Here is a 56035-nt window from a genome sequence, read left to right on the forward strand (position 1 = left end):
CGCGGCAGCGTCGGGCGCGAGAGGTTAGGGCAGGGCGGATTGCTCTCCGTGAGCCCGAAACCGCGCGTGGACGAACGGCGCTGTCAGGTTCGTCTCGCCAGCAAGTTTTCGGCTCCGTCGACAGGGCTGGAAAAACTGCGGCGAACCAGCGAGCCGTGCGTACGGCAAAACCGTGTGGTCCTGGCCGTCGTTGCTACGGTCAAGCTCTTGCGGATGCGGCGCTTGCGTCAACCGGCGCGGCGTCGGCGACTTTCGCGGAAGTGAGGGAGGCCAGAACGAACTCGGCTCCCGGGAGAGCACGGCATAAGCCGTCCGACCATTGCGCAGGGAAGGCCGAGTGATTGGCTCCACCTGTATGCTGCTGTGCGGTCCTCCTTCGCGCACTTTTCGCGCAGCGGACCGCGGGTGCGAGGTCAGCACCCGGCCTTCCCTGCGCCCTCTTGACTCGCGAGGGTGAGCGATGAAGTAAAGCTCGGGCGGATTGCGCCGCGAGAGCGCGAAGGCGTGTCTGCTGTTGTCTGCTGTTCGACGATCGAGGCCGACCACAGGCTTGGCGGTCGACACGGAATCCGCCTGACGACGTCAGACGTGAAGGAACACTTCAACATGATCGAAGCTTGAATCGGCGGGCCGGCATCGCCGCCGATGGCTGGCCTGCGCGGTCCCGCCTCCAGCCCCCCATACCCCCAGGGCGGGGCTGCGCTTCATGATGAGGAGACGCAATTGTCCGAGCCGAACGAGCAAGAGATCAGGGAGCGCGCACATCAATTGTGGGAGCGTGCCGGCAAGCCGGAAGGCCGCAAGGATGAATTCTGGCACGCGGCCGAGCAGGAGCTGCGCAACGAGAACAGGTCCAGCACCATGCGGACGCCGGATACACTGTGACCGGCGCCTCGCGATCAAGAAAAAGCCGCCGGGTTCTGCACCCTGGCGGCTTCGAGAAGTCCTGAGCTGTTGATCGCCTCCCCAGCCTCATGCGTACCGCCGTTACCTTGTTTGCGGCCATGCTTGGGGAGTCTAGGCGAGGGCGCCTGATTCTGCTGTGACCTGAAGCACACATCACGCCGAATGTCGCAAAGCCCGCGGGCCTTGCGTTCGCCGCGCCTCCGCGCGTCCTCAGACCCGATACCAGCTTGCCAGATTCCACGTGATGGTGTCCCAGCCCGAGATATCGGTCATCAGGCTGTTGACGCTTGAGTTGACGATGTGGCGCGAGAGCAGCGGCAGGAAGACGTGGGCCTCGCAGAAGGTCTCGTCGACCTCGATCAGCAGCGCGGCGCGCTTGACCGGGTCGAGCTCGCTCTGCGCGGCCTTGTAGGCCTTGTCGGCTTCGGGATCGGAATAGCGCGAATTGTTGCGGCCGAGCCATTTGTTGTCCTTGGTCGCGATCTCCCAGGACACGCATTGGTTCAGCAAGCGCTCCGGATCGGGCTGCGGCTGCGTCGTGTTGTACATCTCCATGTCGGCGTAGAATTTCGAGTAGGTGTCGGGATTGCCGACATCCGAGGAGAAGAACACCGATGCGGTGACCGCCTTGATCTCGATCTCGATGCCGGCCTTCTGGCAGGCCTGCTTGATGATGGCCTGCGTCTTCTGCCGCGGGCCATTGGTCGAGGTCTGGAACACGTATTTGAGCTTCTTGCCGTCCTTCTCGCGGATGCCGTCCGCGCCCCTGGCCCAGCCGGCCTCGTCGAGGATCTTGTTCGCCTTGTCGATGTCGAACTCGTATTTCAGCTTGGGGGACTTGAACTGCTTGGGGGCGTTGACGAAGCTCGCGGTTGCGAGGGCGCCGCGTCCATAGATGAACTTCTGGATCGAATCGCGGTCGATCAAGAGATTGATCGCGCGGCGAACGGCGGGATCGGACAGCGTCGGGTGCTTGGTCTTGACGTTCGACCGCTCGCCGTCGACCTCGGTCCAGGGGTCCGTCGTGTTGAGGATGATGAACTCGACATTGCCGGAAGGCGTGATGTCGAGCTTGCCTTTGCCGCCCGCCTCCATGCGCTTGAGGACCTCCTCCTCCACCTGCATGTTCCAGGCGAAGTCGTATTCGCCGGTCTGCAGCACGGCGCGCGCCGCGGAGACCGCGTCGCCGCCGCCCTTGATCTCGAGCGTGTCGAAATGCGGTTGGTTCTTGATGTGATAGTCGGGATTGCGTTCGGCGCGGATCAAGTCGCCCGGCTTGAACTCGACGAACCTGTACGGCCCGGTGCCAACGGGCTTCAGATTGCCGGGAGCCTCGCGTGACTTTGCGCCGATATAATCGGCGAAATGATGCTTCGGCAGAATCTGGCCGACCTGGCCGCCGACGAACGGGTCGGCCCAGAACGGCGTCGGCGCCTTGAAGATCACCTTGACGGCGTGGTCGTCGATCTTCTCGACCGTGATGTTCTGATAGGAGCCCGTGGTGAACGCCGCGGTCGCGGAATCCGCGGCGTATTGCCAGGTGAAGACGACGTCGTCGGCGGTGAAGGGCTTGCCGTCATGCCATCTGACGCCCTGCTTCAGCTTCCAGATCACGCTCATGCCGTCGGCCGCAAGGCCGCCGTTCGCCTTGGTCGGGACCTCTGCGGCAAGGCAGGGGACGAGATTGCCGTCCTTGTCCCAGCCGGCGAGCGGCTCGAAGAAGATGCGCGAGGCGATCTGGTCCTTGGTGCCGAGCGCGAAATGCGGATTGAGCAGGGTGGGCGCCTGCCAGAGCAGGAGCTTCAGCAGGCCGCCGCCGCCGGCCTTGGTCGGCTTGTAGGGCAGCGTGGCGTCCGCCATCGCCACGTCGTTCCAGAGCAGGATCTGGCTTGCAACAGGCGCCGCAATCCCGACCGTCGCCATTGTCCGGATGAACGAGCGTCGCGACAGGGTGCCTTGCTTCACCTCCGCGACCAGGTTGCGGATTTCGTTCTCGTCCATCAGATGGCCTCCACTTGGAACATTCGTCGCCAGCACCCCATCATGTTTCATCATGGACGAGGCGGCAATGCCGGCAAGGGACGGCAGGAGCGGAAAACCCTGCGGCGAAATGGCGGAGGCACACGCCCGACAAGCGTGGTCGGTCGCCGGCAACGCCTGCATTCACGGGGACGGAGGTGGAACGCCGCAGCGCGACAGCCGTTCCATCTTTTTAGGCGGGATCAGGAGGCACCGATGGGCGAGGGCGAAGACCATTTTGCGCGGCTGCTCGGGCGCGCGGCGATGGACGTGTGGGGCGACATGCCCCGCGACATCCAGGAGGCGCTGTTCGAGACCGCGATGAAGCAGCGCGACGGCGAGCGCGAAGACCTCGCACGGCTGCTGCACGCGCGTCACCCCCGCACGCAGCATCCGGTAAAGCCCGCTTGAAGCGCCGGGCCGTTCGTCCCCAAGGAGGAACGTTCACAAACGAACCTCGTTTTCCAGACGGCCGTTGCGTCAGACGCGGTGGGCGCGAGAGGTACGCGAATTTGTTCGGCGAGGTGATCTTCGTGAGCGACATGTTTATCGGAATGTCGATCGGAAAATGGTACGATCCGATCTCGGAGCGGTGGATCGCGCCGCCCAAGGCCAAGCCGGCCGTTGGCCGCTCACGCTCGGAGCCGGAGACAAGCCCCGACGTGCGCAAACGGTGCGAAACGCAGCGCATATGGAATCTGCTGGTCGACAGCGCGCGAGGATGACGTCGAGAGCTTGCGGCTGGCGGTGACGCGCCGGCCGCCCGTCGCGGGCCTGATCGCCGCCGCGAATTCGTTTCACGTTCGGTGGTGAATCGAGAAGGCGCAGCCCATGACCTGCCGCCAATATGGATATTCATTTCATTGATTTCGCACGGCGGAGAAGCGAATACGGTTCCCATCATTGCCGCTGACTGCCGGAGACCAAGATGTCGTTTCGCCTTCCCCTGATCCTCGCAACCGTGCTCGCCGCCTGGTCCACTGCCGCGAGCGCCGAGACCATCAAGATCGGCGTGACGCCAGGACCGCACGCGCAGATCCTCGAGGCGGTGAAGCCGATCGCCGCCAAGCAGGGCCTCGACATCCAGCTGATCGAATTCTCCGACTACGTCGTGCCGAACGCCGCGCTCGATGCCGGCGAGATCCAGGCCAATTCGTTCCAGAACCAGCCTTATCTGGACAACCAGAAGGCCGACCGCGGCTACAAGATCGAGGCCGTCGCGCTGACCGTGAACTTCCCGATCGGCGTCTATTCGAAGAAGCACAAGGCCTTCGCCGATATCCCTGAGGGCGGCAAGGTCTCGATCCCGAACGACCCGACCAATGGCGGCCGCGTGCTGCTGCTGTTGCGCGACAAGGGCGTGATCAAGCTGAAGGAGGGCACCGGCTTCAAGCCGACGGTGCTCGACATCACCGAGAATCCGAAGAAGCTGAAGTTCATCGAGGTCGACGCGGCGCAGGCCCCGCGCGCGCTCGACGACGTCGACGCCGCCGCGATCAACACCAATTATGCAACCCAGGCGGGCCTCGATCCGGTCAAGGACCCGATCCTGCGCGAGGACCCGAAGGGCCCCTATGTCAACCTGATCGCAGTGCGCGCCGCCGACAGGGACAAGCCCTGGGTCAAGACCCTCGTGGACAGCTACCACACGCCCGAGGTCAAGGAGTTCGTCCTGACCAAGTTCAAGGGCGCGGTGCTGCCGAGCTGGTAGGCAATCTGCCTAGCCAGGCTTCAGGGGCGGGGCCGTCCCGGCGGGCAGCCTTGCGCAATGCCCGCTTGTCTGGAGCTGCGCCAACCGACATCATCGGGGCCCATCCTCGCCCGGCAGGGGTCGTAATGAAACGCTTCGCAAACCTGAAACGACTGGGATTCTTCACGCGCCTCCTCGACGAGGCGCCGCCCGCCGAGCGCTACCGCTTCGCCGCCGAGCAGATCGTCCGGGCCGAGAAGGCGGGCCTCGATTCCGCGTGGATCGCGCAGCATCATTTCCACGAGCGCGAAGGCGGCCTGCCGTCGCCGTTCACCTTCCTGGGCTATGTTGCAGCCCTGACCTCGCGCATCCGCCTCGGCACCGGCATCGTGACGCTGCCGCTCGAGAGCGCGGTGCGGGTGGCGGAAGACGCTGCCGTCCTCGATCTCATCTGCAACGGCCGCTTCGAGCTCGGCGTCGGCACCGGCGGCAACCCGTCGGCCTTTGCCGCCTTCGGCCTCGACAGCACCCAGCGCAACGAGATCTTTGCCCGCAATCTCAAGATCGTCCGCGCCGCGCTGACCGGCAAGCCGCTCGAAGGCGGCGACACGCTCTATCCGCAGCGGCCGCAATTGGACGGCCGGATCTGGCAGGCGACGTTCTCGGTCGCCGGCGGTGCCCGCGCCGGCAAGGCGGGCGACGGCCTGCTGTTGTCGCGGACCCAGCCGCGGACCAAGGACGGGCCGAAGGCCACGCTCGCCGAGATCCAGAACCCGATCATCGATGCCTATCTCGAAGCGCTGCCGCCGGGCTGCGAGCCGCGCATCATGGCCTCGCGCAGTGTCTTCGTCGCCGACGACCGCGCCGAGGCGATGCGCCTCGCAGACATCGGGCTGCGGCGCGCGCTGCCGCAGTTCATGAAGGGCGGGCACCTTCCCCCCGGCGAGACTCTGGAAGAGATGATCACGGCGTTCGACACCCATGTCGGCGCGGCCGACGACGTCATCGCCTCGCTCCGCACCGATGCCACGCTGGAGCGGGTGACCGATCTGGTCTTCCAGGCCCATTCGGTCGATGCGCCGCATCCCTCTATTCTGCGCTCGATCGATCTGGTCGCCGAGAAAGTCGCGCCGGCGCTGGGCTGGGTCCGGCCGGCGGCGGCCGATGGGCATCAACGTGTTGCACGAGGCTGAATGATGAGCACGACGGATATCATCGACACGCTGGCGGGGATCGAGCCGGGCTCGGCCCTGGACGCCATCCGCGCCCGCCGTCTTCAGGCGCGCGAGAATGCTCAAAAGAGCTATCTCTCGCTGTTCGAACCGATCGATGCCGGCGAGTTCTCGCTGGTGGAACGCGCGGCAGTCGCGCTCTTCGTCATCGGCCTGCATCGGGAGCCCAATGTGACCGCCTTCTACCGCGCGAAGCTAGCTGCGACCACCGATGGCGCGCGTTTGGTCGAAGCAATCGAAGCTGAAATCGGCCGCGGCGAAACCTCGGGGCCGTACGGCGCGTATCCGGCCGGACCGTTGTCGATCGAGAACACGGCCGGCTTGATCTACCGCGTCAGCGCGGAGGGCAAGTCCGTTCTTGGCGCAAGGCTCGCTGCGGCCTTCGAACATGCGCATCTGCTGGTGTTCCGCCCGCGCGATGCCGCCTCCGCCGACATGAAGGCGCTGCTCGCCGCCGGCTGGTCGACCACCGGCATCGTCACGTTCTCCCAGCTCGTCGCATTCCTGTCGTTCCAGGTGCGCGTCGTCAGCGGCTTGCGCACGCTCGCAGCCGTGAACGCATAAGAGAAGGCCGCAATCATGAGCGCCACCGTCTATCCGCCCGTCGTCTTCACCCAGGATGAGCTCGGCTGGGTCTCCTGGGTCGAGCCGCTGCCCGAGGCCGAGCTGACCGAACGGCATTTCAATGGCCTGGTCGATCGCGCCCGCGCCAAGTCGGAATACTTTCGTCTCTTGGTGCGCGATCCCGAGGTGCTGGAGGCCCGCACCAAGACGGACAAGGACATCTTCTACAACGTCGCCGACGGCCTGCCGCGCGCCGAGCGCGAGCTCGCTGCTGCCGCGACCTCGCGCTACAACGGCTGCATCTATTGCGCCTCGGTGCACGCGCGCTTCGCCAGCACCTATTCCAAGCGCCGCGACGATGTGCAGCGCCTGCTCGACGAGGGCGTCAAGGCCGATCTCGGCGAGCGCTGGAATGCCGTGGTCAAGGCCTCGGTGGCGCTGGCGGCGACGCCGATCGCGTTCGGTCCTGAAAATATCGCGGAGCTGCGCCGGGGTGGGCTCGACGATGCCGAGATCGTCGACGTCATCAACGGCGCCTCGTTCTTCAACTGGGCGAACCGGCTGATGCTGTCGCTCGGTGAGCCCTCGAAATAGGCAATCTCACCGGCACAAGAATTGCTGCTTGTATCAACATTGAGTGGATGGAGCCGTGCATGAGCAACATCAATCGCCGAACCCTGGTCAAAGGCTCGCTCGCCATGATGGCGGGCGCCGCCTTCTCGCGCGCTGCCTTCGCGGACGCTGAGCCGATCCTGCTCGGCGTCAGCGGTCCCTTGACCGGACCGAATGCGCAATATGGCACGCAGTGGAAGCAGGGTTTTGATCTCGCGCTCGACGAGATCCAGGCGGCCGGTGGCATCAACGGCCGCAAGCTCGCCTATCAATTCGAGGACAGCCAGAGCGATCCTCGCCAGTCGGTCGCGATCGCGCAAAAGTTCGTCTCCGATCCCCGCATCGTCATGGAGCTCGGCGACTTCTCCAGTCCCGCCTCGATGGCGGCCTCGCCGATCTATCAGCGCGGCGGCCTCGTGCAGTTCGGCTTCACCAATTCGCACCCTGACTTCACCAAGGGCGGCGACTTCATGTGGAGCACGTCGGTCAGCCAGGCCGACGAGCAGCCGCTGCTGGCACGCTATGCGGTGAAGCGGCTCGGCCTGAAGAAGCTCGCGGTGCTGCACCTCAACACCGATTGGGGCCGCACCAGCCGTGACTATTTCGTCAACGCCGCGAAGGAGTATGGCGCGGAGATCGCGGTCACCGAAGGCTACATCGCGGAGGAACGCGACTTCCGCTCCACGCTGGTGCGTGTGCGCGATGCCAATCCGGACGGACTGATCCTGATTTCCTATTACTCGGACGGAGCGCTGATCGCGCGCCAGGCGCGCCAGGTCGGATTGAAGCAGGTGATCTGCGCCGCAAGCTCGGTCTATTCGCCGAAATTTTTGGAGCTCGGCGGCGAGGCGGTCGAGGACGTCCATGTCGGCACGCGCTACTTCCCGGAAGATCCACGGCCCGAGGTGCAGAAATTCATTGCCGGCTTCAAGAAGAAGTACAACGGGCTGGAGCCCGACGCCTTCAATGCCTATTCCTATGACGCGATGAACATGGCGGCCGCGGTGGTGAGGATCGGCGGCGCCGACCGCAAGGCGATCCGCGACGGCTTCACCAAGGTCAAGGACGTCCCGAGCGTCATCTTCGGCACCGCGACGTTCGACGTCGCGACCCGCCGCGTCAAGGGCGCCATGAATGCCGAGCTGGTCGTGCGCAAGGGCCAGTTCGCACTCTGGGACGGCAAGCCGACCTGACCTTTCTCCTCATTAGGAACCTAGCGTGTCCTCCTGGCTCGACTACACGATCAACGGGCTGATCGTCGGCAATGTCTACGCTCTCGTTGCGGTCGGGCTCGCGCTCATCTTCGGCGTCAGCCGGCTGATCAACTTCGCGCAAGGCTCGATCTATCTGGTCGGCGCCTATATCGGCTGGGTCGCGGTGGTGCAGCTGCATACGCCGCTGCCGCTCACCATCATCGTGGTGGCGGCGGCCGCAGCAGTGGTCGGCCTGATCATCGAGCGGTTCGGCCTGCGGCCGCTGCAGAACTCGGTGCGCATCGCGCCGCTGCTTGCGACCATCGGCATCAGCTTCGTGCTCGATCAGCTGGTGATGCTGACCTTCTCGCCCAACCCGCGCGCGCTGCCGAGCCAGTTGCCTGATGTCCGCTTCCAGGTCGGCGGCGGCACCATCGGTCCGCTCGATCTCCTCATCGCCGGCGTCGGCATCACCAGCGCGCTCTTGCTGTTCGTGTTCCTGCGCTACAGCAAGCTCGGCTGGGCGGTGCGCGCGGCCTCGCAGGACCGCGACGCCGCGATGCAGATGGGCGTCGACGTCAACCGCGTCAATCAGGCGGTGTTCGGCATTGCCGCCGCGCTCGGCGGCGTCTCCGGCATGCTGGTCGGCATGTACTACAACCAGATCGACACCGCGATGAGCCTGCAGGCGACGCTGAAGGGTGTCGTCGCCGAGGTCGTCGGTGGCGCGGGCAACGTGCCCGGCGCGGTGATCGGCAGCCTGCTGCTGGGATTGGTCGAGAGCTACGGCGTCGCCGTGTTCGGCACCAGCTATCGTAACCTGTTCGCGTTCCTGCTGCTGGTCGTTGTGCTCGTGCTGCGTCCGAACGGATTGTTCGCCAGCGCGCGGCAGGCGCCGCCCGAGCCGCTCACCGGCACCTTCATCGCGCCGAGCCGCCCGGTGCGCATTCCGCGCTGGGCCTTGGCTGTCGCAGCCGCGATCTTCGCGCTCCTGCCGTTCTTCCCGGTGTCCTTCTATGTGCTCCAGACCCTGATCAATGCTTGGCTGCTCGGCATGCTCGCGCTCAGCCTGACGCTGGTGGCGGGCACGATGGGGCAGGTTTCGCTCGGGCACGCCGCGCTGCTCGCGATCGGCGCTTATACCTCCGCGCTGCTGTCGTTGACCCTCAACGTTCCGGTCGGTCTCGCCATCATCGCCGGCGGGCTGATGAGTGCGGCGCTCGGCACGACGCTGATCTCGCCGTCGTTCCGCCTGCGCGGGCACTACGTATCGATCGCGACGCTCGCGATCGGCGAGATCGTCTCGCTGGTGATCCTGAACTGGGAAAGCGTCACGCGCGGCCCGATCGGCATCTCCGGCATCCCGCCGCTGTCGCTGTTCGGCTACGATCTGGTCAGCCCGGCATCGATCTACTGGTTCAGCTTTGCCGTGATGGTCGCACTCGCACTGCTGCAGGGCCGCTTGCTCACTTCGCATCTCGGCCGCAGCTTTCGCGCCATCCGTGACGACGACATTGCCGCGCGCGCCTATGGCCTCAGCCTCAACCGCTACAAATCGCTGGCCTTCATCTTCGGCGGGTTCGCCGCCGGCGTCAGCGGCGGCATCGCCGCGCATCTCTACTCCTACATCAACCACGAGACCTTCAACACGCAGCAATCGATCCTGGCGCTGACCGTCGTGATTCTCGGCGGCCTCGGCAATGTCGTCGGCGCCATCGTCGGGGCGGTGGCGCTGGTTGGCCTGCCGGAAGTGTTTCGGATCGCGGCGGAGTACCGCATCCTGATCTACGGCATCGTGCTGCTGCTGCTCGTGCGGTTCAGGCCGCAGGGCCTGCTGGGGACGATGTGATGGCGGAGCCCATGCTGTCCCTGCGCGGGCTGACGCGCCGCTTCGGCGGCCTCACCGCCGTCGATGCCATCGATCTCGATCTCGCCAGGGGCGAGCTGATCAGCATCATCGGTCCCAACGGCGCCGGCAAGACGACGCTGTTCAATCTCGTGACCGGGCTCGACCGGCCTGATGCCGGCGTGGTCCACTTCGAAGGTCAGGACATCACGGGCTTGTCGCCGGAGCGGCTCGCGGCCGAAGGCATCGCGCGTACCTTCCAGCTCGGCCGCGTCTTCGGCAATCTCAGTGTCATGGACAACGTCCTGATCGGCGCCCACACGCGGCTGCGAGCTGTGAAGCCGGCCGTGCCGGTGATCGGCCCGCTGCTGGAGCTGGGCCTGGCGTTGTTGCGCCCCTCGAGCGTCAAGGCGGAAGAAGAACGGCTCCGCGAAGAAGTGAAGGCCATCCTCGCCCGCTTCGGCGAGCGATTGCTGCCGCGCATCGACCAGCCGGCCTACAGCCTGTCCTATGCCAACCGCCGCCGTGTCGAGATCGCGCGTGCGCTCGCGCTCAAGCCGCGCTTGTTGCTGCTGGACGAGCCGACCGCCGGCATGAACCCGACCGAGACGGCGGAGATGCAGGCCCTTGTCGCCGAGCTGAAGGCCGAGGGCCTGACCATCCTCCTGATCGAGCACAAGCTGGAGATGGTGATGCGCCTCTCCGACCGCGTCATCGTCATGGACGAGGGCAAGAAGATCGCGGAAGGGCCGGGCGAAGAGGTGCGGAGCGATCCAAAGGTGATCGAAGCCTATCTCGGCCACGGCCTGACGCCGGAGCAGGAGAGCGCGGCATGACGGCGAGCACACCCGAACCGCTGCTGGCGCTATCGAACGTCAATACGTTCTACGGCCAGGCCCAGGTGCATTTCGATCTCTCGATCACGGTTGGGCGCGGCCATATCGTCTGCCTGCTCGGCGGCAATGCCAGCGGCAAGTCGACGACGATGAAGATCATCTTGGGACTCGTGAAGCCGCGTGCGGGCGATGTGACTTTCGATGGTGCTTCGCTGCTAGGTTTGACCACGCCGCAGATCGTCCGCCGTGGTATCGCTTCGGTGCCGGAAGCGCGGCGATTGTTCGCGGACATGAGCGTCCGCGAAAACATCCTGATGGGCGCCTTCGTGCGCAACGACCGCGATGCGGTGGCGCAGGATCTCGACAGGATGCTCACGCTGTTCCCAAAACTCGGGCAGCGGCTGTCGCAGCGTGCCGGCTCGCTCTCCGGCGGCGAGCAGCAGATGGTGGCGATGGCGCGCGCGCTGATGAGCCGTCCCAGGATGATCGTGATGGACGAGCCGACCATGGGCCTGTCGCCGCTCTATGTCGACCGCGTGCTGGAGCTGATCCGCACCATCAACCAGGAGGGCGTCTCGGTCTTCATGGTCGAGCAGAACGCCAGCCTCGCGCTCGAGATCGCGCACGAGGCCTATGTGCTCCAGACCGGCAGGATCGTGCTGTCCGGCCCGGCGCGGGCCCTGAAGGACGACCCCCGCGTCCGCGATGCCTATCTCGGCGGCTCCGAGGCGGCGTAGCACGGACGCTTCCACATCGTCATGGCCGGGCTTGACCCGGCCATCCACGCCTTAGCCAACGGGCACGAAGAACGTGGATGCCCGGGACAAGCCCGGGCATGACGAACCTCCCTGCAAATTTCGCATACGGGATCGTCCGGCGATAGTTGGGGGCTGGCCCGTGTGATCATTCTATGAAAAGATCACACCACTGACGCAATGTCGCGCGCAGTGCACGGATTGAATTCGTGACGAGATGGTCCTTGCGGGCGGTCGAGCCCGGGATGGCGTTGCTGTTCGGCGGGCTCATTGCCGCCAACGTCGCCGCATGGGTCTGGGCCTTCGCGGCGTTCGGCGATCGTCCGACGGTGATGGCGACCGCGCTGCTGGCCTGGGTGTTCGGGCTGCGTCACGCCGTCGATGCCGACCACATCGCCGCCATCGACAATGTCGTGCGCAAGCTGATGCAGGCGGGCGATACGCCGCGCAGCGCCGGGCTTTATTTTGCGCTCGGCCATTCCACCATCGTCGTGGTCGCGGCCATGCTGCTCGCGCTCGGCGTCGTCAGTCTTGGCGCCGACAGCCTGCTCAAGCAGATCGGCAGCCTGATCGGCACCTGGGTGTCGGCGCTGTTCCTGCTCGTGATCGCGGCCATCAACCTCGTCATCTTCGCCGGCCTATGGCGGGCGTTCCGCATCGCGCGCGAGCAGGGCGTTCACGACGCCGAAGGGCTAGACGCGCTGCTCGCCAATCGCGGATTTCTCGCGCGGCTGCTTGGCCCGATGTTCCGCCTGGTGACGCGGCCGTGGCACATGTATCCGCTCGGCGTCCTGTTCGGCCTCGGCTTCGACACCGCGACCGAGATCGGCCTGCTCGGCATCTCCGCCACGGAGACCGCGCACGGCGCCTCGCTCGCCGATATCCTGGTCTTTCCCGCGTTGTTCGCATCAGGCATGGCGCTGGTCGACACCGCGGACTCTACGCTGATGGTCAGCGCCTATCGCTGGGCCTTCGTCGATCCCTTGCGAAAACTCTGGTACAACCTCACCATCACTGGCGCTTCCGTCGCGGTGGCGCTGCTGATCGGCGGCATCGAGGCGCTCGGGCTGATCGCCGATCGGCTTGGTCTGTCCGGAGGCGTGTGGGTGCTGGTCGACGGTCTCAACGGATCGCTCGCTAATCTCGGTTTTGCCGTGATCGCGTTGTTTGCGATCGCCTGGCTCGTCTCGGTCGCGCTCCACCGCCGCATGTTTGCTGACGATCGCGGTGTCGCGCCTGACATGCTGATCGATGCGACCGAGGTGCCGCGACGGGCCTGAATCCCCGGGATCAGAGCGAGGCCGCGCTCGCTGCCTGCTCCGCCGGCAGCTCGTCCGCGTTGGGATCGCCCGGCGCGGTCGCCCAGGCCAGCTCCACCAGCGTCACGATCCTGCGCCCGCCGCCGTCGAGCTGGACGACGATCAGGCCCTGCTCCTCCATATAGCCCAGCAACCGCTGGGCGCGGCGCAGCGAATGCGAGCCGTAGGCGCGAGCGATCGCGGCATCGCCGGGGCAGGGCCAGCCTTCCTTTGCGGCGCGCGCGATCATCATGAACACGCCCTGCATGTCGTCGGGCAGGATCGAGGCGCGCAGCGACACCTCCTGCCAGGTGTCGTCCTCGGCGAGATCAGTGCCGAGCCCGGCGCGTGCATGCGTCAGCATGCGGCGGAATTCGTTGAGGTCGGGTACCGCCGAGCCGAGGCCCTCGATGCGGCAGCGGACCACGAACTCCTGGTAGAGCACGCCGATGGCGCGGAAGCCGGCATCGGGCTCGGCCAGCACGGCACGAAGCGTACGATCGACGCGCTCGCGCCGCTCGGCGAGCTCCTCGGCGCTGACGGACACCTCGACCACCTCAGGCCGGATCTCTGGCGTCGCCGCAGCCTTCGCCGCGCGGAGCTGCTCCAGCAAATCAGGCGCCGGCCGGCGCTGCGGCCGGCTGGCATCGGGCGGCGGCGCCGCCAGAATCACGGCGCGCGCATCCTCCAGCGTCGCTTCGGGCAGCGGCATCAACCGCGGCGTGGAATTGCGCGGGCTGGTGTCGGTCGCGCCGATGTTGAGGCGCAAGGGACGGCGCGACAGCGCAGGCCCCAGCGCCATGAACTGTCCGCGCTCGAGATCGCGAAAGGATTCGGCCTGCCGCCGTTCCATGCCGAGCAGATCGGCGGCCCGCGCCATGTCGATGTCGAGGAAGGTGCGGCCCATCAGGAAGTTCGAGGCTTCCGCTGCGACGTTCTTGGCGAGCTTGGCCAGACGCTGCGTCGCGATGATGCCGGCAAGCCCGCGCTTGCGGCCGCGGCACATCAGATTGGTCATGGCGCCCAGCGACAGCTTTCGCGCCTCGTCCGAGACTTCGCCGGCGACGGCAGGCGCGAACAGCTGCGCCTCGTCCACGACGACGAGCATCGGGTACCAATGGTCGCGGTCGACGTCGAACAGCCCGCCGAGGAACGCTGCGGCACGCCGCATCTGGTTCTCGGCATCGAGCCCTTCGAGATTGAGAACGGTCGAAACCCGATGCAGCCGTGCGCGTTCGCCGGCAACCTGCAAGCCGCGCTCGGTGTGATCCTCGCCGTCGATCACGAGATGGCCGAATCGCTCCGCAAGCGTGACGAAATCGCCCTCAGGATCGATGATGGCCTGCTGCACCCACGGCGCACTCTGCTCCAGGAGGCGCCGCAGCAGATGCGATTTGCCGGAGCCCGAATTGCCCTGCACCAGGAGACGGGTCGCCAGCAATTCCTCGAGGTCCATGGCGGCCGCGGCGCCTGCCGTGGTCTGCCCCATCTCGATCGCAACCGTCATGCCCCGACTCAAGTCCCCATCATCTGCGGACAGGGGCTTTATCAATCCGGCCCGGGCGCGTCGAGCGCTACGCTGCGAATCAGGCCGTGTTGCCCACGGCGGAGTTCAGGCGCGATTCGACAACCGTAGAAGTGCGGGCCGATAGGGCGCCTGCGGATCGTCGTCCTCATTCTCGGGAATCGCGCAGGAGCCGAATTCCTGCTTGATCCGCTCGATCTCGGCGATGCGTTCGTGCAGCCGCTGCAAATGTTCGGGCGATTTTGCCCTCCAATAGCGGAATGTGTCCTGCGTCAGCGGCAGGAACGCGGTGCCGAACAGCGTCGGTTCCGGAACGACGGTACGCCCGAGCAGCATGAACCGGTCGGGGCCGGACACGATCAGGGTCGCATAGCCACGATTGCCGATTCGCCTGATGCCGTTCAGCGACCATTCGGCGAGCTTGCTGAAGTAAGGCTCTTCCCGCCAGCGATCGGGACAATGGTCGTCGACGGTGACGTTGACCGCGTCCTGGCTGAAATGGACGATGAGCCCGGCCTTCGCGGGGAACCACTCCTCGTCGAGATGGCCCTGGAGCCAGGCACAGACGAACGAGCGGCACATCTGCGGACGGCGGTCGTAGATGGTGCATCCCGTGCCGGTCTGCCAATGCTTGCAGAGCTGGTTCACCGGCTTGTCGACCGCGGCCACCTCGAGGATATCGCAACAGGCATTGCAGGACCCGCATTGCCGGGCGGGACGCGCCGTTTTCGGCAGGCCGGTCGCGCGAAAACCCTGGCCGTCGCGGACCAGCAGCTTCTGCTTCTCCAGCGCGTTCAACGCACGTTCGATCTTGAGGCGGGACAGTCCAGTGGCGTCGATCACGCCCTTCAGCGTCGTTGCGCCCGCCTCGACCGCGCGAGCGACGCTCAGCATTGCCTGATCCATTTTTATTTATCTTGTTGGTTTGCGTCCGCTCCCGGACGCCGGCACTGCATAATGGCTGAGACGAAAAGCTATCTTTCTCCTTTTTGCGGGACAATAAGCGGGGGCTGACCTGCGCGCATGCGGCGCCTGCGCAAATGCAGGATCGCGAACGCAGTTCGCCGATCGCTTCAAGCGTCCGCGACGGGGAGCTTCGCTCGCGCTTGACGGATTTGCAGGCAAAACGGCGTCATTTCACCGCCGTGCAGTCCAAACGGACGATGAGCAGCCCGCGTTCTCTCACGCAGCTGTGATATGCGCGATGAGTGTGCTCGCGCGCGGAGAGGCGACACGTTTGCGTGATTGTGCGGTGATGATGAGGCGCCGCGTGGCGCGTTGCTCGTGCATCTCACCGGGAACTGGCCGGGATGCGAGGGCGATCGAACGTGGCCCGGATGGAGCGCAGCGCGATCCGGGCAACGGAGCGCGCTGCGTCAAGGTCGACGATATCCGACAAGAACGGAAGCGGCGCGCTACTGCGCGCCGGACCCGCCCTGCACGATCTTCTCGTTCAGCTTCTGGTCCACGGTGTCGACCGTGCGGTCGATCTCGGCGTTGGGCACGCCGAGCTGATGTGAGATCAGCTTCACCAGGAGATCGACGCGCTCGATGAAGGGCGCGCCGCTCGCGACCGCGCGCGCGGCCGACGAGGGCTTGAGCAGGCTCTCGGCGGCCTTGGCGTATTTCGCGAACGGCACCTGGTCCTGCGGATCGGCGCCGAGCTTGCGGGCGATCGCATCGACATGGTCGTAGATCGTCTGCGAGCGCTGGAGGTCGCCGTGCACGGCGTCGCGGATCGACTGCGGCTCGTGCGGCGTGATGCAGCGGTAGTTGCCGGTCAGCAGCATCGACCATTTCGCCAGCGGCACGAACAGGGAGTCGAACACTTTCAGCTTCACCGGCACGTCGTGGCCGTCGAGCGTCACCGCGTCGATGTCGGCCTCTAGCTCGCGCAGCACCTTATTGTGCTTCTCGTCGGCGAACGCCGATGCCTTGAAATTCGTGGGCAGGCCGACATGAAGCACGTTGGCGGCTTCCTCGGGCGGGCGGAACGCCTGCGGATCGGGCGAGCACAGGGTAACCAGGCCCGGCTCGAAGCGCTCCCACACCTGCGCATTGGTGTAGGCCTCCTCGAGATCCATGTCCGCGAGCGCCGGAATCCGCTTCAGATAGGGTAGCGGCGGCATGTTCATGATCGACAGGCACGGCAGCTTCGCCGCGGCGATCTTGACCATGAGAACGCGGACCGTGTGGTTGGTGTATTGCGGTTCCTGCATCGCAAGGCCGACCATGTCATAGCGCGAGAGGTCGACATTCTGCGGCGTCATCGCGTCGAGCTTGCCGGGCAGGTCGCGCGAAAAGATCGCCCGGTGCACGGCTTCGTCGCGCAGCTTGATGCGTACCTCGGTACCATCGCGGTTGATCAGCTCAGCGGTTTTGGCGCGGCAGACCAGGGTGACGTTGTGCCCGGCCATCAGCAGCTTCGTGCCCAGCAGCGAGCCGTAAGAAGCCCCGAGAATCAATATGTTGCGCGCCATATTCCGTCCCCTCGACAATGTGCGTGATTTTTGAGCCCCGGCCGTCGTCCGCGGGCGAGTTGCCGGCATGTAAGGCGAACTACGTGGGGATGGCAACTGGGATAATGCATACAAGGCGTTAGAGGATGTTCCATCGTCCGGATGGCGTGCGGTTTCCCAATCGGGCTGAGCGGGCTCGCCGGTCGCGCCCCAAAGGACAATTCCCGGCCAGCCGCCACCAACATATTCTGTCCTACCGAAATTCCGTTTAACGGATGTTTTGCATGTCCCCGAGCCGGCTATGCACGCTAGAATACATATCGTCTCACGATATATAAAGTGAGACCCGTCAATGGGTTCCCGTCCCTCTCTGTCGATAGTCGTGTTGACGAAATGGCAACCAGCCGCATCTTTCGCCATCTCGTGATTGGCGGCGCGACGGATTGAGGCCGTAAAAATTCCGCGCTCAAGGCTGATACGAGATGCCGCATCGTCACACGGGGCTGTTTTGATCATTGATGACACAAATGTTAAAACGCGGGGATCGCGAACATGGCAGAGTGGGGAACCTCGGTCGCACGGCGCGGGGAACTGACCACTGGGTTGATCCAGCCTAAATCTTTGAATGAGGCCTGCTCGTTGCGATCGGCAGACGCCAGATCGACGGACATGGTCAGGCGCGTCGCGACGGAATCGAGCGGGCGCGCAGCGCGCCATGCTGGAAGTGAAGCCGGCAAGTCTAGCAACCGCTGACGCTGCTGTTCGGAGATCATGATGGACGGTGGTTATTGGCCTCATGGTTCTTGTGACGGCGCCGGTGGAAACTTGGTACGTTTGCGCAGACGCGCGTCCGAATTCTTCGAGAGCCTGCCCGTTGCAGAACTGGCGAGCGAGGCACACAGGCAGCTGTGGATTTCGGACTGGGCTAGGGTCGCAGAAGACTATCGGACCTTGTCCGAATTCGCGCGCGCGGGCGGTTCCAGTCGAATCGCGCGCGAAGCGTGGATGTGCTCGCAGACCGCGATCGAAGTCGCGCGAACCTTGTCTTGTCGGGAAGACATCGCGGACGCCGCCCTAGCAGACAAGGTCGCGACCGGCCTGAAAAGCTTCGAGGATGACGCTGGTCTTGCGATCGATCGAGTCGAGATCGATTGCTTTGGTCAGGAGGTGCTTGCCGGCTTCTTTGTCCAGGGCGGGCGTCGGGGGCCCTGCGCACCCGCGGTCATCTGCGTCAGTGACGAAGACATTACCCGCAGCTCGATGATGCGCCGGCTGCCGGCAGCCTTGCGTCGCCGCAACATGTCGCTGCTGCTGATCGACGCCTGCAATTCGTCCCATCGTCGTTCTTTCAAGCCGGAGCACATGCTGCAATGCTGCCTGGACTATCTGGAGGCTCGTCCGGATGTCGATCGGCAGCGGATCGCAATCTATGGCGAAGGAGCCGCCGCCCCGCATGCATCCCGTCTTGCGCTTTGGGATCGCAGAATCGCTGCCGCCGTCTGCGACGGTGGCCTTCTGACGCAGGTCATGCGCCGAGCACCATTTCGCTGGATGACCGGACTGAAGCAGAGCGACCAGGACGGGAGTTCGACAGGCTCGATGCTGCCGTCGCATCGACTATCTTGCCCGCTTCTGGTGGTTGTCGGCAGTCGCTCGATGGTGCGCGAACGCGAGGCTCGCGAACTTCAAACGCTCTATCGGCAGGCCGGAGCCGATTGCTCGATCGTGGTGCCGAACCGCATCCCTCATCCGCTGGGCGAGGTCGAGAATTTCATCGCCGTGGACGACTTCATTTTCGAATGGCTCGACAGCAAGCTTGGAGCTGGCCGTCAGCTGGATCGCGTCACTGATCTCTAGAGCTTCGGTTCTGATTAAATCAGGACCGAAGCTTCTGGATTCTTGTTTTGACGCGCTTTCGTCACGCGAACCGGCGTCCACTTCGCTCGAAAACGCTCCAGCCGGATCAGAGAGGATCGCGTGCAGGCGCGCTCCGGCGCGGCGTGACGACGATCAGCGATGGCCCGGCGGTCCTGCGCCCGACGTCGGCGGATCACGAAGCGTCGATGGCCAGCAATCGCGCAGCAAGCCGCGCATTCTTGGCGAGCTTGGCCAGCGCAGCATTCAAATCGGCCAAGGTCTCCTCATCGAGCTCATTGAACATGGTCGAATTCAAGGCGAGCCTTCTCTTGGAGAGCTTGCCGATTTCCGTCGTCGCCTTCTCTGTCAGCGACATCAGGACGAAACGGGCGTCGTCGGCTGCCGGTCGCCGCGACAGGAATCCGCCCTTCTCGAGGCTCTTGGTCTGGTTGGTCACGAAGGCCGGATGGATCCGCAGCTTGTTCGCGATGTCGATTCCCGCGACGCCGCGCCCCCCATCGAGTTCGGTGATGGCCATCAAGATGAGCCACTGCGGCTCGGTAATGCCTAGCAGGGTGGCCCAGCTGGCGTGGATGTCCTCGAGCTGAGAGTGGATTTCGACGACATTCCAAATGAAGTCCGTAATGGCTCTGTCGAGCCTCTTCTCAATCATGTGGTCCCGGGATCGCTCAGGCAGAAGGAAATCAGACAGGTCAGCAAAGTAGATCTTTGTACCGGGATATTGGGCACGTGTCCCGTGCATAGCGTGCGGGAGGCGTGGCTGCCTGTCGTGCCGCGAAAACTATTCGGTCGTTCAGCACTTGCAGAAAACAATTAATTGAGTTACACGTTGTCCCACTCAAAGTTTGCTGCTCTTGACCACGTCGACAGCTAGCAATGTGAGACCTCCAAGAAAGCCCTCGGGATGCCCCCTGAGGGCTTTTTCTTTTGTTTTCAGTGATTCCCCGGCCGCAAAACACCCCTGTTGCTTGGCGGCAACATCCTCTTCCGAACTTGCGCTTCATTCAATCAATGAATTGAGGCCATTGTTTTTATAAACTATACGTGAAGCACGACGGAGGGGGGGCACCTCACTGTCGTTTCAGTCCGGACCTTCAGTGCGGACCTGAATTGAACGGAAATTGATGTGGGTAACGCGGCCTCCAGCGAGGACCCGGCCCCCTGAACCGACATCTGGAGGTTTACTAATGAAGTTGACGAAGACGCTCTTTCTCGGCTCGGCAGCCGGCCTGATGGCCGTCTCCGGCGCGTTCGCAGCCGATCTTCCCGTGAAGGCCAAGGCGGTCGAATACGTGAGGATCTGCTCCCTGTACGGTGCCGGTTTCTACTACATCCCGGGCACTGACACCTGCATCAAGCTGGGTGGTTATCTGCGCGCTGAAATTGGTCTGAACACTAACAGCATCTATGACTCGCAGCGCACCTCGCCTGCCAGTGGGCGCAATCGCCTGAGCAACTACTACACCATGCGCGCTCGTGAAGATCTCAACATCGACACGCGCACCGCAACCGAGTACGGCGTCGTCCGCACCTTCTTCGATGCGACGTTCTCCTGGACCACCGGCGGTTATCAGGGCACGGGTTCTGGCTTCGGCGGCACCGCCTATACCGGCACGCTGGCCCTCAACAACGCTGGTGCGACCCCGGCTCTGGTCGGTTCGTCGATCAACCCGACTGACGGCGGCACCTCGGGCGGTTCGCTCGGCGTGTACTACGCCTTCATCCAGTTCGCCGGCTTCACCATGGGTAAGGCCGTGTCGCAGTTCGACGCGCCCTGGACCAACTATCCCGGCAACAACTTCGACGGTCTCGTCGGCGGCTCGGGCACCGTTACGGGTGTCAACCAGTTCACCTACACCGCTGACTTCGGTCAGGGCGTGACGGCGGCGTTCTCGGCTGAAGACGCAACTGCGTACTATCAGGCCGGCAACCTCAACATTAGCAGCGCTGCTGGTGCTGCTGCTATCGCCGGTTTGACCACTGGTGCGCTGGGTGCCAACGCCATCGGCGGCTCGCGTTCGCCGAACCTCGTCGGTATGGTGCGTGTCGATCAGGCTTGGGGTCTCTTCCAGGCGTCGGTGGCTGCGCATGACAACCACGTTGCCTACTACGGCGCGACCGAACCGACTGGCCACCCCGACGACAAGTGGGGTTGGGCGGTTCAGCTCGCTCTGTCGATCAAGAACATCCCGACCGGTGCGGGTGACGTGATCAACATTTCGGGCGTCTACACCGACGGTGCCACCCGCTACAACTTCCAGAACCTGGCGGGCGGCTCGTACCTCATGTACGGCAGCTCGGGCGTTGCCTACCAGAGCGTCGCCGCGGTTACCGCTCCGGACACCACGTTCATCACGGGCGGCTCCCAGGAAAGCGTCAAGACCTGGGGCTTCCGTGGCGCTTACACCCACAACTGGGATCCCTACTGGAACACCGCGATCTACGGTGCCTACGCGGCTGCCCAGTTCGGTGGTGGGACTAAGGCATTCCTCTGCGGCGTTGGCGGCATCTTCTCGTCGGTTGCGGGCGTGACCTCGTGCAACCCTGACTTCAACATCGGTCAGGTTGGCTTGATCACCCGCTGGACCCCGGTCAAGAACCTCACGTTCTCGGGCGACTTCACCTGGACCCACGTCGACCAGAAGTATGCTGGCGTCATTGCCGGCGGTACCAACTTCCCGGTCGCCAAGCCGGCCGCGACTTACGAGCTGAAGGATCAGGACTCGTTCACCCTGCTGCTCCGCGCTCAGCGCAACTGGTAAGTTCGGTCGAAAGCAGTTCGACGAAGCACCCGGCGGGCAACCGCCGGGTGTTTTTTTTGGGGGGCGCAGTCGGCGATGCAGGCGATTCGTAGCCCCCGACGGAGATTCGTAGCCCGGAGGGAGTGCAGCGTAATCCGGGTTCTTGCCACGAGCGATAGCGGCCCCGGATTGCGCGGAGCCTGTCATCGGGCGCCGCTTCGCGCCGACCCGTTGGCTCCCTCCGGGCTACGGAGCTCGGCATGTGTCGCTCCCCGTCAACCCCATGGCGGAAAATATTCCGCTTTACCGAAATTCGGATTTGTCGTATGTGTCGCCCATCCCGGCTCATCCTTGAGGGGCGATCATGTGGTCGTCATGTTCGCGAGCCGGGCTTTGCGGTGGACGCGGCAGCGTCGGGGCGCGAGTGGCCAGGGGCAGGGCGGATTGCTCTCCGTGAGCCCTAAGGCTTCGTGCGGACGGACGGCGCTGTCAGGTTCGTCTCGCCTGTAAGTTTTCGGCTCTGTCGACAGGGCTGGGAAAACTGCGGCGAATAGCGGGCCGTGCGTACGGCAAAACCGTGTGGTCCTGGCCGTCGTTGCTACGGTCAAGCCTTGGCGGATGCGGCAGTCGCGTCAACCGGCGCGCTGCCGGCGACTTCTGTAAGGGCGAGGGAGGCCAGAACGAACTCGGCTCCCGGGAGAGCACGGCATAAGCCGTCCAACCATCGCGCAGGGAAGGCCGTGTGTTGGGCTTCACCTGTATGCTGCTGTGCGGTTTCCTTGCGCTACCTTTCGCGCTGCGGACCGCGGGTGCGAGCCGGCACCCGGCCTTCCCTGCGCCCTCTTGGCTTCGAGGGTGGAGAGATCAAGCAAAGCTCGGGCGAATTGCGCCGCGAGATTGTGAAGCTGTGTCCGCGAGGCCGTAGGATGGGTAGAGCGAAGCGAAACCCATCATGCCTCGGCGTTCACGAGAGTTGATGGGTTTCGCTTCGCTCTACCCATCCTACGACGCCGTTCCGAAAATTGCGATACTGCCTCGTATTCCGTCACTGCGAGCGCGGTGGGGCTCGCGACACTCCGGAAGACTATGCGCGTCTCATCCCTGGCTCGCCACGCGCGCACGGTCGAGATGCTCCTCGATCTTCGGGCGATCGCGGGTGCGCTCGAAGCTGGTGCAGAGCAGCTCTGTCTCTTCGAGCGAAATCGGGGCCCGATACAACCGGCACATGAACTCGGCCGCTGCGCGTCCCTTGCTGGTGCCGGCATGGCCAGGGCTGCGTTCGGCAAGGAACATGCAGTCGCGGCAGATGCTGGCGTCGAGCCGCTGATGGGCCGCGTCGAGATGATTGAGAATCTCGCGAAGCGAGTCGCGCAAGCGAATGCACTCCTCGGTGCCGAGCGCCGTGACCGCGTTCACCACATGGTTGATCGGGTCGTGCTGGTTCAGGCATTTCTCGCCCTGCGCGGTGACATGGAGCACCACGGACCGCTTGTCCTCGTGCGAGGGCTTTCGCACCAAATAGGACTTGCCCTCCAGCGTCTTCACGATCTGCGACGCAGTCGCCCTGGTGGCGCCGATGAAGCCGGCGAGCGCGGAGGGCGTGCGCGAAAACCTGTTGGCGCGGCCAAGAAAGCGCAGCGCCATCCATTCCCGATCGCGCAACCCGTGCTGATTGCCCTCGAAATACCAAGCTCTCGCCGCCTGAACCAGCAGCTCGACAGCCTCACGTGCCAACGGCATGGATTTACCTCGCCCCGGGAATCACTTCTGCGGCGCCCCGGAGCCGCATTCCGCCGATGCACACGAATCTTTTACGGGAGGCCGTATGACCCGCAATGTCCGACTCGCGCGTCATGCCCGGCGTCCGCGCGAAAGCACGGACTGCTCGGCACCCGACTTGGACTGACGGGGATTGCAAGCCGCGACGCGAGACGCGGCGTCGCCGATGGTAGGCCAATCGTGGCGTCGTCGAACGAAAGCCCGAGTTGCCGTCACTGGCGGACGATGGATCGGAGTTGTTCAACCGAAGCCCCTGAAGTTCAAGTCACACGCAGACGTTTCTTTATGTTCACCGAAACGATGAATGAGCTTCCCAACAAAATCAAGTCAAGACACCCAAGGAGACTGGATGTCGCTCGAAGCAATTGTCACGTTCAAGACAATCATCGCGCTTCGGGACACATGATGGTGATCGCAATATGCAGTATAACAAGCGGCCTGCGCGCAAATATACGATGGTTTTGTTTGCACGCTTATTGCCGTCTGTTGTCGGAGCAGCGTGATCGAAGCTTGTGCATGGCGACGATCCGCATCGGCGCGCCGTCCACAACTTGTGCGATCCGCAAGAGAATCGCCAAGGGAACTCGCAGGGTTTGCACGCAGCGGTTGTTGCCGTAATACCCGCAAAATGGGGCCGGTTGGATCACTTTCAACCTGGCCACGCGAATCTCGACCGAATGGATGACGTGCTTGCGACGGAAATGTCGGCGATGATGCATGCACATGCGCGGCGAGCGTGGCGGCACGCATGATCGACTGTCTAGATCATGAGCATGGCTGCAGTGGCGGGCACCAATTGCGCACCTTTGCTAACGCGTTTTCGAGCGAAACGGCCGCCGGTTCGCGTGAAGAAAATGCGTCAAAACAAGAGCTTCGGTTCTGATTCAAACAGAACCGAAAATGCGCTACTCACCCCTGAGCATGTCCCGGAGCTCGCGGAACGGATCGGCGCTCGGCGGAGCCGAGGCGTCTTGCCGCATGGCGCTGTAGATCCTCGGTACCATGTCGATGGCCTGGTCAAGGCCCGAATCACGTCCCGACTGATATCCGCCCATCAGGCGGAGGTCGCGCGTGTCCTCGTATTTGGCGATCATGGTGCGCAGCTTGCTCACCAATTCGCGCTCCTCGGGGTCCCAGACGTTGTGGGCGAGGCGCGACACCGAGGCCAGCACGTCCACGGCCGGATAGCGCGCCTGGTCGGCGATGTGTCTGGAAAGCACGATGTGGCCGTCGAGCGTGCCGCGGATGGTGTCGGCGATCGGCTCGTTGTGATCGTCGCCGTCGACCAGCACGGAGAAAATGCCGGTGATCGAACCGGATCCCTCCTCGCCGGGGCCGGCGCGCTCCAACAGGCGGGGCAGGTCGGTGAAAACAGTCGGTGCATAGCCGCGCGCGACCGCGGGCTCGCCGGCGGCCAGCGCGACCTCGCGGGCGGCGTGGGCGAAACGGGTGATCGAATCGACCACGAGCAGCACCGATTCGCCCTTGTCGCGGAAATATTCGGCGACGGCCATGGCCGTCTTCGGCGCCAGCCGCCGCATCATCGGGCTTTCATCTCCCGTCGATACGATGGTGACGGCGCGGTTGCGGTTGGTGCCGAGCACGTCCTCGATGAACTCGCGCACCTCGCGGCCGCGCTCGCCAACGAGCGCCAGCACGACGGTGTCGAAGCCCTGGCTGCGGGCGAGCATCGCAAGCAGCGTCGACTTGCCGACGCCGGAGCCGGCGAAGATGCCGACGCGCTGGCCGGCGCAGATCGGGGCGAACAGGTCGATGACGCGCACGCCCGTGCGCAGCGGCTTGTGCACGCGCGCGCGCTTCATGGCCGACGGCGCCTCGGCCTCGGCCGAGACGGCGCGCGACCCCGGCGTGAGCGGGCCCTGTCCGTCCAGCGGGGCGCCAAGCGCGTTGATGACGCGGCCCTTCCAGCTCGGATCGGGCGCGAACGACAATGGCGGCATCCGGTAGGCGACGGAGCCGAGGCCACCGGCAAATTGCCGGTCGAACGGCTTTGCGATGATGCCGTCGCTGTCGATCCGCACCACCTCGCCGATCTGCGGCTTGCCGCCGGAATTGACGCCGATGAGTTCACCGAGTCTGACGAAACGCGACAGGCCGGAGACGCGGAAATGCGTCGGCGCGATCTCGGAGATCGCGCCGCTGACGCTGGCCAGGGGAGTGCTCTGCTGAAGCTCCAGCAGCGCCCACTCGAGTTGCCGAAGAGCGTTCAAGGAAACCGTCCACCCTCAATGCGCGCGCGGCGCAAACTACTTGCAGGTCTATTTGCCCGGCTCGCCCAGCGTCCGGATTGCGTTCTGGAGCGAGCTCTCGGTGCCCTCGATCATCGAATTGGTGCCGTCGAAGGCACGCGAAGCCGCGATCAGCTTCGTCAATTCCATCATCGGATTGGCGCCGGAGCCCTCGACATACCCCTGCTTGAAGCCGTCGCGGGAGAAATCGGCGATGGCGGTCGCAGGCCGGTCGGGCGTGACGCCGGAATTGCCGTAGCGCTCGAGATTGGCATCAGCGGGGATGTTGAACAGGCCGATGGTGCCGATCTCGTTGTTGTCCTGGGTGATCGCGCCGCTGCGCGCGACCGAGATCGGTCCGCCGTTCGGGTCGAGCGTGATCTGCGCGCCGCCGGCGTCGATGACCGGGAAGCCGGCCACGGTCTGAAGATCGCCGTTGGGAGCGATCTGGAGGCGGCCGTCGCGGGTATAGACCGTGCCGTTCGGGCCGGCGAAGGCGATCCAGCCCTGGCCGACCACGGCGACGTCGAGCGGGTTGCCGCTTTCGGTGATGCTGCCTTGCTCGCGCGAGATGATGTTGTCGCCGGGCGAGGAGAAGGCGACCGGGTTCGCGCCGGCCTTGGACAGCACCGTCTCGAACTTCACCACGTCGGTGCGGAACGCCGACGTGTTCACGTTGGCGACGTTGTTGGCGATCGTCTGGAGGCGCTTTTCGAGTGCGACCTGCGCCGACAATCCCACATAGAGAGCCGATTGCATGACTTACCTGTTGAATCGAATATTCTGAAGCGTCGTGAGCATGTCGGTATCGAGGTTCACCGATGTCGACGCGCCGGCGATCAGTACCAGGGCGGGGTTGGTGGAGTTGTCGCTCTGGGCCTGGGTCGCATCCCACATCGCGGCAAAGCGCTGCACGAATTTGGTGACCTTGATCGGGTCCTGGAACTCGGTGAGATCGATCTTGTCCGTGATCATCTTGGCCTGGGCGTCGATGTCGGACGAGCTGATCGTCGACGACCAGCCCATGGCGGTCTGGACCACCTGGGTCAGCGCCTTGTCGGCGAGGATCTGGTAGGCGTTCGTGATCGTGGAGGCCTTGCGGGTGAAATAGAGCGCGAGCCGCAGGCCCTCGTTCTGGTTGCCGGCGTTCTCCTCCAGCGTCTGCGTGACGTATTGGGTTGCCGTGCCGGTCGTGGCCGCGGTGGTCGAGGTCGCCCGGTCGCCGAGAGCGGCGAAATTGAAGGCGGTAGCGAACTGCCGGTAGCGGGTGTCGGAGAGCTTGTTGGCGAAAGCGTCCTTGTCCGAGACCCCCTCGGTCAGCACCTTGCGCATGAACGCCTTGGCATAGGTCATGTCGCTGAGGCCGTAGGCCTTCATCGCATAGGAATAGAGGCGGTAGTCGTTCAGGAAGTCGTCGATCGTCTTCACGTTGCCGATATGGCTGAGGAAGTAATCGGTATCGCGGCTGACATCGGGCTGCGTCGCGACCTGCGTCATCGACTTGCTCATGTCCGTGGTCAATCTGGTGTAGTCCGCGATGGTCGATAGCATGGCACGCGCCCCTTTGGCCGCCTTTGCGACCTGTCCCAAGCTGCCGCCAATTGCTTGCGCGGGGCTGGCGATGCGGCAAGCCAGCTTCGCGCAAGCGTCGCCGACTAGATATTCCCGGTGGGATCGGCGATGGAGCGGCGTGTTGGGCAGTTTCGTGGGGATTTTCATCACGGTAGCGGCGCTGCTCGGCGGTTTTGCCGCCATGGGCGGGCACTTGGCCGTGCTGATGCAGCCTTGGGAATTCGTGATCATCATAGGCACCGCGGTCGGCACCTTCATCCTGGCCAATCCGTGGAAGACGGTCGTCGACAGCGGGGTTGCCTGCATGCAGGCCATCACCAACGCGGTGCCGGGACAGCGCTATTACCTCGACCTGCTCGGGGCGCTGCACGCCCTGATGCGTGAGCTGCGGGGCAAGGGCCGCAACGAGGTGGAAGCGCATATCGACGATCCCTCGTCGTCCGAGATCTTCAAGGCGTTCCCCAGCGTGCTCGGCGACCCGTCGCTGCTCCAGTTCATCTGCGACTATGTCCGTCTCATCATCATGGGCAACGCGCGCACCCATGAGATCGAAGCGCTGATGGACGAGGAGATCCACACCATCGTGAAGGGCAAGCTGGCACCTTACCATGCGCTGGTGACGGTGTCCGAGGCGATGCCGGCGCTCGGCATCGTCGCCGCGGTGCTCGGCGTCATCAAGGCGATGGGCGCGCTCGACCAGTCGCCGAAGCTGCTCGGCGGCTTCATCGGCGCGGCCCTGGTCGGTACCTTCGCAGGCATCTTCATTTCCTACGGTGTGCTTTCGCCCTTCGCGATCAAGATCAAGATGACGCGCGAGAAGAAGTGCAGGCCCTACATCATCGTCAAGCAGACGCTGCTGGCTTTCATGAACGGCGCCATGCCGCAGATCGCGGTCGAGCACGGCCGCAAGATGATCTCGAGCAGTGAGCGTCCCTCGATCGACGTCGTCGAGAACGAGACGATCGCGGGCCCCAAGGCTGTCCCGACCGAGGCTGAACCGAAGGCGGCCCGCGCATGACGATGGAAGACGTCGAGGTCGATCAGCGGAAGCAGCTGCCGAACTACCTGCTCGATGCGGCGGGTATCTCGATCGAACGCATGCCGATGCTCAATGTGATCTTCGATCGCATGGCGGCATCGTGCACCGACAGCCTGCAACCGATGGCCGGAACGCCGTGCTATTTCTCGGTCAACGGCATCACCAACGACCCCCTCGGCGACATCATCAAGGACTACGAGGGCAACGCGGTCGCCGCCGTGCTCTATGCCGAGCAGTGGGATTCGCGCGTCATCATCATGCTGGACCGCGACTTCGTGTTCACGATGGTCGAGGCGATGTTCGGCTCCGACGGGGCCGAGCCGCCGCTCGATGTCGAGCGCACTTTCTCGAACATCGAGATCCGCCTGGTCCAGGCGCTGTTCGAGCGGTTCGCCAAGGCGCTGCAGGGCGCCTTTGCCGGCACGTCCAACGTCACCTTCCGCGTCGAGCGGGTCGAGACGGCGATGGCGTCGCTGGCGATCGGCCGCAGCAGCAACATGTCGATCTGCGCGAACATGATGGTGCAGGCGCTCTATCGCGGCGGCCAGATGTTCCTGATCATTCCGCACTCTGCGCTCAACCCGCTGCGCCAGAAGCTCGCACATGTCGTCGTCAGCGACGGCCGGGCGTCCGATCCGCGTTGGCGCGAGCAGATGGAGAGCGAGGTCAACAAGACCGAAGTGACGTTGACTGCCGTGCTCGACGAGAAGATGATAACCCTCGACGATGTCGTGAAGTTCCACGTCGGCCAGGTGCTCGAGCTCGAAGCCACGCCGCGCACGCTGGCCCGTCTCGAAAGCAACAACCAAGTGCTGTTCTGGTGTCAGATCGGCCAGCTCGATGGCTATTATGCCATGCAGGTGGCAGATCCCGTCGATCAGAAACGGGAGTTCGTCGATGATATCCTATCTCGTTGATGCTGTGCTCTTGATTGCGCTCGCCTTCACCAGCATGCGGGTGACCCGGATGCACCGCGAGCTCGCGCGCTTGCGCAGCTACCAGGGCGAGTTCTCGACCATCGTCCACGAGACGGCAGGCGCCTTCGACACCGTCATCACCGCTGCGCACGATTCCACCGCCAATCTCGGGCGGCTCGCCAACGTGCTGAGCACGAAGATCGATCAGGCTCACGAGGCGATTGCGGCACTCGATGCGAGGAGCGGGCTCGCGTCCGCCACAGGCGGCGCCGACGTGAACAAGCATTGAAGCCGGAGCAGGCTGAACACATACGACCGGAGCGTCGCGGCGCTGCGGGGGCGGAACTACCAAGAGGCGATACCACATGGCGCAATCCTTCGACTATGAGTCTGCATCTGCATCGGAAGAGACCGAGGCGTCTCCGCTGGAGCGGCTGGCCGAGATTGCCGCGCGCACGGCCGAGGAGACCGGCAAGTTCGCCAACGTCGATGCCATCATGCGGATTCCCGTCACCATGCAGGTGGTGCTCGGCTCGGCGACCATTCCGGTTGCGAACCTGATGAAGCTCGGCCGCGGCGCGGTGGTCCCGCTCGACCACCGGGTCGGCGAGCCTGTCGACGTCGTGGTCAACGGCCGCATCGTCGCCCGCGGCGAGGTGGTCGTCGTCGAAGAGGACAACTCCCGCTTCGGCGTCTCGCTCACGGAGATCGTCGGACCGCTGGGGCAGGGTGATACCTGACCATGGCGGCACAGGTCGCTCCCATCAAGCAGCGAGGCGTTGCCACGCTGGGTGGAACGGAAAAGGTCGCGGCACTCCTGCTGGCCATGGGCCGGCAGGCGGCCGCGAGCGTGCTCGCGCAGTTCGAGCCCCAGGATATCCGCATCGTCACCAAGGCCGCGGCCGAGTTGCGACCGATCACCGCGCAGGAGCTCGAGGGGATCGTCGAGGAATTCGCCCAGCAGTTCTCGATGGGCGCCAACATCCTCGGCACGCTCGGCGGGCTCGAGGCCGTGCTCGGTGACGTGCTTCCGGCCGACCAGGTCACGGCGATCATGTCGGACCTGCTCGGCAATTCGAGCCGCTCGGTGTGGGACCGCGTGTCGTCGGTGTCGGAAAATTCGCTGGCAACCTACCTCTCCAAGGAGCATCCGCAGACCGCGGCGCTGATCCTGTCCAAGGTCAAGCCGTCCTGCGCTGCCAAGGTGATGAGCCAGCTGCCGTCGAGCCTGCGCAACGAGCTGATGCGGCGCGTGCTCAGTCTCAAGCCGATCGTCGACGACGCGATGAAGGTCCTCGAGAAGACACTGCACGAGGATCTGACGCTCAACTTCGCCCGCAACCTCGGCGCCGACACCTATGCCCGCGTCGCCGACATCATCAACAAGATGGAGCGCGGCCACATCGAGGACATGCTGAAGAGCCTGTCGGAGAAGCGGCCGAAGTCGGCCGAAGTGCTGAAGGAGCTGCTGTTCACCTTCGACGACGTCATCAATCTGGCCCCGAAGGCGCGCACCATGATCTTCGACCAGGTGCCGACCGACCGCATCGTCGTCGCACTGAAGGGCACCGACAAGCGTTTCCGCGAAACCATCCTGTCCGCGGTTGCCTCGCGCGTTCGCCGTGTCGTCGAGAGCGAACTTGCCATCGGCGAGCCGTCGAACCAGCGCGACGTGCTGGAGGCGCGCCGCGTCATCACCGACCTCGCGCTCGACCTCGCGGAGAAGGGTGAGATCGAGCTCAACCCCGACCAGGAGGATGAGCTGGTCTTCCGCTGACCGCTGAACGGGCATGGCAGAAACATCCGATCAGGACAGCAAGACAGAAGAGCCGACCGAGAAGAAAGTCCGCGATGCGCTCGAACAGGGCAACATTCCGGTCTCTCGGGAGGCGCCCATCTTCGCCTTGATGGCCGCGCTGATGGTGATCCTGACGTTCCTGATCGGTCGGGGCGTGCAGCAAATAACGCTGACCTTGAAGGGTCTTCTCGACGACCCCGACGGATTCCCGCTCGGCACGGCGGCAGATGCGCAGAACCTCCTCACGGTCGTGGGGCTCGAGGCGCTGCGGTTTCTGACGCCGCTGCTCGTCATCCTCGCCGTGTTCGGGCTGGCGGCCTCGCTGCTGCAGAATGCGCCCAACCTGGTTCTCCAGCGCATCATGCCGGACTTTTCGCGAATTTCTCCGCTCAGCGGCTGGAAGCGGCTGTTCGGAACGCAAGGCCTCGTCGAGTTCGCCAAGTCGATGTTCAAGCTCGCCTCGGTGACCGCCGTCGTCGCCTTCGTGCTGCGCTCGTCCGAGGCGAAAGCCTTCGAGGCGATGTACACCGATCCGGTCGCGCTGCCGGAGATGATCCTCAGCATCGCGATGCGGATCGTCTCGGCGATCTGCATCGCCACCATCGTCCTGGTCGCGATCGATCTCGCCTGGGCGCGCTTCCATTGGCGGCGCGAGCTGCGCATGACCAAGCAGGAGATCAAGGACGAACACAAGCAGGCCGAGGGTGATCCGCTGATCAAGGCCCGCCTGCGCTCGCTGGCGCGTGACCGCTCGCGGCAGCGGATGATCGCCTCGGCGGCGCGCGCGACGCTCGTGATCGCGAACCCGACGCACTTTGCGATCGCGCTGCGCTACAAGCGCGAGGAGAACGCGGCGCCGCTGGTCGTCGCCAAGGGCATGGACGTGATCGCGCTGAAGATCCGCGAAGTCGCCGAGCAGAACCGGATTCCGGTGATCGAGAACAAGGCTCTGGCGCGCGCGCTCTACGAGGCGGTTCAGGTCGATCAGGTGATTCCGGCCGAATTCTTCCGGCCCGTCGCCGAGATCATCTACTTCCTGCAGTCGAAGCAGGCGCCGCGGCCCGAGAAGGTCCAGTAGATTTCCTGGGATGGCGCTTCGCGCAACAGCTTGACGAAAGCTTAACGCCCTAGGGTTCTCCCGAATGGACCAGAATGGGGCTGTCGTGGGACCGCTTTATCTCTTCGAACTCGCATCGTCGCAGGCGCGTTACCTCGAACTCCGCCAGCAGACCATCGCGACCAACGTCGCCAATGCGAACACGCCGGGCTTCAAGGCGCGCGACGTCGAGCCCTTCAACAAGGTGCTCGACACGATGCCGGTCCGGCTTGCGACGACATCGCCGTCGCACTTGCAGCTGTCCGCGGCCGAGACCGACACGCGCGCGACCGCCAAGAAGGACAGCTGGGAAGTGGTCCACTCCGGCAACTCGGTCAGCGTCGAGCAGGAAATGATCAAGGGCAACGACGTCAATCGCGACTACTCGATGAACGCGGCCGTCGTGCGGTCGTTCCACCGCATGCTGCTATCGAGCGCGAAGACCTGAGGTGAATTGACATGCTGGACGCACTGAGTGCTTCTCTGACGGTCGCGAGCTCCGGGCTCGAAGCGCAGTCGACGCGCATGCGCATCGTCTCGGAAAACCTCGCCAACGCCACGTCGACCGGCCGCACGGCCGGCGCCGATCCGTATCAGCGCAAGACCATCACCTTCGATGCCGCGATGGACCGTGCCTCCGGCGCCCAGCTCGCGAAGGTCAAGGAGATCGGCGTCGACACCACGCCTTATCGCGTCGAGTACGATCCGGGCCATCCCGCCGCCGACAAGGCCGGCTACGTCAAGCTGCCGAACGTCAACATGATGATCGAGATGGCGGACATGCGCGAAGTCAACCGGTCGTATGAAGCCAATCTCCAGGTCGTGAAGCAGGTGCGCTCGATGCTCGGCATGACCATCGACCTTCTGAGGAGCTGACAATGCTTGAAGCGATTTCATCCACCGCGATCTCCGCTGGGCAGGCCGCGTCCCGCGCGACCGAGACCCAGGCTATCGCGCCGGCGGCGCCGACTGCGGTCAAGGCAGGCGACGATCTCGGCTTCGAGTCGGTGATGAAGCAGGTGACGACGGACGCGATCGGCACGCTGAAGGCGGGCGAGGCGGCGTCGATCTCGGCGATGCAGGGCAAGGAGTCGACGCGGAAGGTCGTCGAGGCGCTGATGTCGGCCGAGCAGGCTATGCAGACGGCGGTCGCAGTCCGCGACAAGGTCGTGCAGGCCTACCAAGAAGTCGTTCGGATGTCGATTTGATCTGAGGGAGTGACGATCGTGAAATCGCTCGCCATTGCGGCCACGGGCATGAACGCCCAGCAGACCAACATCGAAGTCATCGCGAACAACATCGCCAACATCAACTCGACCTCGTACAAGCGGGCGCGCGCGGAATTCACCGATCTGTTCTATCAGATGGACCGCATGCAGGGCGTCGCGAACGTCAACGGCTCCTCGCCGATCCCGGAAGGCGCCAATCTCGGCCTCGGCGTCAAGTCGGCGGCGATCCGCAAGCTGCACATCCAGGGCGCGCTGACGCAGACCGGCAACCCCTATGACCTCGCCATCAACGGCCGCGGCTGGTTTCAGGTGCTCGGTCCCAACAACGAGGTGCAATACACCCGCGCGGGCTCGTTCAACACCAATGCCAACGGCCAGCTCGTCACCATCGACGGCTACCTGCTCGACCCCGCGATCACGGTGCCGCAGGGAACGGTGCAGGTCACGGTCAACCAGACCGGACAGGTGTTTGCCAAGCTCGATACCGAAATCAACCCGCGGCAGATCGGCCAGCTCAACCTCGCCAATTTCGCTAACGAAGCGGGCCTCGAGCCGCTCGGCGGCAATCTGTATCGGGAGACGACGGCATCAGGTACGCCCGTCGTCGGTCTGCCGGGCGATTCCGGCTACGGCAAGATCAACCAGCAATATCTCGAAGCCTCGAATGTCGATCCCGTCAAGGAGATCACCGAATTGATCTCGGCGCAGCGCGCCTACGAGATGAATGCCAAGGTCATCCAGGCCTCGGATGAAATGGCCTCGACCGTATCGAAGGGCCTTCGCTAGTTCCGGTGTTTCCATGTTGAACAGGGTGGGCCTGATCGTGCGCGGGCTGGCCGCCGTGCTGCTGGTTCTCGTCTCCACGCGCATCGCCGTGGCCGAGGAGAAGCGGCTTCCCGTGCCGGCCGTGTCGATCCGCGCCGGCGAGCTGATCCGGGACGACATGATCACGGAGCGCGTCTTCGCGCCGAACGTGCTCGGCGTTGCCATGTTCATCGAAGGACGCCAGGTCCTGGTCGGCCGGATGGCGCGGCGCAACTTGCTGCCGGGCCAGCCGATCCCGACCAATTCGGTGGAAGAGCCCTGGACCGTCGCACGCGGCGCCATGGTCAAGGTCGTGGTCGAGGACAGCGGCCTGTCGATCGTCACTTACGGCTCGGCGATGCAGCAGGGCGCGCCTGGCGCGCTGATCCCGGTGCGCAACACCGATACCGGCGTGATCATCAGGGGCATCGTCCAGCCGGACGGCACCGTCAAGGTCGTGGACGGGTCATGACCAGGTTCCTGCTCGCGCTCGTCCTCCTGCTCTCCGCCGCCAGCGCCCAGGCCGCCGTCCGCATCAAGGACATCGCGGACATCAAGGGGCTGCGCGAGAATCAGATCGTCGGCTACGGCCTCGTCATCGGCCTGAACGGCACCGGCGACACGCTCCGCAACGCGCCATTCACGGAACAGTCCCTGCAATCGATGCTCGAGAACATGGGCATCAACGTCAGGAACGAAACAACGAGCACCAACAATCCGCCGCGTCCGACCACGCTGCGCACGCGCAACGTCGCGGCCGTGATGGTGACCGCCGATCTGCCGCCCTCGATCGGGCCCGGCGAGCGCATGGACGTGACGGTGTCCTCGCTCGGCGATGCGACCTCGCTGCTCGGCGGCACGCTGGTGATGACGTCGCTGCGTGCGGCCGACGGTGCGGTCTATGCCGTGGCGCAAGGAGCGGTCACGGTCGCCGGCTACAGCGTCGGAGGCCAGGCGCAGAACGTCAGCCAGGGCACGCCGACCGCGGGACGCATTCCGAACGGCGCGCTGGTCGAGCGCGCGGTGCAGGGAAGTCTCCACGAGATGGAGTTCCTGGTTCTGGAGCTCAAGAATCCCGATTTCGTCACCGCGACGCGCATCCTCGACGCCATCAACCGCTACGCCGGCGGCCGCTATCGGGCGCAGATCGCCTTCGAGCGCGACTACCGCACGATCGTGCTGTCGAAGCCGCGCTACGTCGGGCCGGTCCGCTTTCTCGCGGAAGTCGGCGAGCTGACGGTCGAGCCTGATACCCCGGCGCGGGTGGTGATCAACGAGCGTACCGGAACGGTGGTGATCGGACGCGACGTTCGCATCTCGACCGTCGCCGTGACGCACGGCAATCTGACGGTTCGTGTCACTGAGCTTCCGGTGGTGTCGCAGCCCGCGCCGTTCTCTCAGGGGCAGACGGTCGTCGTGCCCCAGACCATCGTCGAGGCCAACGAAGCCGGATCGCAGGTGGCGATCCTCAGCGGCGTCGATCTCCAGCGCCTCGTGCGCGGCCTGAACCAGATCGGCCTGAAGCCGTCGGGCATCATCGCGATCCTCCAGGCCATCAAGACCGCCGGTGCGCTCCAGGCCGACGTCATCGTGCAATGATGCACAAGCGTCGTGCAAGCTTGGTCGCTCAATGCTCAGGTCTCGACCGAGAATCGCACGCGACCCGATGCTGAAGCTGGATCACAAAGCCAAACTCCTCGTCCTGGTCGCGGCGTTCGCGTTTGCGGGCGGATCGCCCGTGCTGGCGCTGGACGAGGGCAAGCCGACGAAGCCGCTCAACCTGCTCTCGTTCGCGCGCGGCCGCGCGGTGGGAGCGCAGAAGCCGTCTGCATCGGCGGCGCCGATATCGGGCGACAATGCGTCGATCCGCGCGACGGCGTGGGCGGCCGAAGACCAAGGTCCCGCGGTCACCGGTGCGGTGCCGGCCCCTGCGACGCCTGCACCGACGCCGGCGCCCGCAGCCGCGCCGATACGTCCCGCCAAGCCCGGCAGCGTCACGGCACCGCCGAAGCCTGCGCCGGCGCAGGCCGCCGTGCCCGCGGACAACGAGGTCGCGCTGTTCTGCAGCAACGTTGCCGATCCCGCCGTCGATGCGCGGCTGGCCTGGCAGCTCAAGGAGCTGGAAAAGGCCGAGGCCCAGCTCCGCGAGCGGATCGCCGAGGTCGAGGCCAAGCGCGCCGAATACGAGAAGTGGATGGCGCTGCGCGACGACTTCCTGAAGAAGGCCGAAGCGCAGGTCGTCGAGATCTACTCGCGCATGAAACCGGACGCCGCAGCCACCCAGATCGCCGGCATGGCGGACGAGACCGCCGCCGCCGTGCTCGCCAAACTCAACCCGAGGACATCGAGCGCAATCTTCAACGAGATGGATACGGCGCGCGCGGCGCACCTTGCCGACCTGCTCGGCGGAATGCGCCGCGTGGATGACGGAAAGACCAAATAGATGAAGAAGCCGATCCTCATCCTCTCGCTCCTGCTGTCGTCGGTGCTCCTCGCCGGATGCTTCAATGATCCAGCGGAGGTCCTGACCGGTCCGCGATTGTCGCCGGTCGGCAGCGGCCTCAGGACGCAGGCCGAACCGATCCCGGTGACGCCTCGCGTTCACACGCCCGTCAGCTATCGCTCGACCTGGGACGACGGCACCGATCTCTACCGCGATCCCCGCGCCCGCCGCACCGGCGACGTCGTGACGGTGATCATCTCGATGCAGGACAAGGCCAAGCTCGACAACAAGACCGACCGCTCGCGCGATTCGCAAGTCAAGTTCGGGCTGGACTGGCTGATGGACGTGGCCGGATGGAAGGACAAGGGCCAGGCCAACGCCAACCTCTCGACCAACACCCAGATCAAGGGCAATGGCCAGATCGATCGCACCGAGGACATCAAGCTGTCGATCGCGGCCGTCGTCACCGACGTGTTGCCGAACGGCAATATGATGATCAGCGGCTCGCAGGAATTCCGCGTCAACACCGAGATGCGCGTGCTCAACGTCGGCGGCATCGTGCGCCCGCGCGATATCTCGCGTACCAACACGATCTCCTACGAGAAGATCGCGGAGGCGCGCGTCTCCTACGGCGGCCGCGGAAATCTGTCTGACGTGCAGCAACCCGGATGGGGACATCGGATCTATGACGCCGTGGCACCATTCTGAGAATAGCGGCGGCCGGGCCGCGTCGCGAGGGCTGGGGACGTGATGCGCCTGATCGCGGCCATTGTGGTGCTGACCCTGATCGCGATCGGCGCGGGCGCGATCGCCGGGCTGCATCTGTTTGCGGCCGCGGAGCGCGTCGCCGACGCGAAGAAGACCGCCGCGCCGCCGCCTCTTGCCACGAGTTACGCCGGTAGCGCGCGGCTCAGGAAACTGTCCCCGATCGTGACCAATCTCGGCGCACCGTCCAACAACTGGGCGCGTATCGAAGCCTCCATGGTGACCGATAGCATGAGCGACGAGGATGCCGGCATCCTGGCGGCCCATATCAGCGAGGACATCGTGACCTATCTGCGGTCGGCGTCGGTCGGCCAGTTCGAGGGATCCCGCGGGCTCCAGCATTTGCGCGACGACCTGACCGAGCGCGCCAACATTCGCTCGTCGGGCAAGGTCCGCGAATTGATCATTGAGACGTTGGTGATTCAGTGAAATTGAGAGTCCTGCTGCTCGCGCTGGTCCTGGTCGTCCTGCCCGAGGTGGCGTTCGCCCAGATTCCGGACCTCAACTCGCTGCTGCCGCCCGGCAACGGCTCGACCAGCGGCCGGATCATCCAGCTGATGGCGCTGATCACGGTGCTGTCGGTGGCGCCGGGACTGCTGATCATGGTGACGAGCTTCACGCGATTTGCGGTGGCGCTGTCGTTCCTGCGTTCCGGTCTCGGCCTTCAGACCACGCCGGCCAATCTGGTGCTGATCAGCCTCGCGCTGTTCATGACGTTCTACGTGATGGCGCCGACCTTCGACCGCGCCTGGGAGACCGGCGTCCAGCCGCTCATGAAGAACGAGATCTCGGAGGAAGAGGCCTATCTGAAGATCACCGATCCGTTCCGCGAGTTCATGCTGGCGCATGTCCGCGACAAGGATCTCCAGACCTTCGAGGCGCTCGCCGCCGAGAGTTTTCGCAAGAAGTTCGACGACAAGCGCATCGATCTGCGCGTCATCATTCCGGCCTTCATGATTTCCGAACTCAGGCGCTCGTTCGAGATCGGATTCCTGATCATGCTGCCGTTCCTGGTCATTGACATGATCGTGGCGACGCTGACGATGTCGATGGGCATGATGATGTTGCCGCCGACGATCCTCGCGCTGCCGTTCAAGATGCTGTTCTTCGTGCTGATCGACGGCTGGAATCTGCTCGCCTCGGGCCTGGTGCGGTCGTTCTCGTAAGGCGGCGACCGCCCGCGCGGCCGGTTATGGTTAGCGAGAAGTACCGCATCATGGTTAGCGGTGGGTAATGTTAACCATATGATTTTGCTGAGAAATTCAAGCCGATCTTAAGCTGCGCGCAAGATTCGGCGTGCTAGCAATGCGGCACGGCGGGTTGGACCCCACCCACTTCAGTCCAAAGGCATGATGCCGCCCCTCCGTACCGGTGAAAGCCCGGTATGTCCCCTCGTGAAAATGTAACGCGTACATAAAGGGACATCGCAATGTCACTGCTTACGAACTCGACCGCCATGACCGCACTCCAGACCCTGCGGTCTGTGGGCTCGCAGCTCTCCACCACGCAGAACCGGATTTCCACCGGCCAGCGCGTGGCCACCGCCTCCGACAACGCCGCTTACTGGTCGATCGCGACCTCGATGCGCGCCGACAACGCCGCGCTCTCCGCCGTCTCCGACTCGCTCGGTCTGTCGGCCGCGACCGTCGACACCGAATACACCGCTCTGAACACGGTTATCGGCGACAAGAACTCCGGCTTGGTCAAGCTTCAGTCGCTGCTGGTCGAAGCCAAGACCGCCGGTATCGACCGCACCAAGATCCAGGCCGACATCACCCAGATCCAGCAGCAGATGAAGAGCACCGCCGATGCGGCGACCTTCAACGGCGTGAACTGGCTGAGCACGACCGCCTCGACGCCGGCGACGGTCGACCTTGTGTCGTCCTACTCCCGCGTCAAGAGCACGCCGACCACGGGCGCGATTACCCTGACGGTCTCCGCCTACTCGCTCTACACCGCGACCTCCAGCGGCATTCTGGACACGCAGGCCAGCGGTGTGTCGGTCGCCAACATGAAGATCGGCACGCTGAACGATGCACCGACCGACCAGGCCGTGCTCGATACCTACATCGCGCAGGTCACCGCTGCGATCAACTCGGCCGCTTCGGCCGCCGCCGATCTCGGCGCGGTCAAGAACCGTATCTCGACCAACACGGAATTCGTCAAGTCGCTGATGGACTCGGTTGATCGCGGTATCGGCCAGCTCGTCGACGCCGACATGAACCAGGAGTCCACCCGTCTGGCGGCCCTCCAGGTCCAGCAGCAGCTCGGCGTGCAGGCGCTTTCGATCGCCAACAACAGCAGCCAGAGCATCCTGTCGCTGTTCCGCTAAGCCGAACGACAATCCGGGGAGGGCCGCGCTTCTCGCAAAGCGCGGCCCTTTCGTTTGGCTTGACGCTACGCGCATGCCTTCAATTCGGCTGCTCTGTTGCGGTCGGGACACAGAGCCACAAGCCTCGCACAAGCTTCGCACGTTACGGTCGCCGTACGACAGGTTGGGCCTAACCGCTTTTCAGCAGCCCAAAGGCATGACGCCGCCCTGTCGTACCGGTGCAAGTCCGGTATGTCCCCACTCAATCAATCTCAAAGGGACATCAAAATGGGTTCTAGCCTTCTCACCAACTCGTCTGCAATGACCGCGCTGCAGACCCTCCGCAACGTCAGCTCGCAGCTCGCGACCACGCAGAACCGGATCTCGACCGGCCAGCGCGTCTCGACCGCGTCGGACAACGCCGCCTACTGGTCGATCGCAACCTCGATGCGCGCCGACAACGCCGCGCTGTCCGCAGTCTCCGACTCGCTCGGTCTGTCGGCCGCGACCGTCGACACCGAATATACCGCCCTGACCGCCGTCGTCGGCGACAAGACCGGCGGCCTGACCAAGCTCCAGTCGCTGCTGGTCCAAGCCAAGACCGCCGGTATCGACCGCGGCAAGATCCAGGCCGACATCACCCAGATCCAGCAGCAGATGAAGAACACCGCCGATGCGGCGACCTTCAACGGCGTGAACTGGCTGAGCGCGACCGCCTCGACCCCGGCGACCTTCGACCTGGTGTCGTCGTTCTCCCGCGTCAAGAGCACGCCGACCATCGGCTCCATCACCCTGACGATCTCCAGCTACTCGCTCTACACGTCGGGCACGAGCGGCATTCTGGACACGCCGACCAGCGGTGTGTCGGTCGCTAACCTGACCATCACCTCGCTGACCGATGCGGCCACCGACCAGGCCACGCTCGATACCTACATCGCGCAGGTCACCGCTGCGATCAACAAGGTGGCTACGGCCGCCGCCGATCTCGGCGCCGTCAAGAACCGCATCTCGACCAACACGGAATTCGTCAAGACCCTGATGGACTCCGTGGATCGCGGTATCGGCCAGCTCGTTGACGCCGACATGAACGCGGAATCGACCCGCCTGCAGGCGCTCCAGACCCAGCAGCAGCTCGGCGTTCAGGCGCTCTCGATCGCCAACCAGAACAGCCAGAGCATCCTGTCGCTGTTCCGCTAAGCCCGAGAACCATCCGAGGGGGCCGCGCTTCTCGCGAAGCGCGGCCCTTTCATTTTGGCGTGACGTCCCGCGCATGCCGTGACTCCGGCTGCACTACTGTGGCCCGGTTACGGCGCCGCAAGCCTCGCACAAACTTCGCGTGCTATCGCCGCCGATACGACAGGTTGGGCGCGCTTTTCCGCAGCCCAAAGGCATGACGCCGTCCTGTCGTACCGGTGCAAGCCCGGTATGTCCCAAAAGATTCATTCTATTTCCAGGGGACGTCAAAAATGAGTTCTAGCCTTCTCACTAACTCGTCTGCAATGACTGCGCTGCAGACCCTCCGCAACGTCAGCTCGCAGCTCGCGACCACGCAGAACCGGATCTCGACCGGCCAGCGCGTCTCGACCGCGTCGGACAACGCCGCCTACTGGTCGATCGCAACCTCGATGCGCGCCGACAACGCCGCGCTCTCCGCGGTCTCCGACTCGCTCGGTCTGTCGGCCGCGACCGTCGACACCGAATATACCGCTCTGACCGCCGTCGTCGGCGACAAGACCGGCGGCCTGACCAAGCTCCAGTCGCTGCTGGTCCAAGCCAAGACCGCCGGTATCGACCGGGCCAAGATCCAGTCGGACATCACCCAGATCCAGCAGCAGATGAAGAGCACTGCCGATGCGGCGACCTTCAACGGCGTGAACTGGCTGAGCGCGACCGCCTCGACCCCGGCGACCTTCGACCTGGTGTCGTCGTTCTCCCGCGTCAAGAGCACGCCGACCATCGGCTCCATCACCCTGACGATCTCCAGCTACTCGCTCTACACGTCGGGCACGAGCGGCATTCTGGACACGCCGACCAGCGGTGTGTCGGTCGCCAACCTGACCATCACCTCGCTGACCGATGCACCGACCGACCAGGCCGTGCTCGATACCTACATCGCGCAGGTCACCGCTGCGATCAACAAGGTGGCTACGGCCGCCGCCGATCTCGGCGCCGTCAAGAACCGCATCCAGACCAACACGGAATTCGTCAAGACCCTGATGGACTCCGTGGATCGCGGTATCGGCCAGCTCGTCGACGCCGACATGAACGCGGAATCGACCCGCCTGCAGGCGCTCCAGACCCAGCAGCAGCTCGGCGTTCAGGCGCTCTCGATCGCCAACCAGAACAGCCAGAGCATCCTGTCGCTGTTCAAGTAAGCTTCGGCTTTCAAGACGACCGTGCTCCCCATGGGAGCACGGTCCCCGCCATGAACGGTGGATTTGGCGGCACATGATGTGCCCGCAATGACCTCCTGACGCCAGACTTCATGCAGCACCCGCAGCCGATTGCGTTGGCGTGCGTTCGCGTGCGCGACAGCTGCTGCCGGACCGTCTGCGTCGGAGCAAAATTCTTGCAAAATTACAACGCCTCGCCAGCGAACTGACACATTCGTGTCCTTGCGCAACCTTCAGACAAGGTTGGCAGCGGAGTGTCCTCTACGTTCGCATTGGTACGAGGTCATATGCTGTTCAGTCGTGCGCAGATACAGCAACTGCTCAACAATCTGCTGGAGCTTGGGCCGCGACGCCTGATGGCCTTGGGACTGATCGGCTTTGCCGTTCTCGTCACCGTCGTCGGCGGCGCGTATTATCTGAGCCGGCCGGAATTCGAGACCCTCTATACCGGCCTGACCCGCGAGGACGTGACGCGCATGGGCGCGGCGCTGCGCGAGCAGAACATCGCCTTCGACGTCAATACGGCCGGTGACGCTGTCTCGGTACGCCCGAGCCAGACCATGCAGGCGCGGATGCTGCTCGCCGAAAAGGGCCTGCCGACCAGCGCCAATTCCGGTTACGAGCTGTTCGACAAGATCGGCTCGCTGGGCCTGACCTCGTTCATGCAGGAAGTGACCAAGCTGCGCGCCCTCGAGGGCGAGATCGCGCGTACCGTCCAGTTGATGAAGGGCGTCAAGGCGGCGCGGGTACATATCGTGCTGCCGGTGCGCGGCTCGTTCCGCGCGACGCAGCAGCCGCCTTCGGCCTCCGTCGTGCTGCGCACCGACGGCGCGATCGAGGCGCGCACCGCGCAGTCGATCCGCCATCTCGTCGCAGCCGCCATTCCCGGCATGAGCCGCGACAAGGTGACCGTGCTGGACGCCGACGGCTCGATGCTGCTCGCGGAGGAAGACGAGGCGAGCGCTGCGCCGACCAAGATGGCGAGCCTCCAGAAGACGGTCGGCGGCATGGTGCAGGAGAATATCCGCAAGGCGCTGACGCCGTATCTGGGCCTCGACAATTTCGAGGTGAGCGTCGCCCCGCAGCTCTCCACCGACAAGCGGCAGATCAACGAGACCGTCTACGATCCGGAGAGCCGCGCCGAGCGTTCGGTGCGGAATGTCCGCGAGAAGGAATCGTCGCAGAACGCGGACCGTTCGCAGCCGACCACGGTGCAGCAGAACCTTCCCGACCAGCAGGTCAATTCCGGCGGCACCAAGAATTCCAGCGAGGACAAGACCCGTCGCGAGGACGTCACCAATTTCGAAGTGTCCTCGAAGACCACGACGACGGTGAGCGACGGCTATTCGGTCAAGAAACTCTTCATCGCCGTGCTGGTGAACCGTGCGCGGCTCGTCGCCGACCTCGGCGACAAGAGCAACCAGGCCATCATCGACAGCAAGCTCGCCGAGATCAGCCAGCTCGCGGCGACCGCCGGCGGACTGGACAAGACGCGCGGCGACCAGATCCAGGTGACGGCCGTCGACTTCATCGAAGGCTCGCGCGAACTCGCGCCGGTGCCGCCGATCAGCTTCGTCGAGATGATCAACAAGCAGCTCGGCAGCGTCATCAACGCGGTGACGATCCTCGCCGTCGCCTCGATGCTGGTCTGGTTCGGGCTTCGTCCCGCGGTCAACGGCATCCTGACTCACCGCGCGCAGCAGGAGCAGACCGAGGCCGCCGAGGCCGCTGAGCTCGAGACAGCCGCGGCTCTCGCCTTGGCCGAGAGCCAGGATCCCGAGCTCAACCTCGTCGAGGACCTCGAAGGCAAGATGCAGCGCACGCCGCAGAAGCGGCTGGAGCAGATCGTCCGGCTCGATCAGATGCAGGCGGCAGCAATCCTTAAAGACTGGATGCGACGCGAGGAGGCGGCATGAACGCGGCAATCGGAAAACTCCTGACGCAGTTCGACGCGAGCGGCCGGGTCAAGTCGCCGCCGCCTCCGCCGCCCAAGATCCAGGACGTGCTGACGCGACAGAAGGAGGCCCGGCGCGAGCCGCAGCCGCCGGCTCAGCCGCAACGCCAACCTCAATCGCAGCCGCAGCTTCAGTCGCCGGCTCCGGCGTCCGAGGCGGAAGCCCCACCGGCCAACCTTCTCGAAGACGCCTATCGTCGCGGCCTTGCCGCCGGCGTTGCGGAAGGCGATGCCAAGGTCGCCGAGGAGCGGGTGCGTAGCGCCATCCGGCTGGGCGAAGAGCGCGCCAAATGGTCCGACCAGCAGGCGGCAGCGATCGTCAGCGGTTTCGAGGCGGCATGCCGCGAGATCGAGACCAACATCGCGAGCTCCGTCGCCCGCATATTGCTGCCGTTCCTCGCCGATGCGGTCCGCGACAAGGCGATCGGGTCGCTGGTCGAGCAGGTCGCGGCTCTGACCGGCAATTCGCCGGTGCCGGTGTTCAAGGTGACGGGTCCGAGCGAGCTGCTTGATCTCGTGAGGACGCAGCTCGACGCCTCCAGGCGAGCAAGCATCGAGTACGAGCCCGCCGAGACCTTGGAGGTCCGCGTCGTCGCCGACCAGACCGTGATCGAGACCCAGATATCGGCGTGGAGCGAGCGCCTGAAGGACGCGCGCCGGTAGTCGCCATGGAAGAGGTCAAGCATGAGATCGTGATCGTCCGCCGGCGCAGCGCCTTCGCCGAGGAGGCGCATCACGGCGGCGTTTGGAAGATCGCCTATGCGGATTTCATGACCGCGATGATGGCGTTCTTCCTGGTCATGTGGCTGCTCAACGCCCTCAACCAGGACCAGAAGCAGGTGGTCGCGAGCTATTTCAATCCGATCAAGCTCGCGGAGAACGCGCCTGCACCGAAAGGACTCAAGGATCTCGCCAAGAGGGAGCCGTCGCAGTTCGAGGGCCAGGACGGCAAGCGGCAGCCGGCCGGGCCGAACGAAGAGCGTCGCGGCGACTCGCCGACGGCGGAGAAGCCGGCTTCCTTCGAAGAGAAGGTGCTGTTCCGCGATCCTTTCGCGACGCTTGCCGAGATTGCCAACAGCTCGAACCAGGCCTCGGGCCAGCGTCGCGCCGGCGCCCTGACCTCCGCCGAAGAGGAAGGCCTCAAGGGCGGCGACGCCTATCGCGATCCGTTCGATCCCGGCTATTGGAAGCTGGCGCCGCAGATGTCGAAGGATGCGGACCGCTTCGTGGACAGTGAGCCAAAGCCGAATGCTTCGGCGCGCGAGGGCGCATCCGGACCGGGGCAGGGCGCGCCGCAAGCGCGCCGTGCCCTGCAGGATGACGCCGGCGGAAGCGTGGCTCCGAATGCCGATGCGGCGTCCGCAAGCCTGTCGCCGTTGCTGCCGCCGGGACCTGCGCCGTCGCAGGCGCAGCGCGATGGCAGTGCCCAGGCGAATGCGCAATCAGGCGCCCAGGCTGCCGCTCAAGCCAATGCCGCCGCGCAGTCGCGCCCCGGCGATCAAGCGAAGAATTCCGATCCGCGCGATGCGGCGCAAACGCAGCAGCCGACCGTCAAGCAGCTCCAGTCAGCGATCGCGGATGCGTTGTCGGACATCAAGGCCGGCGCGGGACCGGTGGCCGAGGTGCGTCAGGTCGAGGAAGGCCTGCTGGTCAGCCTGACCGACGATGCAAGCTTCGGCATGTTCGCGGTCGGCTCGGCCGAGCCGCGGCCCGAGCTGATCCGCGTGATCGACAAGATCGGGCCGCTGCTGATGAAACGCCAGGGCGTGATCATCGTCCGTGGCCACACTGACAATCGGCCGTACAAGTCCGAGAACTACGACAATTGGCGGCTGTCGACGGCCCGCGCGCAGATGGCCTATTACATGCTCGTCCGCTCCGGCGTCGATGCGCAGCGGATCGAGCATGTCGAAGGATACGCCGACCGGCGGCCGAAGCTTCCGAACGATCCGGCGGCCGCGCAGAATCGCCGCATCGAGATCCTGATCCGGGAGAAGCGCCCTTGATCAGGCTGCTCCTCTGCGCAGCGTTGCTGATGCTGGTGCCGCTGACGGCTGCACGCGTCTTGGCCGAGACCGCACCGGCGCCGGCTCCTGCGCCGACCCCCGCGCCGGCTCCTGCGCCGGCATCGACGTCGAGCGAACCATATGAGCTCGTGCGCGGATTGCAGGCGGTGCAGGACGGTATTGCCAACGGCGACACCGCGGCGCATGGCAGCCACATCGCGCTGATCCGGCAGATCGGCGAGAAGTTTCTCGCCGCCGATGCGAATGTGTGGAGCAATCCGCAGAACGGCCAGGCCGTCGTCATCTACATGCTCAGCGGCGGCGCGCCGCAACTGGTTCGCAAGCTGCCGCGCGACAAGATCAATGTCGAGGGGCGGCTGTTCGACGGCGCGCTCGCCTATGTCGAGGGCCGCCAGGACGAAGCGCGCGAGCTGCTCAAGGACGTCAAGCCGCGGACGCTTCCGTCGGGCCTGGGCGGACAGGTCGCGCTGGTTCAGGGTGCGCTGTTCGCACGCTCTGAAGCATCGCTCGCGATCGAGCGCCTCGACGACGCGCGGCTGCTTCTGCCCGGCACGCTGGTGGAGGAAGCCGCACTGCGCCGCGAGATCCTGCTGGTCGGACAGGCCGAGGACTTCGACAAGTTCGAGTTCCTGACGCTGGCTTACATCCGTCATTATCGCAACTCGATCTATGCCGGCGACTTCTGGCAGCGCTTCTCCTCCGGCCTGACGCAATCGAGCATCGCGCTCGACGAGCGCCGCTTCTCGCGGATCGGCAGCCTGCTGGAGCAGATCGACCGCGCGAGCCGCCTCAAGCTCTATCTCGTGATCGCACGCGCCGCGATGCTGCGCGGACGGCTGGAAGTGACCCGGCTTGCCGGCGAGCGCGCGCTGACGCTCAGTGCCGATGCTTCTGCGGAGCGCGAGCGAGCGCATCTCTTCCGCGGTGCCTCGCGTGCCCTCACCGACGAATATGACGGCGGTCTTGCCGAGCTGAAGGCGCTCGATCGCTCGAAACTGCCCGAGCGCGACGTTCCGCTTCTGAATGCGACGGTGCAGCTCGCGCTCGACGTCCGCAAGCCGTTCGCGAGCGGGTCTGCCGCCGCCGACAAGCCGCCGGCAACACCGGCGCGTCTCGATCTCGCGTCGTCGACCGCGGCCCTCGCGCGCGCGCAGAAGCAACTCAGCGAACTCGAACTTCTCACCAGGGATCGTCGTCCATGACGAAGCTCAGCGGAACCTCAGGACAGGTTTTCTCCGGCCTTGCCGAGAGCCTCAACATGCGCGGGGCGTCGCGTTCGGGGAAGGGCACTGGTGCGAAATCGCAGGCGGATTCGTCATTCAACGATCTGCTCCACACTGTCTCGAACCTCGCGAAGCGGGCACTGAACGATGAGGGCGGCGACACGGCCGTGAAGACCGCAACGCTGCGCACGCGCTTGGCGCACCCGACCGGGAAGAACGGCACGGTGCACGAGCGCGCCGAAGCGGCCGACGAGCCCGAAGCAACGGAGAAGTCTTCCGACGAGAAAACCAGCAAATCGTCGGAGAAGCAAAATCCGGTCGATATCGCCTCGAAAGCGGATGCCCAGAGCCGATCGAGCACTCCGGTGATCGCTGGCCCGGAGCTCGCAGCCGCGAATCCGCAGATGCAATTGCCGACGGGCGACAGGAAGGACACGCCCGCGCGAGATGAGCGGCCCTCCTCGACCAAGCGGGAGGTTCAGGCAGCTTCCAAGGCGGCTGCGCTCGATTCCGCGGCGACCGCTGCAGATCCAGCCAGCCCACGCGCGCAAGGTCCGGCTTCGCAAGCGATGGCAGCTCAGCAGGCCACGCCGCAGCAAGGCGGCGAGGCTGCGAAGGCAATGCCTGCGACGTCAGGCTTCGAAGCCGTCACGGCCAACGTCGAGCGCGCGGTCAAGGCCTCGTCGCGGGACACCTTGCCCGAAGCGACCAAGGTCACCGTGGTCCAGCAGGAGACCCATCTGCCGCCGGCGCAATTCAACGCGCCGCAGCAGGTCGCCAATGCGGTCGTTACGGAGTTGAAGGAAACCGCGGCGCCGGGGGCATCCGCGGCCGATCTCGCGATGTCACAGACCAACGCGCCGGAGCCGCTCAAGATTCTGACCATCAATCTCGAGCCGCCGCAGCTCGGTAACGTCACCGTGCGCCTTCGTCTCGTCGGCACCGAGGTGTCCGTCCACCTTGCGGCCGAACGCAAGGACACCAGCCAGATGCTGGACCAGCAGCGCGACCAGATCCGCGATCTGATGCAGTCGGCAGGTTACGTTGCTGACGTCGCACCGGTGCAGCACGGCTCGCTGGATGGATTCCAGAGCGGCTCCGGCCAGTCGCAACCGCAGCTCCCGGGCCAACAACAGCCGCCGCCCCAGTCGCAAGGCACGTTCGACGGTGCCGGCACTTCGTCGGGACAATCGGATGGCGAGGCGAGGCAGCCCCGCCAGGAGCGCCAGTCCAACCAGGAGACGCGTCATGATCAGGACGTGGGCCAGCAGACTCGTCGCGGCCCTGTTTATCTGTAACGCGGGCACCGCGGCAGCGGCAACCGACAATGCGCGTCCCTGCGAGCGCGAGATGGCGCGTGCGTCCCAGCAGCACGGCATTCCGCTCGGCATTCTCTATGCGGTCGGCCTGACCGAAACCGGACGGCGCGGCGCGCTCTATCCTTACGCGCTGGGTGCCGACGGCCAGACCGTGTTCGCCAAGGACATGAACGACGCGATCGCGAATTTCGAGGCGATGCGCGCCAAGGGCATCAAGCTGATCGACCTCGGCTGCATGCAGATCAACCACTACTATCACGGCGACAAATTCACGTCCGTGCGCGCGATGTTCGATCCGGCCAAGAACGTGGAATATGCCGCGCGCTTCCTGAAGGAGCTGAAGCAGCGCGAGGGCAGCTGGACCATGGCGGTCGCCCGCTACAATGCCGGCCCCAACAATCAGCCGGCGCAGAAGCGCTATGTCTGCCACATCGTCGCGCATCTCGTCTCGAGCGGCTTCGGCGCATGGACCGACAAGGCGCGCTCGTTCTGTCAACCAAAGACGACATGACCAGGACAACCCTAAAGTTGTGCATGGTTCCCAATCATCAGCCCCGCGCAAGCAAGAACCCGCATTGTAGCGGCAACCTACCGAAGGAGCCTAATTCATGAGCCTGTATGGTGTTATGCGCACCGGCGTGTCCGGGATGGGCGCGCAGTCCAACAAGCTGTCGACGGTTTCGGACAACATCGCGAACGTCAACACGACCGGCTACAAGCGGGCCTCGACCGAGTTCTCCTCGCTGATCCTGAAGAGCGGCTCCGGCAACTACGACTCCGGCGCCGTCGAGACCACGGTGCGCTACGCCATCAGCGACGCGGGACATACGCAGTTCACCACGTCGACCACGGACCTCGCCGTCCAGGGTAACGGCTTCTTCGTGGTGTCGAACGCCAACAACACGCAGCAATATCTGACGCGCGCCGGCTCGTTCGTGCCGGACGCCCAGGGCAATCTGGTCAACGCGGCGGGCTTCTACCTGCTGGGCCAACCCGGTAACGTGAATAATTTCTCGCAGAACAGCCTGTCCGGCATGCAGATCGTCAACATCGCCCAGGTTTCGCAGGTGCCTGTGCCGTCGACGGCGGGCACGCTTACGACCGGCAATCTGGATCCGAAAGCAGCCGTGATCGCCGGTCCGCCCGGTCCGGCGTCATATTCGTCGAAGAGCTCGATCGTGGCCTACAACAATATCGGCCAGGCCGTTACGCTCGACGTCTACATGTCCCACACGGCGACAGCCGCCGGCTCGGACACCTGGCAGATTGGGGTCTACGACTCCGCGACGGGTACGTCGCTAGGCGCCGCCACCACGTTCACCTTCGATACGACGGCAGCCGGCAAAGGCACGCTGGCCGCGGCGAGCCCGAAGACTCTCTCCTTCACCGTCCCTGGCGGTGCGCCGATGACCATGAACCTGGCGAACATGACGCAGGTCGGAACCGACTTCAGCTTCAAGGCCACCGTCAATGGCAGCGTCCCCTCGGCCATCGACAAGGTCAATGTCGACGATACAGGCCACGTGACCGCGGTCCTCAAGAACGGACAGTCGCTGACGCTCTTCACCATCATGCTTGCCGACGTCGCCAGCCCCGACAATCTGACGCCGGAGCCGGGCAACGTCTATTCGACCAACATGAAGTCCGGCAACGCGCAGGCCGGGAACGCCGGCACCGGCGGCCTCGGCACGATCAAGTCCGGCGCCCTGGAAGGTTCCAACGTCGACCTCGCGGACGAGCTCACCGGGATGATCGAGGCCCAGCGCGGCTTCACCGCCAACTCGAAATCGTTCCAGACCGGCGCCGACCTGCTCGACATCGTCGTCAACCTGAAGCGCTGAATTCTTCAGCGCTCGTTCCGGGCAAGAGCCAATCATGTCCCTTACCGCCGCTCTCGACTCCGCTCGCTCTTCGCTCATGGCGTCGGGCATCCAGTCCTCGACGATCTCGCGCAACATCGCCGGCGCCAGCTCCGCCGGCTATTCGCGCAAGATCGCCGTGCTGGACAATCTGCCCGGGGCCGGCGTCTATGTGGCGGCGATCCAGCGCGCCGCGAGTTCAGGTCTCTACGACAACGTCCTGATCGCGACCTCGTCGTCGACCAAGCAGACCGCGATCTATGACGGTCTCCAGAAGATTGCATCCGCCACGGTGGACGATCCGGAGCTCAACCAGTCGCCGACTGCGCAGCTCAATGCGCTGAAGAAGGCGCTGCAGCAATATGCCAACGCTCCGGACAACACCACGCTGGCGCAGGCGGCGGTGACGTCCGCCAAGGACATGGCGAACGCGCTCAACCAGGCGACGCAGACCGTGCAGTCGGTCCGTGCGGGCGCGGATGCCGACATGAAAACGTCGGTCCAGAACATCAATCAGCTGCTCTCCCAGTTCGGGACCGTGAACACCGCGATCGTGAAGGGCACGATCTCGGGCGACGACGTCACCGACTATCTCGACCAGCGCGACAGCATCGTCGCGCAGCTGTCGCAGGAGCTCGGCGTCACCATGTCGCTCCGCCCCAACGGCGACGCGGCGCTCTACACCGACAGCGGTGTCGTGCTGTTCGACAAGACGGCCCGAACGGTCAGCTTCGCGGCGACCAACATCTATGCGCCCGGCACCACTGGCAACGCGGTGGTCATCGACGGCGTCCCGGTAACCGGTGCCAATTCGGTGATGCCGCTGAAGTCGGGCAAGCTCGCGGGCCTCGCCCAGCTGCGTGACAAAGACACCGTCACCTATCAGAGCCAGCTCGACGAAATCGCGCGCGGCCTGATCAATACCTTCAGGGAGAGCGATCAGACCGCCGCGGCGCTGCCCGACGTTCCCGGTCTCTTCACCTATCCCGGCGCGCCGGCGATGCCTGCGAGCGCCACCGTCTCGGTCGGCCTGGCCGGCCTGATCAGCGTCGCGGCGTCGGTCGACCCGGCCAAGGGCGGCAACCCGAATCTGCTGCGCGATGGCGCGATCAGCGGCAACGTCGCATACCGATACAACACCGCAGGCAACGGCGGCTACTCGGCCCGGCTGCAGCAGCTCATCGGCGGCATGGATGCCGCGCAGCCGTTCGATGCAACCACGCAAGGCAAGCCGAACGGCAGCCTGATCGACTTCGCATCGTCGTCGACCAGCTGGATCGAAAACCAGCGCAAGACCGCGGACGCCAACGTCAGCTACCAGAAGACGCTGCTCGACCGCAGCACCGCGGCGCTGTCGAACGTCAGCGGCGTCAACATGGACGACGAGATGTCCTTGATGCTCCAGGTCGAGCGCACCTATTCGGCGTCGTCGAAGATCATCTCGACCGTCGACCAAATGCTGCAGAGCCTGCTGGCTGCCGTGGGGAAATAAGCCATGATGAGCGCGAACTACATCTCGACCTTGATGCTATCGTCGTCATTGAGGTCGTCGATCACGAACAACCAGTCCCTGCTCAGCAAGGCGTCGAAGGAGGCGACCACCGGCCGCTTTTACGATGTCGGCCTCGAGCTCGGGGCCACGACGGGAGGCGACCTCACCCTGCGTGCCGACCTCAGCTTCGCCGATCAGCTTGTCGACACCAACGGGCTCGTCGCGGGACGCCTCGACGTGACGCAGAATCGGATCACCCAGCTCAACACGACCGCAACGTCCTTCCTCAAGGATCTGATCGCGGCCCGCAGCACCGACGGCGGCGGACGGATCATCCTGCCGCCTGCGTCCTCCAACCTGCAGGATCTGATCGGCGCGCTGAACGTCTCCTATAACGGTTCGTTCCTGTTCTCAGGCATCAACACGCAGAACCAGCCGGTGACACCCTACGCCGCCGGCTCCGCGAGCAAGAACCGGGTCGACGCCGATTTCTCTACGTTCTTCGGCTTCTCGCAATCCTCGCCCAACGTGAAGAACATAACGCCGGCCCAGATGCAGACCTTCCTCAACACCACCTTCGATGCCGAGTTCGCGAGCCCGGCCTGGAACACCAACTGGTCGTCGGCCACCGACCAGGTCATGCAAAGCCGTATCTCCACGACCGAGATCGCCGATACGTCGGTCAGCGCCAATCAACCCGCCTTCCGCATGCTCGCCGAGGCCTACACCATGATGGCCGATCTCGGGAACGCGAACCTGGATCAGTCGACGTTCCAGGTCGTCGTGGACAAGGCGATCGGCCTCGTCGGGAACGCCATCACCGGCCTCGCTACGCTCGGCGGCGATGTCGGCACGGTCCAGCAGCGGCTCACCTCCGCAACCGACAAGCTCAAGACGCAGCAGGACATTCTGAACAATCAGATCGTCGGTATGGAGAAGGTCGATCCGGCCGAAGCCTCGGTGCGCGTGAACACCTTGCAGACCCAGATCCAGACGGCGCTCGCGCTCACGTCGCAGCTCCAGAAGATCAGCCTCCTCAACTATCTCTGAGCCAAGGCTCGTAACCTTTGTCTTGTTCGTCGATTTCCTGCGCAGTGTGGTCCTGATGACGTTTGAAGCCTATGAATCGGTCGTCGATGATAGCGGCTATGAGGCGAGGGGCCGCGAGCGCCAGGCGCTCAGCCTCGGCATCGACCGCCTGGAGCGCCTCCAGAAGGGACGCGCCAGTTTCGAGGATCAGGTCCAGAGCCTGCTCTACGTGCGGCGGCTGTGGGCGATCTTCATCGAGGATCTCGCGCATCCGGAGAACGGGCTTCCCGAGAAGCTGCGGGCCGACATCATCTCGATCGGTCTGTGGGTCGTCAAGGAAGCCGACCGCCTTCGCGAGGAAAAGTCGGACGACGTGACGCAGCTCATCGAAATCAACCGCATGATCCGAGACGCGCTTTAATGAAGATCTCCTTGCGGGCGGGCGAACGGATCTACATCAACGGCGCGGTTCTGCGTGTGGACCGCAAGGTCTCGGTCGAGCTCGTCAACGACGTGATGTTCCTGCTCGAAGGGCAGGTCATGCAGGCCTCCGACGCCACCACGGCGATGCGCCAGCTCTATTTCATCGTCCAACTCATGCTGATGAACCCGACCGACGTCCGCGATGCTTCGACGCTCTATGAGCAGCACCACGCGGCCCTGGTCGCGGTGTGCGAAAGCCGCGAGATGCTGGAGGGACTTGCCGCGGTCGACGAGTTGGTCGAGGCGACCCGTTATTTCGAGGCGCTCAAGCGAATTCGGGCGCTGTTCCCGGTGGAGCAAGCCATCCTGGCCGGCGCCGCCGCCCCATTCGAGGCTGCCTGACAGCGGAGAGGCAACATGAACGTCCCCAGCGCGACCGACAGCACCAGCAAGTCGTCCGATACGAACAACTCGACCCAGTCCACGTCGAAGACCGGCGTCGACTACAACACGTTTCTTCAGCTTCTCGTCGCCGAGATGAAGAACCAGGACCCGACCAATCCGATGGACACGTCGCAATATATGAGCCAGTTCGCCCAGCTCTCGACGGTCGAGCAGGCCATGCAGACCAATAACAAGCTGGATGCGCTGCTGTCCTCGCAGTCGCTGTCGCAGGCGGATGGGCTGATCGGAAAGAAGGTCACCTTCACCGACTCGACCGGCGCGTCCTTCAGCGGCAAGGTCGCATCGATCTCCATCAACACCAACGGTTCCGTCGCGACCCTCGAGGACGGCACGAAAGTCGCCGTCGGGCCCGGGCTCACGATCAGCCAGTCATGAACGAGCGCGACGCCCTCGACATCGTCCAGGCGGCGATCTGGACCATCATCGTTGCCTCCGGCCCCGCGGTCGGGGCCGCAATGCTGGTCGGCACCGCCATCGCGCTGCTGCAGGCGCTGACCCAGATCCAGGAGGCGACGCTGACCTTCGTTCCGAAGATCATCGTCCTTCTCGTGGTCGTCGCCGTCTCCGGCTCCTTCATCGGCGCTCATCTCTCCACTTTCACCGAGATGGTCTATTCGCATATCGAGCGCGGCTTCTGAGCCGCGCGGCCGTCGGCCACCACCCTCGCGTAAGCTTTGCGCGGCAGATTACCGGGCGGACCCTCTGCCGGTGACCCATGGCCGATACGTTAGCTGCTAGCCTGCCCAGCCCGCGCCGATTCGGAGCGGACGCCTTCTTCGCGGGCGGCATCGTGACCATGCTCACGATCCTGTTCCTGCCGATCCCGCCGATCCTGATCGATCTCGGACTTGCCTTCTCGATCGCGCTGTCGGCGCTGATCCTGATGGTCGCGCTGTGGATCCAGCGGCCGCTCGATTTCTCCGCCTTCCCGACCGTGCTGCTGATCGCGACGATCCTGCGGCTGGCGCTCAACGTCGCGACGACCCGCCTGATCCTGTCGCGCGGCGGGGAGGGCGAGCAGGCCGCGGGCTACGTCGTCGCGGGCTTCTCGAAATTCGTCATGGGCGGCGACTTCGTCATCGGCCTGATCATCTTCGCGATCCTGGTGACGGTGAATTTCGTGGTGATCACCAAGGGTGCGACGCGTATCGCCGAAGTCGGCGCCCGTTTCACCCTGGATGCTATCCCCGGCAAGCAGATGGCGATCGACGCCGACCTGTCGGCTGGTCTGATCGACGACAAGGAGGCCCAGCGCCGGCGCCGCGAGCTCGAGGAGGAAAGCGCGTTCTTCGGCGCCATGGACGGTGCCTCGAAGTTCGTCCGCGGCGACGCCATCGCCGGCCTGCTCATCACCGCGATCAATATTTTCGGCGGTATCGTCATCGGCGTCACCCATCACGGCCTGACCCTGTCGCGTGCCGCCGACGTCTACACCAAGCTCTCCGTCGGCGACGGTCTGGTGTCGCAGATGCCGGCGCTGATCGTGTCGCTGTCGGCCGGCCTTCTCGTCTCCAAGGGCGGCACCAGGGGATCGGCGGAGCAGGCGGTGCTGCGGCAGCTCGGCGGCTATCCCCGCGCCGTGTGGGCCGCTGCGTTGATGATGTTCGTGCTGGCCCTGATGCCGGGCCTGCCGATGGCGCCCTTCCTGCTGCTCGGCGGCGTCATGGCTTTCGTCGGCTACTCACTGCCGAAGCGGCAGGCGGCGCTCAAGCAGAAGGAAGACGCGCGCAAGGCCGACGAACGCGCCCAGGCCGAGGCCAAGGAATCCGTCAAGGAATCGCTCAAGACCGCCGAGATCGAGCTGGCGCTCGGCGGCCACCTTTCGGTCCATCTGCTGGGCGCGCGCACCGAGCTTGCTCACCGGGTGGCCAAGATCCGCAAGAAATTCGCCAAGCAGTACGGCTTCGTCATTCCCGAGATCAAGCTTACCGACAATCTGTCGATCGATCCCAAGGGATACCAGATCCGGATTCACGACACGCGCGTTGCGCATGGCGAGCTCAGGCTCGGCGAGGTGCTGGTGCTGGTCGACAAGGACGGCAAGCCCGACGTGCCCGGCGACGAGGTGATCGAGCCCGCCTTCGGCATGAAGGCGCTGTGGGTGACGGAGGCCTTCACCGACGAAGTCAAGCGCCAGGGCTGCAAGCCGGTCGACAATCTCTCGGTGCTGCTCACGCATTTGAGCGAAGTGATCCGGGCGAATCTCGCCCAGCTGCTGTCCTACAAGGACATGCGCGCGCTGCTCGATCGGCTCGACCCCGAATACAAGCGCCTGGTCGAGGATCTCTGCCCATC

At 64.6% G+C, this 56035-nt stretch carries 58 protein-coding genes (1 of these 58 cut by a window edge); 48 read left to right on the top strand and 10 right to left on the bottom strand.

Features of this window, described 5'->3' with window-relative positions; all coding sequences use genetic code 11:
* Positions 1-453: 453 nt before the first annotated feature.
* Positions 454-621 carry a hypothetical protein gene (locus AAFG16_RS10270; RefSeq protein ID WP_342739035.1) on the top strand — a complete coding sequence of 56 codons (168 nt, stop codon included), beginning with the start codon at positions 454-456 and terminating at the stop codon, positions 619-621.
* A gap of 102 nt (positions 622-723) precedes the next feature.
* Positions 724-885 (top strand): DUF2934 domain-containing protein, encoded by a 162-nt coding sequence (locus AAFG16_RS10275; protein WP_342739036.1) that lies wholly within the window; start codon positions 724-726, stop codon positions 883-885.
* Between the two features lie 231 nt (positions 886-1116).
* Here the strand turns inward: AAFG16_RS10275 and AAFG16_RS10280 are convergent, their stop codons facing one another.
* Complete coding sequence (locus AAFG16_RS10280; RefSeq protein ID WP_342739037.1) at positions 1117-2907, bottom strand: peptide ABC transporter substrate-binding protein; 1791 nt, start codon at positions 2905-2907, stop codon at positions 1117-1119.
* Between the two features lie 234 nt (positions 2908-3141).
* Here AAFG16_RS10280 and AAFG16_RS10285 point away from each other — a divergent pair, with 234 nt between their 5' ends.
* The 11 genes from AAFG16_RS10285 to AAFG16_RS10335 all read left to right on the top strand — a co-directional run bounded on the left by AAFG16_RS10285 (position 3142) and on the right by AAFG16_RS10335 (position 12933).
* Positions 3142-3336, top strand: a complete 195-nt coding sequence (locus AAFG16_RS10285; RefSeq protein ID WP_283084432.1) for a hypothetical protein — start codon at positions 3142-3144, stop codon at positions 3334-3336.
* Between the two features lie 131 nt (positions 3337-3467).
* Positions 3468-3650 (top strand): hypothetical protein, encoded by a 183-nt coding sequence (locus AAFG16_RS10290; RefSeq protein WP_342740884.1) that lies wholly within the window; start codon positions 3468-3470, stop codon positions 3648-3650.
* A 203-nt stretch (positions 3651-3853) separates the two neighbouring features.
* Positions 3854-4636: a MetQ/NlpA family ABC transporter substrate-binding protein gene (locus AAFG16_RS10295; protein WP_342739038.1), complete on the top strand. Its 783-nt coding sequence runs from the start codon at positions 3854-3856 to the stop codon at positions 4634-4636.
* Positions 4637-4761: 125 nt separating this feature from the next.
* The gene (locus AAFG16_RS10300) at positions 4762-5808 is read left to right on the top strand and encodes a putative FMN-dependent luciferase-like monooxygenase (RefSeq protein WP_342739039.1); all 1047 of its coding nucleotides are present in this window, start codon (positions 4762-4764) and stop codon (positions 5806-5808) included.
* Positions 5809-5811: 3 nt separating this feature from the next.
* On the top strand, positions 5812-6411 hold the full coding sequence (locus AAFG16_RS10305; RefSeq protein ID WP_283086843.1) for a CMD domain protein: 600 nt from the start codon (positions 5812-5814) through the stop codon (positions 6409-6411).
* Positions 6412-6426: 15 nt separating this feature from the next.
* The gene (locus AAFG16_RS10310; RefSeq protein WP_342739040.1) at positions 6427-7005 is read left to right on the top strand and encodes an alkylhydroperoxidase domain protein; all 579 of its coding nucleotides are present in this window, start codon (positions 6427-6429) and stop codon (positions 7003-7005) included.
* Between the two features lie 59 nt (positions 7006-7064).
* Positions 7065-8216, top strand: a complete 1152-nt coding sequence (locus tag AAFG16_RS10315; protein ID WP_342739041.1) for an ABC transporter substrate-binding protein — start codon at positions 7065-7067, stop codon at positions 8214-8216.
* 25 nt (positions 8217-8241) lie between these two features.
* The gene (locus AAFG16_RS10320) at positions 8242-10065 is read left to right on the top strand and encodes an ABC transporter permease (RefSeq protein WP_342739042.1); all 1824 of its coding nucleotides are present in this window, start codon (positions 8242-8244) and stop codon (positions 10063-10065) included.
* Complete coding sequence (locus tag AAFG16_RS10325; protein WP_342739043.1) at positions 10065-10898, top strand: ABC transporter ATP-binding protein; 834 nt, start codon at positions 10065-10067, stop codon at positions 10896-10898. The genes AAFG16_RS10320 and AAFG16_RS10325 overlap by 1 nt, the downstream gene beginning before the upstream one ends.
* A complete protein-coding gene (locus tag AAFG16_RS10330) occupies positions 10895-11635 on the top strand; it encodes an ABC transporter ATP-binding protein (RefSeq protein WP_342739044.1) in 741 nt (246 codons plus the stop codon). Before AAFG16_RS10325 ends, AAFG16_RS10330 begins: the two co-directional genes overlap by 4 nt.
* 263 nt (positions 11636-11898) lie before the next feature.
* Entirely contained in the window at positions 11899-12933 is a 1035-nt protein-coding gene (locus AAFG16_RS10335; protein WP_342740885.1) for a HoxN/HupN/NixA family nickel/cobalt transporter, read from the top strand.
* A 10-nt stretch (positions 12934-12943) separates the two neighbouring features.
* Here the strand turns inward: AAFG16_RS10335 and AAFG16_RS10340 are convergent, their stop codons facing one another.
* The 4 genes from AAFG16_RS10340 to AAFG16_RS10355 form a co-directional block, all read right to left on the bottom strand.
* On the bottom strand, positions 12944-14458 hold the full coding sequence (locus tag AAFG16_RS10340) for an ATP-binding protein (protein WP_342739045.1): 1515 nt from the start codon (positions 14456-14458) through the stop codon (positions 12944-12946).
* A 105-nt stretch (positions 14459-14563) separates the two neighbouring features.
* The gene (locus AAFG16_RS10345) at positions 14564-15382 is read right to left on the bottom strand and encodes a YkgJ family cysteine cluster protein (RefSeq protein WP_342739046.1); all 819 of its coding nucleotides are present in this window, start codon (positions 15380-15382) and stop codon (positions 14564-14566) included.
* Positions 15383-15891: 509 nt separating this feature from the next.
* The gene (locus AAFG16_RS10350) at positions 15892-16956 is read right to left on the bottom strand and encodes a 2-dehydropantoate 2-reductase N-terminal domain-containing protein (RefSeq protein WP_342739047.1); all 1065 of its coding nucleotides are present in this window, start codon (positions 16954-16956) and stop codon (positions 15892-15894) included.
* Positions 16957-17465: 509 nt separating this feature from the next.
* Positions 17466-17708 (bottom strand): hypothetical protein, encoded by a 243-nt coding sequence (locus AAFG16_RS10355; RefSeq protein WP_283084442.1) that lies wholly within the window; start codon positions 17706-17708, stop codon positions 17466-17468.
* Between the two features lies 1 nt (position 17709).
* Between AAFG16_RS10355 and AAFG16_RS10360 the strand changes: the two genes are divergently transcribed.
* On the top strand, positions 17710-18792 hold the full coding sequence (locus AAFG16_RS10360) for an alpha/beta hydrolase (protein WP_342739048.1): 1083 nt from the start codon (positions 17710-17712) through the stop codon (positions 18790-18792).
* Between the two features lie 193 nt (positions 18793-18985).
* Here AAFG16_RS10360 and AAFG16_RS10365 read toward each other — a convergent pair whose 3' ends face one another.
* The gene (locus AAFG16_RS10365; protein ID WP_342740886.1) at positions 18986-19465 is read right to left on the bottom strand and encodes a MarR family transcriptional regulator; all 480 of its coding nucleotides are present in this window, start codon (positions 19463-19465) and stop codon (positions 18986-18988) included.
* A 535-nt stretch (positions 19466-20000) separates the two neighbouring features.
* Between AAFG16_RS10365 and AAFG16_RS10370 the strand changes: the two genes are divergently transcribed.
* Positions 20001-21575 carry a porin gene (locus tag AAFG16_RS10370; RefSeq protein WP_283084444.1) on the top strand — a complete coding sequence of 525 codons (1575 nt, stop codon included), beginning with the start codon at positions 20001-20003 and terminating at the stop codon, positions 21573-21575.
* 1074 nt (positions 21576-22649) lie between these two features.
* Here the strand turns inward: AAFG16_RS10370 and AAFG16_RS10375 are convergent.
* The 4 genes from AAFG16_RS10375 to AAFG16_RS10390 all read right to left on the bottom strand — a co-directional run bounded on the left by AAFG16_RS10375 (position 22650) and on the right by AAFG16_RS10390 (position 27133).
* Positions 22650-23294 carry a MarR family transcriptional regulator gene (locus tag AAFG16_RS10375; RefSeq protein ID WP_283084445.1) on the bottom strand — a complete coding sequence of 215 codons (645 nt, stop codon included), beginning with the start codon at positions 23292-23294 and terminating at the stop codon, positions 22650-22652.
* A gap of 944 nt (positions 23295-24238) precedes the next feature.
* Positions 24239-25564, bottom strand: coding sequence for a flagellar protein export ATPase FliI (gene fliI, locus AAFG16_RS10380; RefSeq protein WP_283084446.1), 1326 nt, complete (start codon positions 25562-25564; stop codon positions 24239-24241).
* A 48-nt stretch (positions 25565-25612) separates the two neighbouring features.
* Positions 25613-26341 carry a flagellar basal-body rod protein FlgF gene (gene flgF, locus AAFG16_RS10385; RefSeq protein WP_283084447.1) on the bottom strand — a complete coding sequence of 243 codons (729 nt, stop codon included), beginning with the start codon at positions 26339-26341 and terminating at the stop codon, positions 25613-25615.
* 3 nt (positions 26342-26344) lie between these two features.
* Entirely contained in the window at positions 26345-27133 is a 789-nt protein-coding gene (locus AAFG16_RS10390; protein WP_342739049.1) for a DUF1217 domain-containing protein, read from the bottom strand.
* A 142-nt stretch (positions 27134-27275) separates the two neighbouring features.
* Between AAFG16_RS10390 and motA the strand changes: the two genes are divergently transcribed.
* From motA to flhA, 33 genes are all read left to right on the top strand, one after another.
* Positions 27276-28172: a flagellar motor stator protein MotA gene (gene motA, locus AAFG16_RS10395; RefSeq protein ID WP_283084449.1), complete on the top strand. Its 897-nt coding sequence runs from the start codon at positions 27276-27278 to the stop codon at positions 28170-28172.
* Positions 28169-29110, top strand: a complete 942-nt coding sequence (locus AAFG16_RS10400; protein ID WP_283084450.1) for a FliM/FliN family flagellar motor switch protein — start codon at positions 28169-28171, stop codon at positions 29108-29110. The genes motA and AAFG16_RS10400 overlap by 4 nt, the downstream gene beginning before the upstream one ends.
* Positions 29091-29399, top strand: a complete 309-nt coding sequence (locus tag AAFG16_RS10405; RefSeq protein ID WP_027565133.1) for a hypothetical protein — start codon at positions 29091-29093, stop codon at positions 29397-29399. Before AAFG16_RS10400 ends, AAFG16_RS10405 begins: the two co-directional genes overlap by 20 nt.
* A 76-nt stretch (positions 29400-29475) precedes the next feature.
* A complete protein-coding gene (fliN, locus tag AAFG16_RS10410; RefSeq protein ID WP_283084451.1) occupies positions 29476-29850 on the top strand; it encodes a flagellar motor switch protein FliN in 375 nt (124 codons plus the stop codon).
* A 2-nt stretch (positions 29851-29852) separates the two neighbouring features.
* Positions 29853-30887, top strand: coding sequence for a flagellar motor switch protein FliG (locus AAFG16_RS10415; protein ID WP_342739050.1), 1035 nt, complete (start codon positions 29853-29855; stop codon positions 30885-30887).
* Positions 30888-30900: 13 nt separating this feature from the next.
* Positions 30901-31986, top strand: coding sequence for a flagellar biosynthesis protein FlhB (flhB, locus tag AAFG16_RS10420; protein WP_283084453.1), 1086 nt, complete (start codon positions 30901-30903; stop codon positions 31984-31986).
* 64 nt (positions 31987-32050) lie between these two features.
* On the top strand, positions 32051-32452 hold the full coding sequence (gene flgB / locus AAFG16_RS10425) for a flagellar basal body rod protein FlgB (protein ID WP_283084454.1): 402 nt from the start codon (positions 32051-32053) through the stop codon (positions 32450-32452).
* Positions 32453-32463: 11 nt separating this feature from the next.
* Positions 32464-32880 (top strand): flagellar basal body rod protein FlgC, encoded by a 417-nt coding sequence (gene flgC / locus AAFG16_RS10430; RefSeq protein WP_212348702.1) that lies wholly within the window; start codon positions 32464-32466, stop codon positions 32878-32880.
* A gap of 2 nt (positions 32881-32882) precedes the next feature.
* The gene (locus AAFG16_RS10435) at positions 32883-33212 is read left to right on the top strand and encodes a flagellar hook-basal body complex protein FliE (protein WP_283084455.1); all 330 of its coding nucleotides are present in this window, start codon (positions 32883-32885) and stop codon (positions 33210-33212) included.
* A gap of 18 nt (positions 33213-33230) precedes the next feature.
* A complete protein-coding gene (gene flgG, locus AAFG16_RS10440; protein WP_283084456.1) occupies positions 33231-34019 on the top strand; it encodes a flagellar basal-body rod protein FlgG in 789 nt (262 codons plus the stop codon).
* A gap of 13 nt (positions 34020-34032) precedes the next feature.
* The gene (gene flgA / locus AAFG16_RS10445) at positions 34033-34509 is read left to right on the top strand and encodes a flagellar basal body P-ring formation chaperone FlgA (protein ID WP_283084457.1); all 477 of its coding nucleotides are present in this window, start codon (positions 34033-34035) and stop codon (positions 34507-34509) included.
* Positions 34506-35636, top strand: coding sequence for a flagellar basal body P-ring protein FlgI (flgI, locus tag AAFG16_RS10450; RefSeq protein WP_283084458.1), 1131 nt, complete (start codon positions 34506-34508; stop codon positions 35634-35636). Before flgA ends, flgI begins: the two co-directional genes overlap by 4 nt.
* Before the next feature lie 67 nt (positions 35637-35703).
* On the top strand, positions 35704-36480 hold the full coding sequence (locus tag AAFG16_RS10455) for a MotE family protein (RefSeq protein ID WP_283084459.1): 777 nt from the start codon (positions 35704-35706) through the stop codon (positions 36478-36480).
* Positions 36481-37188: a flagellar basal body L-ring protein FlgH gene (gene flgH, locus AAFG16_RS10460; protein WP_283084460.1), complete on the top strand. Its 708-nt coding sequence runs from the start codon at positions 36481-36483 to the stop codon at positions 37186-37188.
* A 42-nt stretch (positions 37189-37230) separates the two neighbouring features.
* Positions 37231-37674, top strand: a complete 444-nt coding sequence (locus AAFG16_RS10465; protein ID WP_283084461.1) for a flagellar basal body-associated FliL family protein — start codon at positions 37231-37233, stop codon at positions 37672-37674.
* The gene (fliP, locus tag AAFG16_RS10470; RefSeq protein ID WP_283084462.1) at positions 37671-38411 is read left to right on the top strand and encodes a flagellar type III secretion system pore protein FliP; all 741 of its coding nucleotides are present in this window, start codon (positions 37671-37673) and stop codon (positions 38409-38411) included. Before AAFG16_RS10465 ends, fliP begins: the two co-directional genes overlap by 4 nt.
* Before the next feature lie 263 nt (positions 38412-38674).
* On the top strand, positions 38675-39577 hold the full coding sequence (locus AAFG16_RS10475) for a flagellin (protein ID WP_283084463.1): 903 nt from the start codon (positions 38675-38677) through the stop codon (positions 39575-39577).
* A 267-nt stretch (positions 39578-39844) separates the two neighbouring features.
* Entirely contained in the window at positions 39845-40753 is a 909-nt protein-coding gene (locus tag AAFG16_RS10480; RefSeq protein ID WP_342739051.1) for a flagellin, read from the top strand.
* 269 nt (positions 40754-41022) lie between these two features.
* Complete coding sequence (locus AAFG16_RS10485) at positions 41023-41931, top strand: flagellin (RefSeq protein ID WP_283084465.1); 909 nt, start codon at positions 41023-41025, stop codon at positions 41929-41931.
* Positions 41932-42236: 305 nt separating this feature from the next.
* Entirely contained in the window at positions 42237-43865 is a 1629-nt protein-coding gene (gene fliF, locus AAFG16_RS10490; protein ID WP_283084466.1) for a flagellar basal-body MS-ring/collar protein FliF, read from the top strand.
* Complete coding sequence (locus AAFG16_RS10495; RefSeq protein WP_342739052.1) at positions 43862-44566, top strand: hypothetical protein; 705 nt, start codon at positions 43862-43864, stop codon at positions 44564-44566. Before fliF ends, AAFG16_RS10495 begins: the two co-directional genes overlap by 4 nt.
* Positions 44567-44571: 5 nt before the next feature.
* Positions 44572-45909: a MotB family protein gene (locus AAFG16_RS10500; RefSeq protein ID WP_342739054.1), complete on the top strand. Its 1338-nt coding sequence runs from the start codon at positions 44572-44574 to the stop codon at positions 45907-45909.
* Positions 45906-47132 carry a chemotaxis protein gene (locus AAFG16_RS10505; RefSeq protein ID WP_342739055.1) on the top strand — a complete coding sequence of 409 codons (1227 nt, stop codon included), beginning with the start codon at positions 45906-45908 and terminating at the stop codon, positions 47130-47132. The genes AAFG16_RS10500 and AAFG16_RS10505 overlap by 4 nt, the downstream gene beginning before the upstream one ends.
* Complete coding sequence (locus AAFG16_RS10510) at positions 47129-48451, top strand: flagellar hook-length control protein FliK (RefSeq protein ID WP_342739056.1); 1323 nt, start codon at positions 47129-47131, stop codon at positions 48449-48451. The genes AAFG16_RS10505 and AAFG16_RS10510 overlap by 4 nt, the downstream gene beginning before the upstream one ends.
* Positions 48402-48983, top strand: a complete 582-nt coding sequence (locus AAFG16_RS10515) for a transglycosylase SLT domain-containing protein (RefSeq protein WP_283084471.1) — start codon at positions 48402-48404, stop codon at positions 48981-48983. The genes AAFG16_RS10510 and AAFG16_RS10515 overlap by 50 nt, the downstream gene beginning before the upstream one ends.
* Before the next feature lie 97 nt (positions 48984-49080).
* Positions 49081-50313, top strand: coding sequence for a flagellar hook protein FlgE (locus AAFG16_RS10520; RefSeq protein WP_283084472.1), 1233 nt, complete (start codon positions 49081-49083; stop codon positions 50311-50313).
* A 34-nt stretch (positions 50314-50347) separates the two neighbouring features.
* Positions 50348-51823 carry a flagellar hook-associated protein FlgK gene (gene flgK, locus AAFG16_RS10525; protein WP_283084473.1) on the top strand — a complete coding sequence of 492 codons (1476 nt, stop codon included), beginning with the start codon at positions 50348-50350 and terminating at the stop codon, positions 51821-51823.
* Between the two features lie 3 nt (positions 51824-51826).
* Positions 51827-52873, top strand: a complete 1047-nt coding sequence (locus tag AAFG16_RS10530; protein ID WP_283084474.1) for a flagellar hook-associated family protein — start codon at positions 51827-51829, stop codon at positions 52871-52873.
* A gap of 55 nt (positions 52874-52928) precedes the next feature.
* Positions 52929-53273 carry a flagellar biosynthesis regulator FlaF gene (gene flaF / locus AAFG16_RS10535; protein WP_283084475.1) on the top strand — a complete coding sequence of 115 codons (345 nt, stop codon included), beginning with the start codon at positions 52929-52931 and terminating at the stop codon, positions 53271-53273.
* Positions 53273-53677, top strand: a complete 405-nt coding sequence (gene flbT / locus AAFG16_RS10540) for a flagellar biosynthesis repressor FlbT (protein ID WP_342739057.1) — start codon at positions 53273-53275, stop codon at positions 53675-53677. Before flaF ends, flbT begins: the two co-directional genes overlap by 1 nt.
* Positions 53678-53692: 15 nt before the next feature.
* Entirely contained in the window at positions 53693-54115 is a 423-nt protein-coding gene (gene flgD / locus AAFG16_RS10545) for a flagellar hook assembly protein FlgD (protein ID WP_283084477.1), read from the top strand.
* A complete protein-coding gene (fliQ, locus tag AAFG16_RS10550; RefSeq protein ID WP_283084478.1) occupies positions 54112-54378 on the top strand; it encodes a flagellar biosynthesis protein FliQ in 267 nt (88 codons plus the stop codon). The genes flgD and fliQ overlap by 4 nt, the downstream gene beginning before the upstream one ends.
* 77 nt (positions 54379-54455) lie before the next feature.
* On the top strand, positions 54456-56035 hold the 5' portion of the coding sequence (flhA, locus tag AAFG16_RS10555; RefSeq protein WP_342739058.1) for a flagellar biosynthesis protein FlhA. Its footprint extends 502 nt past the window's final position; the window shows 1580 of its 2082 coding nt (coding positions 1-1580); its start codon is at positions 54456-54458; its stop codon lies beyond the right edge, outside the window.

The sequence above is a fragment of the Bradyrhizobium sp. B117 genome (assembly GCF_038969555.1).
In the GTDB taxonomy this organism is placed as follows: Bacteria; Pseudomonadota; Alphaproteobacteria; order Rhizobiales; family Xanthobacteraceae; genus Bradyrhizobium.

What these genes read in the sequence shown, in the direction of transcription:
- AAFG16_RS10290 (WP_342740884.1), top strand. Translation starts at nt 3,468, where the DNA reads ATGTTTATCGGAATGTCGATCGGAAAATGGTACGATCCGATCTCGGAG.
- AAFG16_RS10500 (WP_342739054.1), top strand. Translation starts at nt 44,572, where the DNA reads ATGGAAGAGGTCAAGCATGAGATCGTGATCGTCCGCCGGCGCAGCGCC.
- AAFG16_RS10390 (WP_342739049.1), bottom strand. Translation starts at nt 27,133, where the DNA reads ATGCTATCGACCATCGCGGACTACACCAGATTGACCACGGACATGAGC.
- AAFG16_RS10300 (WP_342739039.1), top strand. Translation starts at nt 4,762, where the DNA reads ATGAAACGCTTCGCAAACCTGAAACGACTGGGATTCTTCACGCGCCTC.
- AAFG16_RS10480 (WP_342739051.1), top strand. Translation starts at nt 39,845, where the DNA reads ATGGGTTCTAGCCTTCTCACCAACTCGTCTGCAATGACCGCGCTGCAG.
- AAFG16_RS10365 (WP_342740886.1), bottom strand. Translation starts at nt 19,465, where the DNA reads ATGATTGAGAAGAGGCTCGACAGAGCCATTACGGACTTCATTTGGAAT.
- AAFG16_RS10350 (WP_342739047.1), bottom strand. Translation starts at nt 16,956, where the DNA reads ATGGCGCGCAACATATTGATTCTCGGGGCTTCTTACGGCTCGCTGCTG.
- AAFG16_RS10295 (WP_342739038.1), top strand. Translation starts at nt 3,854, where the DNA reads ATGTCGTTTCGCCTTCCCCTGATCCTCGCAACCGTGCTCGCCGCCTGG.
- AAFG16_RS10330 (WP_342739044.1), top strand. Translation starts at nt 10,895, where the DNA reads ATGACGGCGAGCACACCCGAACCGCTGCTGGCGCTATCGAACGTCAAT.
- AAFG16_RS10415 (WP_342739050.1), top strand. Translation starts at nt 29,853, where the DNA reads ATGGCGGCACAGGTCGCTCCCATCAAGCAGCGAGGCGTTGCCACGCTG.
- AAFG16_RS10325 (WP_342739043.1), top strand. Translation starts at nt 10,065, where the DNA reads ATGGCGGAGCCCATGCTGTCCCTGCGCGGGCTGACGCGCCGCTTCGGC.
- flaF (WP_283084475.1), top strand. Translation starts at nt 52,929, where the DNA reads ATGACGTTTGAAGCCTATGAATCGGTCGTCGATGATAGCGGCTATGAG.
- AAFG16_RS10510 (WP_342739056.1), top strand. Translation starts at nt 47,129, where the DNA reads ATGACGAAGCTCAGCGGAACCTCAGGACAGGTTTTCTCCGGCCTTGCC.
- fliQ (WP_283084478.1), top strand. Translation starts at nt 54,112, where the DNA reads ATGAACGAGCGCGACGCCCTCGACATCGTCCAGGCGGCGATCTGGACC.
- AAFG16_RS10400 (WP_283084450.1), top strand. Translation starts at nt 28,169, where the DNA reads ATGACGATGGAAGACGTCGAGGTCGATCAGCGGAAGCAGCTGCCGAAC.
- flgF (WP_283084447.1), bottom strand. Translation starts at nt 26,341, where the DNA reads ATGCAATCGGCTCTCTATGTGGGATTGTCGGCGCAGGTCGCACTCGAA.
- flbT (WP_342739057.1), top strand. Translation starts at nt 53,273, where the DNA reads ATGAAGATCTCCTTGCGGGCGGGCGAACGGATCTACATCAACGGCGCG.
- AAFG16_RS10515 (WP_283084471.1), top strand. Translation starts at nt 48,402, where the DNA reads ATGATCAGGACGTGGGCCAGCAGACTCGTCGCGGCCCTGTTTATCTGT.
- flgA (WP_283084457.1), top strand. Translation starts at nt 34,033, where the DNA reads ATGTTGAACAGGGTGGGCCTGATCGTGCGCGGGCTGGCCGCCGTGCTG.
- AAFG16_RS10405 (WP_027565133.1), top strand. Translation starts at nt 29,091, where the DNA reads ATGATATCCTATCTCGTTGATGCTGTGCTCTTGATTGCGCTCGCCTTC.
- AAFG16_RS10360 (WP_342739048.1), top strand. Translation starts at nt 17,710, where the DNA reads ATGGACGGTGGTTATTGGCCTCATGGTTCTTGTGACGGCGCCGGTGGA.
- flgB (WP_283084454.1), top strand. Translation starts at nt 32,051, where the DNA reads ATGGACCAGAATGGGGCTGTCGTGGGACCGCTTTATCTCTTCGAACTC.
- AAFG16_RS10310 (WP_342739040.1), top strand. Translation starts at nt 6,427, where the DNA reads ATGAGCGCCACCGTCTATCCGCCCGTCGTCTTCACCCAGGATGAGCTC.
- flhB (WP_283084453.1), top strand. Translation starts at nt 30,901, where the DNA reads ATGGCAGAAACATCCGATCAGGACAGCAAGACAGAAGAGCCGACCGAG.
- fliF (WP_283084466.1), top strand. Translation starts at nt 42,237, where the DNA reads ATGCTGTTCAGTCGTGCGCAGATACAGCAACTGCTCAACAATCTGCTG.
- AAFG16_RS10465 (WP_283084461.1), top strand. Translation starts at nt 37,231, where the DNA reads ATGCGCCTGATCGCGGCCATTGTGGTGCTGACCCTGATCGCGATCGGC.
- AAFG16_RS10435 (WP_283084455.1), top strand. Translation starts at nt 32,883, where the DNA reads ATGCTTGAAGCGATTTCATCCACCGCGATCTCCGCTGGGCAGGCCGCG.
- AAFG16_RS10530 (WP_283084474.1), top strand. Translation starts at nt 51,827, where the DNA reads ATGATGAGCGCGAACTACATCTCGACCTTGATGCTATCGTCGTCATTG.
- flgD (WP_283084477.1), top strand. Translation starts at nt 53,693, where the DNA reads ATGAACGTCCCCAGCGCGACCGACAGCACCAGCAAGTCGTCCGATACG.
- AAFG16_RS10375 (WP_283084445.1), bottom strand. Translation starts at nt 23,294, where the DNA reads ATGCCGTTGGCACGTGAGGCTGTCGAGCTGCTGGTTCAGGCGGCGAGA.
- AAFG16_RS10315 (WP_342739041.1), top strand. Translation starts at nt 7,065, where the DNA reads ATGAGCAACATCAATCGCCGAACCCTGGTCAAAGGCTCGCTCGCCATG.
- AAFG16_RS10305 (WP_283086843.1), top strand. Translation starts at nt 5,812, where the DNA reads ATGAGCACGACGGATATCATCGACACGCTGGCGGGGATCGAGCCGGGC.
- AAFG16_RS10335 (WP_342740885.1), top strand. Translation starts at nt 11,899, where the DNA reads ATGGCGTTGCTGTTCGGCGGGCTCATTGCCGCCAACGTCGCCGCATGG.
- AAFG16_RS10355 (WP_283084442.1), bottom strand. Translation starts at nt 17,708, where the DNA reads ATGATCTCCGAACAGCAGCGTCAGCGGTTGCTAGACTTGCCGGCTTCA.
- flgH (WP_283084460.1), top strand. Translation starts at nt 36,481, where the DNA reads ATGAAGAAGCCGATCCTCATCCTCTCGCTCCTGCTGTCGTCGGTGCTC.
- AAFG16_RS10455 (WP_283084459.1), top strand. Translation starts at nt 35,704, where the DNA reads ATGCTGAAGCTGGATCACAAAGCCAAACTCCTCGTCCTGGTCGCGGCG.
- flgK (WP_283084473.1), top strand. Translation starts at nt 50,348, where the DNA reads ATGTCCCTTACCGCCGCTCTCGACTCCGCTCGCTCTTCGCTCATGGCG.
- AAFG16_RS10485 (WP_283084465.1), top strand. Translation starts at nt 41,023, where the DNA reads ATGAGTTCTAGCCTTCTCACTAACTCGTCTGCAATGACTGCGCTGCAG.
- AAFG16_RS10345 (WP_342739046.1), bottom strand. Translation starts at nt 15,382, where the DNA reads ATGGATCAGGCAATGCTGAGCGTCGCTCGCGCGGTCGAGGCGGGCGCA.
- AAFG16_RS10340 (WP_342739045.1), bottom strand. Translation starts at nt 14,458, where the DNA reads ATGACGGTTGCGATCGAGATGGGGCAGACCACGGCAGGCGCCGCGGCC.
- fliN (WP_283084451.1), top strand. Translation starts at nt 29,476, where the DNA reads ATGGCGCAATCCTTCGACTATGAGTCTGCATCTGCATCGGAAGAGACC.
- AAFG16_RS10495 (WP_342739052.1), top strand. Translation starts at nt 43,862, where the DNA reads ATGAACGCGGCAATCGGAAAACTCCTGACGCAGTTCGACGCGAGCGGC.
- flgC (WP_212348702.1), top strand. Translation starts at nt 32,464, where the DNA reads ATGCTGGACGCACTGAGTGCTTCTCTGACGGTCGCGAGCTCCGGGCTC.
- AAFG16_RS10285 (WP_283084432.1), top strand. Translation starts at nt 3,142, where the DNA reads ATGGGCGAGGGCGAAGACCATTTTGCGCGGCTGCTCGGGCGCGCGGCG.
- AAFG16_RS10370 (WP_283084444.1), top strand. Translation starts at nt 20,001, where the DNA reads ATGAAGTTGACGAAGACGCTCTTTCTCGGCTCGGCAGCCGGCCTGATG.
- AAFG16_RS10520 (WP_283084472.1), top strand. Translation starts at nt 49,081, where the DNA reads ATGAGCCTGTATGGTGTTATGCGCACCGGCGTGTCCGGGATGGGCGCG.
- flgI (WP_283084458.1), top strand. Translation starts at nt 34,506, where the DNA reads ATGACCAGGTTCCTGCTCGCGCTCGTCCTCCTGCTCTCCGCCGCCAGC.
- AAFG16_RS10280 (WP_342739037.1), bottom strand. Translation starts at nt 2,907, where the DNA reads ATGGACGAGAACGAAATCCGCAACCTGGTCGCGGAGGTGAAGCAAGGC.
- AAFG16_RS10475 (WP_283084463.1), top strand. Translation starts at nt 38,675, where the DNA reads ATGTCACTGCTTACGAACTCGACCGCCATGACCGCACTCCAGACCCTG.